Consider the following 56,567-nt stretch of genomic DNA (forward strand, 5'->3'; position numbering starts at 1 on the left):
ACAACCCGTCCTCCCTGGCCGGCCGTGCCCCCACCCCGCGAGGTTTCGACTCGGTCGTCCCTCCCTCGCTCAACCGACGCGGGGCCCGCCCTGGGACCTGTTCATCTCGACACGGCCGCCATTGCTCCGCTTCGCTCCGCATGGCGACCTACTCGATGAACGTGTCGGGTGGGACCTCGCGTAGGGTCGCTGGGGTGACGACACTCGGTGACCTGCAACAGTTTCTCGACCGCCACTACCCGCCGCGTACCGCGGAGGGCTGGGACCAGGTGGGGATGGTCTGCGGTGATCCGGACTGGCCGGTGCAGCGGGTGCTGCTCACCGTCGACATCACCCTGCCGGTCGTCCGGCAGGCGATCGAGGTGGGCGCCGATGCGATCATCGCGCACCATCCCCTGCTGCTGAAGGGAATCCACGGCATCGATGCCCGCCACCCGAAGGGCCGGATGCTGCTCGAACTCGCCGGCAACCGGATCGGTTGCCTGGCCGCGCACACCAACGCCGACATCCCGAGCGACGGGGTCTGCGAGGCGCTCGCGAAGGTGATCGGGTTGTCCGAGCTGCAGCCATTGGATCCGCGGCACACCGGGCAAGCCCTGGATCAACTCGTCTGCTTCGTCCCGAGCGACCACACCCAGGCCGTGGTGGATGCGCTGTCGGCCGCGGGGGCGGGTGCGATCGGCGACTACGAACGCTGCCACTTCACCAGCCCCGGTACCGGTTCGTTCCGCCCGCTGAGCGGTGCGAACCCGTTCACCGGCAGCGTCGGTGAGACCGAGCAGGTGCGCGAGGACCGGTTGGAGATGGTGCTGCCGCGGCGGCAGCGGGCCGCGGTGGTCGACGCGCTGCTGGCGGCTCACCCCTATGAGGAGCCCGCCTACCACGTGCTGGAACTGGCGCCCATCGACCGCGACGCCGGGATCGGCCGGCTCGGCGTACTCTCCCCCGAACGCAGTGCCGCCGACTTCGCCCGCCAGGTGGCCGCGGCACTGCCGGAGACGGTGTCGGGAGTACGCCTCGGCGGTGACCCGGAGCGGACGGTGCGCACCGTGGCGGTGCTGGCCGGGGCCGGTGACTCGCATCTGGACGCGGCCCGCGCCGCCGGCGCCGATCTCTATCTGACCTCGGATCTGCGGCACCACCCGGCCACCGAGGCGCTGGAGTGGGCGGAGGCACCGGTGCTGCTGGATGTGGCGCACTGGGCGGCGGAGTGGACCTGGCTGCCGGTGCTGTCCCGGCTCGTCACCGAGGAGCTCCCCGGGGTCGCGGTGGAGGTCTCCGAGCTGCGTACCGATGCCTGGGTCGAGGCCTTCCACCGGTGAGCTCTCCCCCGCCGGTGAGCAGCAGCGAGCTCCTGCCGGCCCTGCCACCGTTCGATTTCCGGGCGCTGCTGGGATTTCTCGGTGTCCGGGTGGTGACCGGGGTGGAGTACGCCGACGAGAACACCTTCGCCCGCACGGTCCGCCTGCCCGGTGGGCCGGCGGTGCTGCGGTTGACCGGCCGCCCGGACGGGGTCGAGCTGACCTGCTGGCTGAGCGACCCGGCCGATCTGGCCGAGGCGCGGACCCGGGCCGGTGCGCTGTGCGATCTGGCCGCCGACCCGTCGCTCATCGATCCGGCGCTCGCCCGGGTACCCGCACTCGCCGGCCTGGTCGCCGACCATCCCGGGATCCGGATCCCCGGCACCCTGGACCGGCCGGAGACCGCGGTCCGCGGGCTGCTCGGCCAGCAGATCTCGCTGGCCGGTGCGACCCGGGCCGCGGAACGGCTGGTCGACGAGCACGGTGATCCGCTGCCCGAGGAGCTGCGGCGGGCCGGGGAGCCGTTCGGGCTGACCGCCCTGTTCCCCACCAGTGCACGGATTGCGGCGGTCGACCCGGCCCGGTTCGCGATGCCCGGCTCCCGGCAGCGGGCGCTGCACACTCTCGCCGCCGCGGTGGAGGCCGGCACGGTCGATCTCACCGATCCGGACCTGGACCGGGTGCGGAAATCCCTGCTGGCGTTGAAAGGGATCGGTCCGTGGACCGCCGGCTACATCCTGCTGCGGGCCTGCGGCGACCCGGATGTCTGGCTGGATTCGGATCTGGTGCTGCGCCGGGAGGCCGAGGCCCGCGGTATCACCGCCGAGCAGCTCCGCCCGGTCGCCGGCTGGCGCTCGTACGCCTCCCTGCAGCTGTGGCGTGCGGCTGCCGAACGCCGCCGCTGACCGGCGTACTCAGTCGATCCGCTCGAAGCGCAGGGTCTCCCCGCGAGCACCACCCATCCAGAGGTCCTGGCAGGCCGCGGCCATCTCATCCAGACCCTCGACGACCGTGCCGAACACATTGCCCGGCACCCAGCCCTGGTCGCCGTTGATCAGCAGGTTGTTGCGGCCGTAGAACAGCGCCAGGTCGATGATCGCGGTCATCTCGCGGTGCTCGGTCTCGCGTTCGTAGCCGTAGGCCGGATTGCCGAGCTGATCGCCACCGAAGGTGAACCAGCACAGGTCACCCGGGATCGGGGTGATGGTGGTGTTCTCCGGGCCGGGGTCGCGGTCGGTGAAGCTCGGCAGCAGCGCATAGATCTCGTTGCGGGCGTACTTGCCGTGATAGACCTGCGCCTCCAGCGGCAGCGCGTCCCAGACGGCGGCGCTGGTCCGCGGGGCCGCCGTCTGCAGCAGCTCGGCGACACAACTCACCCCGCGTCGGGTGAGGGTCACCCGGACCCGGCGGACGGCTTCGTTGGACTCTCCCTGGGCGGTCACCCGACTGATTGTCAACAATCAGACGATTGCTGTCAAGGGGTCGTCCACGGCCGTGACATGCCCTTTCGCGGCGCGCCCGCACGGTGCATCCTGACTGCGTGGGAGCAGTGGAGCTCACTGGATTGGGGCTCGCCGCCTCGGTGGCGATGGTGGCCCCCTACGACTTCGTGCTGGACCGGGAGCTGTGGCGCTGGGTGCCGGACGACACCTCGGTGCTGCTCGCGCGCACCCGGCATCTCACGCTGACCGGTGGCGTGGCGCAGGCGCACGCGATCGCCGATCACACCGGTCTGAAGGAGCTGGCCCGGTCGGTGTCGATCCTGCACTCCCCGGTGGTCGGCTACCTGTGCACCTCGGCCAGCTTCGTCGACGGGCCGGCGGGTGAGGTGAAGCTGCGCCGGCTGCTCCGCGGTGCCGGGTTCCCGGCCGCGGTGACCACCAGCGGAGCGCTGGTCGACGCACTGCACGCGCTGTCGGTGCACCGGGTCGCGGTCGCCACCCCCTATCTGGGCGAGGTCACCCGCCTACTGGTGGATTTCCTGGCAGCACACGGATTCCGGGTCACCGGATCGGGCCAGCTGGAGATGGGCGCCGAGATCTGGACCACCGAGGCGGCGACGCTGCGCGCCCTGGCCCGCCGGGTGGTCACCCCCGACGCCGAGGCGCTGTTCCTGTCCTGCACGAACCTGCCGAGTTACGACCAGATCGAGATATTGGAGGACGAGTTGCAGATCCCGGTGCTGAGCGCCAACCAGGTCACCATGTGGTCCTGCCTGCGGGCCGCGGGACGTTCCGCGGTCGGCGCCGGCCGGTTGCTGCGGGAGCACCCATGAGCACACCGGTGGCCTCGGCGATGCTCTATCCCGGCCACAGCGCCGAGGACGAATTCCCTGCGCTGGAAGGCATTCTGGAGGGGGTACGCCTGCCGGTGCGGCACACCTGGGAGGGTCCGACCGACCACACCGTGGCGGCCCTGCGGGAGCTCGGCTCTGCGGAGCAGCTCGCCCCGGCCGCCCGCGCCGCGGCCGAGGCCGGTGCCGGCTCGGTGGTCTGGGCCTGCACCTCCGGCTCCTTCGTCCACGGGCCGGACGGAATGCGCGAGCAGGCCGGCTGGATGGCCGAGGCGAGCGGCCTGCCGAGCACCTCGACCAGCCTGGCTTTCCTTGCCGCACTGGAACATCTCGGCATCGGCGAGGTGTCGGTGGCCGCCACCTATCCGGCCGAGGTGGCCGCGCACCTCACCGCGGTGCTGGCCGCCGCCGGGGTCCGGGTGACCGCGATCGCCACCCACGACGTGCCCAGCGGTGAGGACGCCGGCCGGCTCTCCCCCGACCAGGTGCGCGCGCTGATCGGCACCGAGCATGACGCCCCCGCCGTGCTGGTGCCCGACACCGCCCTGCACACCGTCGGCCTGATCAGTGAGCTGGAGCAGACCGTGGGGCGTACCGTGCTGACCGCCAATCTGGTCTCCGCCTGGCACGGTCTGCGGCTCGCCGGCTGGCGCGGGCACTCCGACCGGCTGGGCCGCCTCTTCCGGTCCTGAGTCGCGCGGCGTACTCACCCGGTGAATTACACGGGTCCACCGCGGTGCCGACCAAGGGCGTCCGATTCACCAGTTGTACACAGAGTACAAATTGGCTGCGCTGCGCATGCCGCGCTCCTCGATGAACGTCACTGCCAGGGTTCGACGCGGAGCACGCGTTGCAGGCCGTCCTCCATGTGTGCGACCAGCAACCGGTCGGCCTGGACCGCATCACCGGCAACGATCGCCTTCAGCAGGCCGCGGTGCTCGGCGACCCGGTGGTCGACGGTGTCGTAGGTGGGTTGCATCAGGCTCAGGCAGAGCCGCATCTGGGTGACCAGGGTGTTGTGCATCCGGGTCAGCCGGGGGCTGGCCGCCAGCCCGACGAGCACCTGGTGGTACTCCATGTCGGCATCGGAGACGCGCGGATCGTCGGCGGCCAGCGATTCCATCCGGGCCACGATCGGTTCCAGGCCGGCGGCATCCGCCCCCCGCCCCTGGCCGATCAGGTGCCCGACGGCGGCCCGTTCGACCGCCAGCCGGGCCAGGTAGATGTCGCGGATCACCGGCTCGTCGAGCTGCATCACGAACAGTCCGCGGTTGCGGTGGCTGACCAGCAGGCCCTCCTGGGTGAGCCGCTGCATCGCCTCCCGCAGCGGCCCGCGGCTGACCCCGAGCCGCTCCGCCAGCGCCTTCTCCGACAACTGCTGGCCCGGGGCGTACTGGCCGCTCGCGACCGCCTCGCGCAACATGCCCGCGATCAGCTCCGGGGTGGATGCCTGCACGATGGGCTGCAGCACGCCCGGGGCCTCACCGAGACCCACGGCGCGTTCCTTCGACGGCGACATCTTCCCCTCCTAGTCCGCACCCCGGCCGGGCGACTCCGGGACCCGCATTGCCAGCAGAGCGTACCGTTTCGCGGCGCGCACCAGCTCATCCAGCGACACCGACTCATCGACCTGATGCGCCTGATCGTTGAGCCCACCGGGGCCCATCACCACGGTCGGAATGCCCAGATCCCGGGCCACGAAGCCCCCGTCGCAGGCGGCGGTCCAGCCGGTCACCTCGGGCTCGACCCCCAGGTCCCGCGCCGCGTCCCGGACGGCCCCTACCAGCGGATCCTCCGCCGAGGTGCGGAATCCGGGCATCTCCATCGTCACCTCGATGCTCATCCCGATCCCGTCGGAGGTGATCCCGGCCTCGGCGGCCCGCGCGGCCAGCCGGTCGGCGATCTGCTGCGGATCCTCATCCGGCATCAACCGCCGGTCGATCCAGACCGTGCAGTCGGGCGCCACGATCGAGGTGCCCCGGCCGCCGCTGATCCGGCCGACGCTCCAGGTTCCCGAACCCAGCAAGGGATCCATCGACCGCGCGAGCTCGGCCTGGTCGGCGCGGATCAGCTCCAGTACCCGGGTGGCGGCGTCGATCGCGTTCCGGCCGTCGGCGGGCCGCCCGGAATGCGCCGGTACCCCGGTCAGCCGCAGTTCGAGATAGGAGTCGCCGCGGCAGGCGATCACCAGGTCCAGGTCGGTCGGTTCGGCGACCACGCAACCGGCAAACTCGGCCCCCAACCCGCGGCCGGCCAGGGCCCGGATGCCCAGGCCGAGATCCTCCTCATCGACGGTGCAGGCCAGCCGGATCTCCCCGGCCGGGCGTACGCCGACCGTGCGCAGGGCGCCCATCGCCGCGACGATCGCGGCCAGGCCACCCTTCATGTCGGCGGCGCCGCGGCCGATGATCCGGTCCCCGTCGCGGCGCGCCAGGAACGGGTCGGCGGACCAGCCCGGCCCGGCCGGCACCACGTCGGAATGCCCGAGGAACAACAACCCCGGCCGATCCCCACCGGCCAGCGCGGCGAACAGGTTCTCCCGCCCCTCGGCCACCGGCCGCCGCTCGACCTGCAGACCGGCCCGTCGGCAGGCCGCCTCGAGGACCGCGACGGTGCGTTCCTCGGTCTGGCCGGGATTCTCGCTGGGGGCGGCGATCAACTCGGCGGTGACGGCCGCGATCTGCTCGGCGTCGATCGCGGCGAGCACCCGCCGCTCGCACTCGGAGATCATTGCCCAGAACGCTCCCGCGCCGGCCGGTCCGCGGCGACCCGATCGAGGGCCCGGGTGAGCCGGCGTACGCCTTCATCGATCCGCTCCGGTGACTCGGAGGCGAAGCAGAGTCGGAACGCGTCGGTGAACCGCTCCGACGGCGACAGCGCGGTACCGGGGATGAACGCCACCCCTTCGGCGAGCGCGGCATCGAACAACCGGCGCACATCGGTCGCGGCGTCGGCGCCCTGCAGGGTCACCCAGAGGAAGAAGCCGCCGTCCGGATCGGTGTGCCGGACCCGGTCCCCGAGATGCTCGGCCAGCGCGCGCTGCATCGCCTGCTTGCGGCCCCGGTAGCTCTCCCGCAGCCGAGCGAGGTGCGCATCCAGACCGCCGCGGACCAGGTATTCGGTGATCACGTGCTGGTTCGGCACATTGGTGCAGGTGTCCATCGCCTGCTTGGCGTGGATCAGCAGTTGCCGCAGCCGCGGGTCGGCGTTCACCCAACCGACCCGCAGCCCGGGTGCCATGATCTTGGAGAAGGTACGGACCGAGAAGACCTGCGGATCGTCCGGCGACAGCTGGTTGAACCCGGGCAGATCGCTGCCCTCGAAACGCAGCAGATGGTAGGGATCGTCGTCCAGGATGATCGAACCCCAGCGATGTGCGAGCTCGAGCAACCGCTGGCGGCGCTCGGCGGAAAGCGTGACACCAGAGGGATTCTGGAAGTTGGGGATGGTGTAGATGACCTTCGGGGTACGCCCGGTGGCGGCGACCAGCCGTTCCAGCTCGTCGACCCGCATCCCGTCGTCGTCGACCGGGACCTCCAGCAGGTCCGCGCCGTAGCTCAGCGCGGTCGCGGAACCGTTGGTGTAGGTCGGACTCTCGACGGTGACCAGGTCGCCCGGTTCGACGAACAGTTTGAACGCCAGATCCAGCCCCTGCATCCCGCCGGAGGTGACGACGATCCGCTCCGGGTCGGTCGGCTCCCCCACCCGGGCGTACTCCTTGACGATCGCCTCGATCAACCCGGGCTCACCCTCGCTGGCACCGTAGGTGAAGGAACTGGCGTCCAGCACCTCGGTGCCGATCATCCGGAATTCCTGCACCGGCAGCGCTTCCGGGGCGGGCGCACCCATCGCGAAGCGGACGATGTCGTGGGTCTGCGCGGCCAGCAGCGAGGTGCTGGAGTCGATCACCGATCCGATCAGACCGTCGGCCCGGCTCGCCAGTGGCAGCGCCCCCTCGGCCGCGGGACCGCTGATTCCGGTGGTGGGCAGCACCGCCAGGTCGGCGATGGTGGTGAGGTCACGCATCGATGCTCCTCTCGTCGGGTCAGCCCTTGCTGATCAGGGCTCGCGGGAAATCGGTGAAGGTCTCGACGCCGTCCGCGGTGACCCGGATCGACTCCGAGACCTCATAGCCGTAACCGGTCATCCACATCCCGCAGATCACGTGGAAGGTCATGTTCTCGGCCAGCACGGTCGGGTCGCTGGCGCGGATGCTCATCGTCCGCTCACCCCAGTCGGGCGGATAGCCGACGCCGATGGAATAGCCGAGCCGGCTGCGTTTCTCGATCCCGTAGCGGGCCAGGACCGCGTTCCAGGCGTCGGCGACCTCGACCATCCGCACCCCGGCACGGATGGTCTCGAGCACCGCGGAAAGTCCTTCGGCGACAGCGGTTTCGGTACGCCGCAGCTCGGCGGACGGCTCCCCCAGCATCACGGTGCGAGCCAGTGGGACGTGGTAGCGCCGGTGGGCCCCGGCCAGTTCGACCACCACCGCGTCCCCCGCGACGAACCGCTGGTCGCTCCAGGTCAGATGCGGGGTGTCCGCCGCGGCACCGGTCGGCAGCAGCGGCACGATCGCGGGGAAGTCACCCCAGGCGTCGGCGTCCCCGAGCACCTGGGCGCGCATGATCTCGGCGGCCACCACATGCTGCGGGACACCGACCCCGATCGTGTCGATCGCCGCCTGCATGGCCCTGGTGGTCACCCGTGCAGCGGTCCGCATGGTGGCGATCTCGGCGTCGGACTTGATCGCGCGGACCCAGTTGACCAGCTCCTGACTGTCGGTGAGCTCCCACTCCCCGAATCCCTTCTCCAGTGCGAGAAACGCCTTCGGGGAGAAGAAGTGCGCATCCGCCTCGATGCCGACCCGGGCCGGTGCGACCAGCCCCCGGCGCCGGAGCTCGCTCGCCAGCCAGTCGAAGGGGTGCCGGTCGGGCACATGGACCAGTTCCTCGGGATAGCCGAGGATCTGTTCGATCGGCAGCCAGGTGGTCCGGGTCGCTCCGCGGGCATCCATCTCCCGGGTCACCAGCAGCAGCTCGCCCTCGGCGGGCACGAACAGCAGCTGCGGGGTGTAGAAGGACCACGCCTGGTAACCGGTCAGGTAGTAGAGATTCGCGGGATCGCTGACCAGCAGGGCATCCAGCCCGGCGGCAGCCATTCGGTCCCTGGTCGCGGCGAGCCGCCGGGCGTACTCGTCGGGACCGAATGCCTGCACCGGACTCACGGTCTCACCTCAGCTTCGTGGCAATGCGTAGTACTTGGTCTCCAGGAACTCATCGATGCCGATCCGGCCGCCCTCGCGGCCGAGCCCGGATTCCTTCACCCCGCCGAAGGGGGCGACCGGGTTGGACACCAGGCCGGTGTTCATCCCGATCATGCCGGCCTCGATCCGTTCCCCGACACGGAATGCGCGCTCCAGGTCGCTGGTGAACAGATAACCCACCAGACCCCAGACGGTGTTGTTGGCCAGCTCGATCGCCTGCTCCTCGGTGTCGAACGGGACGATCGGGGCGACCGGGCCGAAGATCTCGTTCGCGAGCAGCGCGGAATCCGGATCGACGTTGTTGAGCACCGTCGGGTTGTAGAAGAAGCCCTTGCCGTCGGGGCGATCGCCGCCACACATCACGGTGGCCCCGCGGGAGACCGCGTCGTCGACGAACTGCTGCACCTTGTCCAGCGCCTTGCGTTCCACCAGCGGGCCGACCTGGGTGCCCTCGGCGGCACCGTCGCCGACCGCGAGCTTGCCCATCTCCTCGCTCAGTCGGCGGGCGAACTCGTCGGCGACCGAGGACTGCACATAGAGCCGGTTGGCCGCGGTGCAGGCCTCGCCCATGTTGCGCATCTTCGCGATCATCGCGCCGGCCACCGCCTGGTCCAGGTCGGCATCGTCGAACACGATGAACGGCGCATTGCCGCCGAGCTCCATCGAGGACTTCATCACGTGCTCGGCGGCCTGCTGGAGCAGTTTCACGCCGACCGGTGTCGAGCCGGTGAAGGAGACCTTGCGGGCGATCCCGCTGGCCATCCACGGTTCGACGACCGATCCGGGATCGGTGGTGGTGACCACATTCAGCACGCCGGCCGGCAGGCCTGCCTCGGTGAAGATGTCGACCAGCGCCAGCGAGGTGAGCGGGGTCAGTTCGGCGGGCTTGAAGACCATCGTGCACCCGGCGGCGACCGCGGGGCCGATCTTGCGTGCCCCCATCGCCAGCGGGAAGTTCCACGGGGTGATCAGCACGCTCGGGCCGACCGGTTCGTGGGTGACCATGATCCGGGTCTTGCCGTCCCCGGTCAGCGTCATGTCGCCGCCGATGCGTACCGCTTCCTCGGAGAACCAGCGCAGGAACTCCGCCCCGTAGGCGACCTCGCCCTTGGCCTCGGCGAGCGGTTTGCCCATCTCGGCGGTCATGATCGCCGCCAGGTCGTCGGCGCGCTCCATCACCAGGTCGTAGGCCCGGCGGAGGATCTCGCTGCGCTCGCGCGGTGCGGTGCGCCCCCACTCCTCCTGCTTCTTGCCGGCCACCTCGATGGCCCGGCGCGCGTCGTCACCGTTGCCGTCGGCGACGCTGGCCAGCACCTCTTCGGTGGCTGGGTTGATGACGTCGAAGGTCTTGCCGGAGGCCGACGGCCCCCATTGCCCGTCGATGAACAGGCCGGTGTTGACTGCCGAGACCGGATCGGTGGCCATGACTTCCTCCTTGAATTGGGCGGGTGGCTCAGCCGACGACCTCGGCCACGGCGGCACCGAACCGCTCCAGTCCGAGATCGATCTCATCCGCCGAGACCACCAACGCGGGGATCAGGCGTACGACGTTACCCAGTGGGCCGCAGGTCAACGACAGCAGCCCCTGCCCGGTCGTCGCCTGCTGCACCGCGGTGGCGAGCTGGCCACCGGTGCGGCCGTCGGCGTCCCCGAACTCGATGCCCTGCATCAGCCCCCGGCCGCGGACATCGGTGATCACCTGATACTTCTCGGCGATCCGCTGCAGCCCCTCGGCGAGCTGATCGCCGCGGACCCGGGCGTTCTCGACCAGGTTCTCCTCGGCGATCACATCGATGGTCGCGCAGGCGGCCGCGGCGGCGACCGCGTTGCCGCCGTAGGTGCCCCCCTGGGAACCCGGCCAGGCCTTGCCCATCAGCTCGGTCGGGGCGGCGATCGCCGAGATCGGGAAGCCGGAGGCCAGCCCCTTGGCGGTGATCAGGATGTCGGGATCGATGCCGGAGAACTCGTGGCCCCAGAACCTGCCGGTCCGCCCGAATCCGGCCTGCACCTCATCGACGATCAGCAGGATGCCGTGCTCCGCGCGCTCTCGCAGCCCCTGCAGGAAGGCGTCCGGGGTGGGCAGGTATCCGCCGTCACCGAGCACCGGTTCGATCAGGAAGGCGGCGGTGTCGTTCGGCGCGACGCGGGAGGCGAACAGGTAGTCCAGCTCCCGCAGCGCGAAGTCGACCGCCTCCGCCTCGCTCATCCCATAGCGGTGGGCGTACGGGAAGGGCGCCATCTGCACCCCGCCCATCAACGGTGAGAAACCGGCCGAGAACCGGGTACCGGCGGTGGTCAGGCTGGCGGCGGCGACGGTACGCCCGTGGAAGCCACCCTGGAAGACGACGATGTTGGGCTTGCCGGTGGCCATCCGGGCGAGCCGGACCGCGGCCTCCACCGCCTCGGAGCCCGAGTTGGCGAAGAACAGCGAATCGAGCTGGCTGGGCAGCACCCCGCCGAGTTTGTCGACCAGTTCCAGCAGCGGCTTGTGCATCACCGTGGTGTACTGGGCATGGATCACCTGGCCGACCTGCTGCTGTGCGGCGGCCACCACCTTGGGATGGCAGTGCCCGGTGCTGGTCACCCCGATGCCGGTGGTGAAGTCCAGGTAGTCCCGCCCGTCGGTGCCGTGGATCCAGGAGCCCTCGGCGCGGTCGACCACCACGGGGGTGGCCTGCTTGAGGATCGGGCTGAGAGAGGTCATGCAGTGACGAAACCAAACACCGGGGAGATTGTCAACAATCTGCAATCCCGTAGTCTGGGGTCCGTGACGAACACCGAGAGCGCCGCGACACCGGCCGACCGACCGATCGTGGTGGTGCTGACCAGCGACGACCTGGGCCCGCCGCCCGATCTGGCCGCCCTCTCGGAGCTGGCCACGATCCGGATCGCCACCGCCGACGAGCTGCCGACCGCGCTGCCGGGTGCCCGGGCGGTGTTCGTCTGGGACTTCTTCAACCCGGCGCTGGCGGATGCCTGGCCGGCCGCGGACGCGCTGGAGTGGGTGCATGTGGCGGCCGCCGGGGTGGATGCGGTGATGTTCGACGGGTTGCGCGATTCGGCGGTGCAGGTGACGAACGCGCGCGGGGTCTTCGACACCCCGATCGCGGAGTTCGTGCTCACCTCGGTCCTCGCCCACCTCAAGGATCTCCCCCAGCTGGCCCGGGCGCAGCAGGAGCAGCGCTGGGAGCACCGGGAGACGCGGACCGCGGCCGGCCGACGGGCTCTGGTGGTCGGCACCGGCGGCATCGGACGGGCCACCGCGCGCCTGCTGCGGGCCGTCGGGATGGAGGTACGCGGGGTGGGCCGGGTGGGCCGGGAGTCCGACCCGGACTTCGGGGTGGTGCTGCCCAGCGACGAGTTGGCCGAGCACGTCGGCTGGGCCGATCACCTGGTGCTGGTCGCCCCGCTCACCGCGCAGACCCGCGGCCTGGTCGATGCCCGGGTGCTCGCCGCGATGCGGCCGGAGGCGCAACTGATCAACGTCGGCCGCGGTGAACTCGTCGACGAGTCGGCACTGGTCGCGGCCCTCCAGCGGGGCGAACTCGCTGCGGCCGCCCTCGACGTCTTCGTCACCGAACCGCTGCCCGCCGACTCACCGCTGTGGACCCTGCCCGGCGTACAGATCTCGGCACACCTGTCCGGGGACGCGGTCGGCTGGCGGCAGGCGCTGGCCGCGCAGTTCGAGGCCAATCTGCGCCGCTGGCTGGCCGGCGAGCCGTTCGAGTCGGTGGTCGACAAGCGACGCGGGTACGCCTCCAGCGGGCGCTGAGCGCTGCTCAGATGTGGTCCCCGCGCTGACTCAACACCTTGCTGAGGAAGCGCTGGGTGCGCTCGTGCCGGGGTTCGTTGAAGATCTGCTGCGGCGGGCCCTGTTCGATGGCGACCCCCTCGTCGAACATCACCACCCGATCGGAGATCTGTTCGGCGAAGTGCATCTCGTGGGTGACCAGCAGCATGGTCATGTCGGTATTGCTGGCCAGGTCGTGGATCACCCGCAACACCTCGCCGATGAGTTCCGGGTCCAGCGCCGAGGTCGGCTCATCGAACAGCATCACCTTCGGCTTCATCGCCATCGCCCGGGCGATCGCCACCCGCTGTTGCTGGCCACCCGACAGCATCGCGGGGCGCTTGCCGGCGTGCTGCTCCAGACCGACCTGACGCAGCAGTTCCATCCCCTCGGCCCGGGCCTGCTCCTTCGGCGTACGCAGCACCGCGACCGGCGCCTCGATCACATTCTCCAGCGCCGTCATGTGCGGGAACAGATTGAACTGCTGGAAGACCATGCCGATGTTCTTGCGGGTCTCCCGCAGCTGGGCGGTCTCCCGGGCCCGGGCACCGGCAGCCACGTTCCACAGCTCCTTGCCGTCCACGCGCACCACCCCCTGGGTCGGTGTCTCCAGGGTCATCAGGATCCGCAGGATCGTCGTCTTGCCCGACCCCGACGGCCCGATCACCGTCACCTTCTCACCCGCGCGGACATCGAAGTTGAGCTCCCGCAGCACCACCAGCTCACCGAAAGCCTTGGTGACGTTCTCGAAGTGGATCATCGGTTGCGGCGAACCGGGACTCTCAGTCGGCATGACGGGCCTCCAATCGGCTGACGAGCAGCGAGGATGGATAGCTGACCAGCAGGAACAACAGGCCGGCCAGGGTGAGCGGTTCGAGATAGCGGAAGTTGCTGGACCCGATCGCCTGCGCGGTGGCCATCAGGTCGACGACGGTGATCGCGGACAGCACCGCGGAGTCCTTGAACATGGCGATCAGATAGTTGCCCATCATCGGCAGCACGATCCGGAATGCCTGTGGCAGAACGATTCTGCGCCAGGTGCGCGTCGTCGGCAGGTTGAGCGCGGTGGCCGCCTCCCACTGCCCCCTGGGGACCGCCTCGATCCCGGCGCGGTAGACCTCGGCCAGGTAGGCGGAGTAGTTGATGCCGATCACCACGACGCCGGTCTCGAAGGCAGGGAAGGTGAGGCCGAAGTTCGGCAGGATGAAGTAGGCGCAGTATGCCTGGACGAGCAGCGGGGTGCCGCGCACGAAGAGCACCAGGAAGGTCGCCAGCCGGCTGACCACCGGAATCCTTGCGCGCCTGACGATCGCCAGCCCGAGCCCGACGACGGCAGAGATCGCGAAACCGAGCAGGGTGATCTCGACGGTGGTCAGCAGTCCGCGCAGCAGAGCCGGGAGGATCTGGATCGCGAAGGCGTTGTCCCAGGTCATCGCCGCCCTCCCCCGCCGGCACCGACGAGCATCCGGCGCCGCCGCGCGCTGCGCGGGGTCGGCTCGATCGCGAAGTGCTTCTCCAGCAGCCTGATGATTCCGGCGACCCCGAGGTTGACCAGGAAGTACATCACCAGGATCGTCAGGAAGATCGCGGTGGTCTCACCGGTGGCGCTGCGGATCAGCTGGGCATTGAAGGTGAGGTCGGCGACGGTGACCAGGGACACCAGGGCGGTGTTCTTGACCAGGTCGACCATGACATTGCCCAACCCCGGCAGCATCACCGGAATTGCCTGTGGCAGCAGGATTCTGCGCATTCGCCGGGCCGGTGAGAGACCCAGGGCGATGCTGGCCTCGGTCTGGCCGCGGGGGCGCGACCTGATCGCCGCGCGCACCACCTCCGAGGCGTACGCCCCCTGATTGAGTCCGAGCGCGAGCACCGCCGCGGCGATCGGGGTCAGCTGGAACCCGAGGAACGGCAGTGCGAAGAACAGCCAGAACATCTGCACCACCATCGAGGTACCGCGGAACACCTCGACGAAGACGGTGGCGGGCAACCGGATCCACCGGTTCGGCGAGGTCCGGATGATACCGGCGGTGAACCCGACGACCAGGCAGAGCAGCGCACCGAGCACCGAGACCAGCAGCGTGATCCCGAGGCCCTTCAACAGCAGCGGGAAATAGTCGACGATGACCTGCATGGCCGGCAGCCGGTCTCAGCCCTCGTTCTTGCACAGCTCCGCGGCCGTGGCGCTGCGGGCGGCCTCCGGGTCGAATCCCCACTTGTCCAGGATGGCGTCGAACTCCGGGGTCTTCTTGAACTCGGCGAGGGCCTGGTTGTACTGGTCGACGAAGGCCTTGTCGGCGGGTCGGAAGCCGGCACCGGAACCGGTCTTCGGCGCATCGGGGACCTGCGGGGTGATCTCCACCGAGGCATCGTTGGTGACCAGCGACTTCAGCGAGAGGGTGGGCAGCAGGAACGCGTCGACCCGCTTGGCCTTGAGCGCCTCGTAACCGGAGCGGCCGTCGGCGGTGGAGACCCGTTGATTGTCTGGAACCTTTGCGGACTTGAGAATCCCCTCCTCGAAACCGCCGGGGATCACCCCGATCTTCAGCGAGGGATCCGCCAGCACCGACGCCACTGTGGTGATGTTCTTGGGATTCCCCGCGGGCACCAGGAAGGATTCGGTGGAGACGATCACCGGTTCGGAGTAGGCGACCTGGGAGCAGCGGGACTGTTTCATGAACAACCCGGCCGCGATCACGTCCCAGCGATTGGCCTGCAGCCCAGGGATCATCGACTCGTACGGGCTGACGATGCCCTTGACCTCGTTGATGCCGAGCTTCTTGCAGACCGCACGGAGCACATCGGGTTCACACCCGGTGACGGTGCCGTCGGTCTCCACCTTGGTGTAGGGCGGCTCATTGCCGACCACGCAGGTGAGGAAGCCCTGCTGCGTGGCCCTCGACATCAGATCCGCGCCACCCCCGCCGGCCGGGTTGCCCGGGGTGACGTTGGTCCTGGTGCAGCCCGCGAGCACCCCGATGGCGACGGCGCCGCCACCGGCGATCAGTGAGCGACGGGAGAACGGGGAGTCGAGCATGGGAGCCTCCTGGTCCGGACGCGCGGCACCACGATGAGCCGGGCGCGATTGGGCCAGTCTTGAGGTCTACCTTCCGATTGTCAACAATCGGACAGGGTGCAAACGGTTTTGGATCGTCGGAGTGGAGTTCAGCCCTCGGTGACGTGCAGGATCCGCGCCTTGCGGGCGTACCCGCCCAGCTGCGCGAGCCCGTGCGCCAGGCCGCCGATCAGGTCACCGGCGACGAAGTTGGACTGCATGCTGGCCGCGGCGAGCTGGCACTCGCCGTCGGTGAGGCTCCGCCTGGCCTCGGCGCCGGTGATGATCTCCAGGGCTCGCTGCTTCGGATCGCAGAGCACCAGCACCGACTGATCGGGGTCGACCAGCCGGCCGTGCAGCTCCCGCGCCGTGGCCTGCGGATCCTCCCCGCTGTCGCCCAGATAGAGCGAGAACTTCAGTCCGGACATGCCCTCGGCACGCTGGATCCCATCCTTCAGGCGGGCGTCGTCGGTCCCGCTCAGCTCACCACCGGACACTTGCGCCTCCCGTCTGTCCGATCTGCTCGGCCTCGGCCACCCGCTGCGACGCCGGGTCGGCGGTCAGCTCGGCCCGCGGGGTGGTGCCCGCGACATCACCGGCGGTCTGTCCGTACCACACGGGTTCCGCCAGGTCCGTGCCACCGCGGCCGCGCTTGGCCAGCGAGCCGGCGGCGGCGAGCACCCCGACGACCACCATGCTGATCGCCGGAATCCCGATCACCACGAAGAGCCAGTGCGCCACCGAGGGTTGCGGGGCGGCCGGCCAACCGGGGAAGGTCCCCGTCAGGGGGATTAGCATGCTCGACAGATCATTCACCTGCCCTACGGTAGTGGAGATGGCCCGCGTCAGCACGCCAGCAAGGAGTTTCGATGACAGAGCCGCCGACCGGGGCCCGTGTGGTCCTGGACTCCGGTGAGATCACCCGGGCGATCACCCGGATGGCGCACGAGATCGTGGAGTCCAATCGGGGCATCGAGGGGTTGATGCTGCTCGGCATCCCGACCCGCGGGGTGCCGCTGGCCGAACGACTGGCCGGGGTCATCGAGCGCTCCGGTGAGGGCACGGTGCCACTGGGTCGACTGGACATCACCATGTATCGCGACGATCTGCGCCAGCACCCCACCCGACAGGTCGGCCGCACCCAGCTGCCGGGGTCGGTGGACGGGGCCACCGTCGTCCTGGTCGACGATGTGCTGTTCTCCGGGCGCAGCGTGGCCGCGGCACTGGACGCGCTCAAGGACCTCGGCCGGCCCCGGGCGGTCCGGCTGGCGGTGCTGGTGGATCGGGGGCACCGGCAGCTGCCGATCCGCGCCGACCACGTCGGCAAGAACCTGCCCACCGCCGCCGGCGAGCGGGTCGGCGTACGCCTGGACGAGACCGACGGCCAGACCGAGGTCACCATCTCTCGAGGGGATGCCGGATGAAGCACCTGTTGTCCGCCGCGGATCTGCAGCGCGGTGAGATCGATTCGATCTGCGATCTGGCCGAGGAGATGTCGGAGCTGCAGCACCGCGAGATCAAGAAGCTGCCCACCCTGCGCGGGCGCACCGTGGTGAACCTGTTCTTCGAGGATTCGACTCGGACCCGCAGTTCCTTCGAGATCGCCGGGAAGTGGCTGAGCGCCGATGTGATCAACGTCTCGGCGAAGGGATCCTCGGTGAGCAAGGGGGAATCGCTGCGCGACACCGTGCAGGTGATCGACGCGATGGGTGTCGATGCGATGGTGATCCGGCACTCCTCCTCCGGCGCCCCGGCCCAGGCCGCGCGCTGGATCTCCGGCTCGGTGGTGAACGCCGGCGACGGTACCCATGAGCACCCCACCCAGGCGCTGCTGGACGCGTTCACGATGCGTCGGCACTTCCGGGGGCTGGACCCCGATTTCGACTGGTCCGACAAGACCATCGCGATCACCGGTGACCTGACCCATTCCCGGGTGGTGCGCAGCAATGTGCTGCTGCTGCGCACCCTCGGCGCGAAGGTCGTGCTGGTCGCACCGCCGACGCTGCTGCCCTCGGGGGTGGACAGCTGGCCGGCCGAGGTGCACACCGATTTCGATGAGGTGATCGGCGAGGTCGATGTGGCGATGATGCTGCGGGTGCAGCGGGAGCGGATGAGCGGTGGCTACTTCCCCACCCCGCGCGAGTACACGATCGGTTACGGGCTCACCCCCGACCGGCTGGCGCGGATGCGACCGGAGGCGGCGGTGATGCACCCGGGCCCGATGAACCGTGGCCTGGAGATCTCCACCGCGGCAGCGGATGCGGCCTCCTCGCGGGTGCTGGATCAGGTCGCCGCCGGGGTGGCGGTGCGGATGAGCGTGCTCTATCACCTGCTCGGCGGGGCGAGTGAGGACGGGGCCGATGCGGCGAAGACGGAGCTGGGCACCTCGGTTGCCGGCCAGACGGGAGTGAATGCGTGAGCGAGATCCTGATCAGCGGGGCCACCCTGCCGGACGGCGGGACCGGTGACCTGCTGGTGGTCGACGGCCGGTTCGCCGATCCCAACCAGGCAACGGATCCCGAGCGGATCGATGCCGCTGGCCTGATCGCCCTGCCCGGCCTGGTCGACAGCCACACGCATCTGCGCGAGCCCGGCCGCGAGGACGCGGAGACGATCGAGACCGGTACGCAGGCGGCGGCCCGCGGTGGTTACACCGCGGTGCTGGCGATGGCCAACACCGACCCGGTCACCGACACCGCCGAGGCCGCCCGGCACCTGCGTGAGGTGGCCGAACTGACCGGCAGCGCCGAGGTGGTACCGGTCGGCGCGGTCACCAAGGGGCTCCAGGGCGAGCAGCTGGCCGAGCTGGGGCTGATGGCCCGGGCCGGGGTGCGGGTGTTCTCCGACGACGGGCACTGCGTCGCCGATTCGCGGCTGATGCGCCGGGCGCTGGAATACGTGCGCGCCTTCGACGGGGTGATCGCCCAGCACGCGCAGGATCCGCGGCTCGCGGGCCGGGACGCCTGCTGCCACGAGGGTGAGATCTCCGGTCGGCTGGGGCTCGGCGGCTGGCCCGCGGCGGCGGAATCGGTGATCGTGGCCCGCGATGTCGAGCTGGCCCGGTTGACCCGTTCCCGGGTGCACATCTGCCACGTCTCCACCGCCGAATCGGTGGAGGTGCTGCGCTGGGCCAAGGCCCAGGGCGTCCAGGTCACTGCCGAGGTCACCCCGCACCATCTGCTGCTGACCACCGATGAGGTCACCGGTTACGACCCCACCTACAAGGTGAATCCGCCGCTGCGTCCCGACGAGCATGTCAGCGCGCTGCGCGCGGCACTGGCCGACGGCACCATCGACTGTGTCGGCACCGACCATGCCCCGCACGCCGCCCAGGACAAGGACCACGCCTTCGGCGATGCCGCGTTCGGGATGCTCGGCCTGGAGACCGCGCTCGGCGTGCTGATCGAGACGATGGTCCGGCCCGGTCTGCTCGACTGGGAGCAGCTGGCCGACCGGATGGCGTACGCCCCCGCGCGGATCGCCGGGTTGAGCGAGCAGGGCCGCCCGCTGGCGGCCGGCGAGCCGGCCAATCTGGTGCTCATCGACCCGGACCGCCGCGCGGTCGTCGACCGCGCCGACTCCGCCTCCCTCTCCCGCAACAATCCCTACCACGGCAGGGAATTGCCCGATCCGGTCGAGCTGACGATGTGGAACGGCCGGATCACCTTCAGCCGCCGCTGACCAACCACGTTCATCGAGTAGCCGACCATGCGGAGCGCAGCGGAGCAATGGTCGGCGTGTCGAGATGAACCCCACCACCCACGTTCATCGAGTAGGTCGCTGCGCGACCTACTCGATGAACGGTCAGCCGAGGGGGATGCGGCCCTTCAGGGAGTCGGGGTCGGTGACGGGGTCGTCGGCGGTCTGCTCGATCACCTCGAGGGCCTTGGGCACGCTGTCCCAGACGTTCCAGAGCAGCACCCCGCGTACCGAACCACCGTCGAGGTAGTAGACGACACCGGTGTCCAGGCTCTCGTCCTTCCAGTCCTCGACCATCGTGTGCTTCGTCGAGGTCTCGCCGACGGCCTCGTAGCCGTAGTCGAACAGATCCGACCAGAAGAACGGCGTGTTCTGGTAGGCCTCGTCCTTCCCGGCCATGTTCTGCCCGGCGGTCTCGCCCATCTTCTCGGCATTGTCGACGTGCTCGACCCGGCGCCGGCCGAGCAGTCTGTCCGGATAGTTGGCGACGTCACCGGCGGCGTAGACGTCGGGGGCGCTGGTCCGCAGCTCGGCGTCCACCACGATCCCGTTGTCCACCTTCAGCCCGGCCTGCTCGGCGAGCTGGACCCGCGGTTTCACCCCGATCCCGATCACCGCGGCGTCGGCCTCGAGGGTCTGCCCGTCCTTCAGTTCCAGGCGTACGCCGTCAGCGGTCGCCGTACCGCCGGCGAGCAGGCCGTCGACGATCTGTACGCCGTGATCGATGAAGGCCTTGGTGACCACCGTGGCCAGATCCGGCGGGAGCATCGACGCCTGCACGATGCCGCCCTCGACGACCATCGTCACCTTGACCTCGTTCTGGGCCAGCGCGGAGGCCATCTCGGAGCCGATGTAGCCACCGCCGACGACCACGATGTGGCTGCCCGGCTTGGCCAGCTCCCGCAGCTCGCGGTAGTCGGCGACGGTGCGGTAGTAGACGACCCGCGGGCCGGCCGGCAGCGAGGTGGTGATCGGCTGGGAACCGCTGGCGATCAGCAACTTGTCGTAGCCGACCTGGGAACCGTCGGCGAGGGTCACCTGGTGCTGATCCGGTTCGATCCGCTCGACATCGACACCGGTACGCAGGTCGACGCCCTTGGTGTCGCCGAGGAGTTCGGAGTTGTCCAGGCTGGCGTCCTTGTTCAGCCAGAGGGTCTTCGACAGGTCAGGTCGATAGACCGGCGGATCGCCTTCCGCACCAAGGATTCCGATGCTGCCGTCCGAGTCGACCGCGCGGATGCCCTGCGCGGCGTTGGCGGCGGCCACTCCGGCCCCGATGATCAGGTACTCGTACTTGTTGCTCTGGTCGTTCATTGACTGACCCTCCTGTTCCCTGCCAAGGCTAACCACGCGGCACACGACGTAGGATGCGGGGGTGAGTGCCGAGCAACCGAACGCCCCGACGACCTTCTACGACGCGGTGGGTGGCCACGACACCTTCGTGAAGCTGGTCCGCGGTTTCTATGCCCGGGTCGCCGAGGACGCCGAGTTCAAGGCGATCTATCCCGAGGAGGATCTCGGTCCGGCCGAGGAGCGGCTGCGGATGTTCTTCGAGCAGTACTGGGGCGGCCCGACCACTTATTCCGAGCAGCGTGGGCACCCGCGGTTGCGGATGCGGCACTTCCCGTTCCGGATCACCAGCGCCGAGCGCGACACCTGGCTGAAGCACATGCGCGGCGCCCTCGACGATGTCGCACTGACCCCGGAACAGGACGCGATCTTCTGGACCTATCTGGTCCGCGCCGCGGACTCGATGCGGAACACCCCCGACGAGTTGGGCTGAGCGGGCTGGCGGTGCCGAGGTCATCTCGACACGCTGCCCCAGCTCCGCTCCGCTGCGCCGGGCCAGCTACTCGATGACCGTCTGGTGGTTTCGTCTCGCTCGTTCCTCGCTCGCTCAGCCAACGTCGGTGAGGCCGAGGGCACGACCGGCGGCCCGGCCGGAGAAGATGCAGCCGCCGAGGAAGGTGCCCTCCAGGGCATTGTGTCCGTGCACTCCCCCGCCGCCGAAGCCGGCGACCTCGCCGGCGGCGTACAACCCGGGGATCGGCCGCCCCTGGCCGTCCAGCACCTGCGAGTCGAGGTTGGTCTGCAGCCCGCCCAATGTCTTGCGGGACAGGATGTTCAGGCGTACGCCGATCAGCGGGCCGTGCGCCGGATCGAGGATCCGGTGCGGTTTCGCGACCCGGATCAGCCTGTCGGTCCGCGAGCGACGGGCGTTGTGGATGGCCATCACCTGGACGTCCTTGGTGAAGGAGTTGTCGAGCTCGCGGTCCCTGGCGGTGATCTGAGACTCGATCGTGGCGAGCTCCAGGTCCGGGCCCGGGCTGATCGCGTTCATCCCCCGGACCAGTTCGGGCAGGGTGTCGGCGACCATGAAGTCGTCACCGTGCTCCATGAAGGCGGCCACCGGTGCCGGTGCTCCGCCGCCCAGCCGGGTGCGGATCAGGTAACCGAGGTCGCGGCCGGTGAGGTCGGGGTTCTGCTCCGATCCGGAGAGCGCGAACTCCTTCTCGATGATCGACTGGGTGAGGATGAACCAGGAGTAGTCGTGCCCGGTGGCCAGGATCTGGGTCATCGCGCCGATCGAGTCCGCACCCGGCACCCCGGACATGCCACGCAGTCGCCGACCGGTGGCGTCGAACCACATCGAGGACGGTCCCGGCAGGATCCGGATCGCGTGGTTCGGCCAGACCGGCTCCCAGTTGTGGACGCCCTCGGTGTAGGCCCACATCCGGTCCCGGTTGACCACCCGGCCGCCGGCGGCCTCGGTGATCGCGAGCATCCGGCCGTCGACGTGCGCGGGTACGCCCGAGATCAGATGCGACGGGAACGGGCCGACCCGCTCGGTGGGCCAGCTGCGCCGCATCAGCTCGTGGTTGTGCCCGATACCGCCGGAGGTGACGATCACCGCCGGTGCCCGGATCTCGAATTCTCCTGCCACAGCACGGTTCGAGGCGACACCCCGGGCGGCGTCGTCCGCGGCCAGTACGCCACCGCGGACCCCGACGACCGCCCCGTTCTCGACGATCAGCTGGTCCGCCCGGTGCCGGAAGCCGAATCGCACCAGCCCGGTGCGCTCGGCCGCCAGCACGGGTTTGGCGAAGAGTTCGACGACACCGGGTCCGGTCCCCCAGGTGAGGTGGAAGCGCGGTACCGAGTTGCCGTGACCGCTTGCTGAACCGTCGCCGCGCTCGGCCCAGCCGACGAACGGCACCGCCCGCCAACCCAACCGGTGCAGGTAATCCCGCTTGCCGTGCGCGGCCCACTCCACATAGGCCCGCGCCCATTCGTATCCCCAGGCGTCCTCGTCGGCCAACCGGTCGAACTGGGCCGACCCGAGCCAGTCCTGCAGGGCGAGCTCGGCCGAATCGCGGATTCCCATCCGTCGCTGCTCGGGGCTGTCGACCAGGAAGATCCCACCGAGCGACCAGTACGCCTGCCCGCCCAGGTTGTTGCGGTTCTCCTGGTCCAGCACCAGCACCCGCTTGCCGGCCAGGACCAGCTCATAGGTCGCGACCAGCCCCGCGATCCCGGCACCGACGACGATCGCATCCGCCTCGAACTCCATTGGGCGAGTCTGCCATCCGCTCATCGAGTAGGTCGCGCAGCGACCGTGACCCACGCTCATCGAGTAGGTCGCGCAGCGACCGGTACCCACGCTCATCGAGTAGGTCGCGCAGCGACCGTGTCGAGATGAGCCGCTGCCCACGGGTTCATCTCGACACGTGGCCCGGCTCCGCTCCGCTACGCCGGGCCACTACTCGATGAACGGACGAAAAGGCTCCGCTGCGCCGGGCCACTACTCGATGAACGGACGAAAAGGCTGCGCTGCGCCGGGCCACTACTCGATGAACGTGGGGAAAATCGGTCGACGGGTTCGCATCGGAGCGGTTGGATCGGGACCCATGACGCTGTTCCCCGATGAGGCCGCCCTCGACGCCGAGGACGCCCGTCGGCTGGTGGCCACGCAGGCTCCGCAGTGGGCCGACCTCCCGCTGACCCCGGCCGGCGCCGGTACCGACAACCAGATGTTCCGGCTCGGCGACGAGCTGCTGGTCCGGCTCCCCCGCCGCCCCGGTACCGCCGAGGATGTGGCCAAGGAACAGACCTGGCTGCCCAGGCTCGGTCCACTCCTGCCGCTGGAGGTCCCGGCACCGGTGTTCCACGGCCGGCCCGATGAGCGCTACCCATTCGATTGGTCGGTCTACCGGTGGATCGAGGGTGCGGAACCGACCGCGGACAACGTCGCCGACTGGGCCGACTTCGGCGACCGGCTCGCCGACTTCGTCCAGCACCTGCATGCACTCGACACCATGGGCGCCACCCGCACCGGGTCGCTGGCCTGGTATCGCGGTAAGCGGCTGCACGAGTTCGCCGAAGAGGGCTGGGGAACGATCGACCGGCTCCGAGCCAGGGCCGCCCTCGGCGTATTCGATGGCACTGACCTCGACCTGGACGCGGTCGCCGCGCTGTGGCGTACCGCCCTCGAGGTCGACGACCCGGTCCTGCCGGACGGCTGGCTGCACGGGGATCTGCGCGCGGCGAACCTGCTGGTACGCGAGGGTCGACTGGTCGCGGCGATCGACTTCGGCGTGCTCGGGCTGGGCAACCCGACCGCCGAGCACGCGGCGATCTGGGAGTTTCCCGCCGCGGCCAGGACGGCGTACCGGAACCGGCTCGGACTCGACGAGGCGACCTGGCAGCGCGCCCGGGGCTGGAAACTGTTCGTCGCCGGCCAGGCCCTCGACTACTACTGGGAGCGCTGGCCGGAGTTGGCCCGGGACAACCTGGTGACGGTCCACAGACTGCTCCACGAAACAGACTGACAGATTGGTAAGTGGTCGGGCATGATGGTGCGGTCCGCTGACGCCCAGCTTGAGGAAGACCATGACCCAGCAGACCGCGACCCCGGACCAGAGCGCCGCCGACTGGTGGCGCAGTGCGGTGGTCTACCAGATCTACCCGCGCTCCTTCGCCGACGCCAACGGCGACGGCACCGGTGACCTGCGCGGCATCATCGACCGGCTCGACCACCTGGTCGAGCTCGGCATCGACGCACTCTGGATCTCGCCGTGGTATCCCTCCCCGCTCGCCGACGGTGGCTACGACGTCGCCGACTACCGCGACATCCACCCCGACTTCGGCGATCTGGCCGACGCCGATGAGCTGATCACCAAGGCCCACCAGCACGGGCTGCGGGTGTTGATCGACCTGGTACCGAACCACTGTTCCGATGAGCACCCCTGGTTCGCCGAGGCGCTGGCCGCCGAACCCGGTTCGCCCGAGCGGGAGCTCTTCTGGTTCCGCGACGGCCGCGGCGATGCCGGTTCCGAACCGCCCACCAACTGGGAGGCGTTGTTCGGCGGCTCCACCTGGCAGCGAGTGCTGGACTCCGACAACCATCCCGGGCAGTTCTATCTGCACCTGTTCGATGTGAAGCAACCGGACTGGAACTGGGACAACCCCAAGGTCGCCGACGAATTCGACGACATCCTGCGGTTCTGGTTCGACCGCGGTGTGGACGGATTCCGCATCGACGTCGCCGACTCGATGGCCAAGGACGGCAGCCTGCCGGATCTGCCGCTGAACAAGCACACCGGATTCGGGATCAGCAAGGACAAGTTCCCCGGCGCGCCGCTGTGGGACGTGCACCCGCAGCTCGAGCAGATCCACCGCCGCTGGCGCGGGGTCGCCGACGAGTACGCCGACAGCGAGCAGGGGGCGCGGGTGTTCGTCTCCGAGGCCTATCTGGAACCGGTCGAGCGACTGGTCAGCTATGTCGAACCGGGCCGCCTGCACAGCACCTTCAACTTCGACCACCTGCTCTCGGAGTGGTCCGCCGAGTCGCTCCACAACGTGATCACCCGGTCGCTGCGCGCCCACCAGCAGGTCGGTGCACCGGCCACCTGGGTGCTCTCCAACCACGACACCCCGCGGGTCGCCACCCGCTACGGCAAGGCCGAGACCGGGTCCCGGTTCGAGCGGGACGGGGTCGCACCGGAGCACCGCGGCCGGGAGTGGCAGCACTACACCCAGTTCGAGACCGATCTGGCCCTCGGCCGGCGGCGGGCCCGCGCGGCCGCGCTGCTGGAGCTCGCGCTGCCCGGCGGTTGCTACGTCTACCAGGGTGACGAACTGGGTCTCGACGAGGTCGAGGATCTGCCCGCCGAGGTGTTGCAGGACCCGACCTGGGAGCGGTCCGGGCACACCGTCAAGGGCCGCGACGGCTGCCGGGTGCCGATCCCGTGGTCGGGATCGCAGTCCCCGTTCGGTTTCGGGCCGTCGGGTACGCCGTGGCTGCCGCAGCCGGCACACTGGTCGAGCCTCAGCGTCGCCGCCCAGACCGACGATCCGGGCAGCCACCTGAACCTCTACCGGACCGCACTCGCCGAGCGGCGCCGCAATCCCGCCCTCGGTGACGGTGATCTGACCTGGCGCGAGGGTGAGCACGCCGACCTGCTCGGCTTCGACCGGGAGCCCGGATTCCGTTGCATGGTGAACTTCGGGGCGCCCGTGGCCCTGCCCGAGGGTGCCGAGGTGCTGGTGCACAGTGGTGAGGCCGCCAGCGGCAAGCTCGGTACCGATGAGGCGGTCTGGCTGAAGGTCTGACCCGCACGCTCATCGAGCAGGTCGCGCAGCGACCGGCCCAACACGCTCATCGAGCAGGTCGCGCAGCGACCGTGTCGAGATGAGCCCCGCCTGGAGGGGTCATCTCGACACGCAACCCATTGCTCCGCTTCGCTCCGCATGGGTTGTTACTCGATGAACGGGTGGGGAGGCTCCGCTCTTCATGGGTTGCTACTCGATGAACGTCAAGCGGGGTCGAGGAGATGGGGTTCCAGGGCCTTGCGGGCGGTGTCGCTGAGCGGGGCGGGGCGACCCTTGGCGTCGGCGTGCACCAGCACGGTCCGGGCGTTGGCGAAGACCATGCCGGTCTCCTCATCCATCATCCGCACCTGCATGGTGATGGAGCTCCCACCGATCCGCTCGACGACGGTGAGCGCCGAATAGGGTTCGGTGCGGAACTTCAACTGGCCGAGATAGTCGACGTCCTGACGGACCAACAGCCACAGGGAGTCCGAGGAGCTGTCGCTGACCTCGAGACCGTCGCCGAGACGACGCATCATCTCGATCCGGGCCTCCTGGGCGTAGTCGTAGTAGCGGACGTTGTTGACGTGCCCGTACCGGTCAACATCGGACCAACGCACCTTCAGCGGCGTACGGAATGCCTTGTCCGCAACGAATTCCGGCACTGCGGGCAGTTCACGCAGCGGTTCACCCGACTCCACCGCGTCGACGAACGCGGCCCTGGCGACCGGGTCGAAGCGCCGGATCTGCTGGGCGTTCCGGTCGAAGTTGCAGAGCACCGTCCGGGCCCGGACCGCCACCTCGTCATCGGCGGTCACCTCGTAGGCGATCACGAACCGCGCCGCGCCCACCGACTCGACCCACAGGCGTACCCGGACGGCCTGTCCGTGCACCACCGGACGCAGGTATTCCACCCGATGGCCGACCACCAGGATCGCGTTCCCGGCATGATCGGGATCGTCCTCATCACCGAGGAGATGGCCGAAGGACGCGGAGTGCAGGAAGTCGACGCGGGCGTCCTGCAGGAAGTCCACGTAGACCGCATTGTTCAGGTGTGCCTGGGCGTCCATGTCTCCCCACCGGGTGGGGATGTCGACGACATGGGGCAACGTCAGTCCTCCTTGTCATACATGGAGTCGAACCAGTCGGCGTACTTGTTCTCCACCGCACCGCGGCGGATCTTCAGGCTCGGGGTCACCGCACCCTCGTCGACCGTCAGTTCCTGGTCGAGGATCCGGAACCGCTTCACAGTCTCCCAGCGTTCCAGCCGGGCGTTGCCCTGGTCCACATAGCCGGAGATCATCTTCTCGACCTCGGGGCTGCGGACCAGTTCGGCGTACCCCATGCCCTTGAGCCGGCTGTCGTCCTGGCTCTGCGCCCAACCCTCCAGCGCCTCGGGATCCAAGGAGATGAGCGCGGAGATGTACTTGCGGTTCTCCCCGTGCACGATCACCTGCGAGATGTAGGGACAGTTCGCGACGAGTGCGCCCTCGACCTTCTGCGGTGCCACATACTTTCCGCCGGAGGTCTTGATCAGGTCCTTCTTCCGGTCGGTGATCTTCAGTCGGTCGCCCTCGTCGATCTCACCGATGTCACCGGTACGCAACCAGCCGTCGGGGGTGAGCGTCTCGGCGGTCTGCTCGGGCAGATTGTGGTAACCGCGCATCACCGCCGGGCCCGCGATCAGCACCTCGCCGTCCTCGGCGATCTTCAGCCTGGTCCCGGGGATCGGGGTGCCGACGGTACCGAGCTTCGGCAGCCGCGGGTCGTTGACGCAGGTGACGGCCGAGGACTCGGTCATCCCGTAACCCTCGACGATCAGGATGCCGGCGGCGTAGAACCACTGCTGCACCTGGGAGTTCAGCTTCGCCGACCCCGAGATCATGAAGCGCAGGTTGCCACCCAGCCGTTCCTTGAGCTTGCTGAACACCAGCTTGTCGGCCAGCGCGTACTGGGTCGCCAGCCCCCGCGGCAGCGGGCGGTTCTCCAGCCGGTAGGGAATGGTCTTCTTGCCGACCTGGAAGGCCCACCGGGCGATCTTCGCCTTCAGACCGGTGGCGGTGCCCATCATCACCTTGGCGCGCACCTTCTCGAAGATCCGCGGCGCACCGCACATGAAGGTCGGCTTGATCGTGCCGAGTCCGTCGACGATCTTGTCGATCCGCCCGTCCACGGCGGTCTGGAAACCGATCTGCACCTGGATCGCGATCAGCGCCTTGCCGAAGACGTGCGACAGCGGCAGCCACAGGTACTGCAGGTCGTCGTAGGTGGCCAGGTCGAACAGCTGCACCGAGCGGCCCAGATAGCACCAGGCGTCGTGGGTCAGGCGGACGCCCTTGGGCCGGCCGGTGGTGCCGGAGGTGTAGATCAGGGTGGACAGGGTGTCCGGGCCGGTGCCCGCGATGGCGCGCTCGACGGCATCCGGATTCTGATTCCGGTACGCCTGACCGAGCTCGCGGAACTCCTGCCAGCTGTGCACCTTGTCATCGCTGGAGTCGCCGTCGATCAGCACCACCGCGAGCAGGTTGGTGTAGACGTCCTGGTTCTGGGCGAGCTTCTCCAGCTGCTCGGTGTCCTCGACGATCGCGACCCGCGAGCCGGAGTCACCCATGATGTAGCTGACGTCATCGTGCTTGGTGGTCGGATAGACCGTCGTGGTGGCGCCGCCGGCGCACATCACCGCCAGGTCGGCCAGGATCCACTCGACCCGGGTGGTGGAGGCCAGCGCGACCCGACCCTCGGGTTCGAGTCCGACGGCCAGCAGACCGGCCGCCAGGTCGTGGATGATCTCCCCGGCCTGCTGCCAGGTCAGCGGCTGCCAGTTCTCCTGGGCATCCGGGTAGAGGAAGGCCGTGCGCTGCGGGTCGCTGGCGATGCGCCGACGCAACATCTCGCCCATCGACGGGGCCCGGTCGTCCAGTTGGGCCTGGACCTCCGGACTGATCTCGGCGGTGGTCTGTTCGCGGGTGTTGCTCATGGTCCCTCCAGTCGAGTTGGCCGGAGGGCACCCCCGGCCTCCGTGGCCGTTGATCCTACTGGTCGGCCGTGGCGCACGGTCGATCGTCGGTCGGATTCCTTACAGTTCTCTTACGCGCGGTCATGTTACTGACAAGTAGGTCGCTTGCCCAGCCCGACCCGGTTCCGCCCGAGTAATCAAAACTTCGATTGTTGAGGATTGAATCCAATGGGTATCATCGGGGCATGACCGAGACCGTGACCGCCCCCTGGCTCGATGACCAGCAGCAGCAGATCTGGCGTACCTATCTGCTCGGGGTGGCCCGGATCACCGAACGCCTGGACGCGGATCTGCGCCGGTTCGGGATCGACATCGGCGAGTACGAGATCCTGGTCTCGCTCGAGGAGGCCCCCAACCGGCAGCTGCGGATGAGCGAACTGGCGAGCCTGGTGCACCAGTCCCGCTCCCGGCTCACCCACACCATCGCGCGGATGGAGAAGGCCGGCCTGGTGCTCCGCGAGGCCTGCCCCGACGATCGCCGCGGCGTCCTGGCGCGGCTCACCGACGCCGGGTACGCGCTGTTGGAGCGGGCCGCGCCCAACCATGTCACCGAGGTCCGCCGGGCCTTCGTCGATGTCGTCGCCCCCGAGGACTTCGAGGCCCTCGGCCGCGCCTTCCGCGCCGTTCTCGACGCCGACTGAACCCCGGTACGTTCATCGACCCGTACGTTCATCGACTAGGTCGCGCAGCGACCGCCGGTACGTTCATCGAGTAGGTCGCGCAGCGACCGTGTCGAGATGAACCCCTTCCCATCCCATCTCGATGCTCGGCGAGAGCGTACGCCGGCGCTCATCTCGACACGCAACCCATTGCTCCGCTTCGCTCCGCATGGGTTGCTACTCGATGAGCGTGGAAAACGCCCCGCATGGGTTGCTACTCGATGAACGTGGGCTCGCGGAGCACGTCGGTGAGCAGCCAGTGACGGATCTGGGCGCCGACCTCGTCGGGGCGCAGGTTCGGCCAGGCGTGTGAGCGGCCCCGGGCGGTGACCACCCGGCTGTTCGGGGTGGCCCGGGCGAACTGGCGGGCGCCGAGGTGCAGTTGATCCAGCGCACCGCCCAGGATCAGCACCGGGCAGTCGAGCTCGGCCAGCTGGTGCGATCCGCAGGTCGAGATCACCTGTCCCCAGACCGGTGCCAGCGGATTGTGCGGGAGCCGGCGTACCCGATTCCAACGGGCGCCGAACGCGTCGTACAACCGCCCGGCGGCCTGGTAGGCGACCGCCCCGGCACCCCGCGGCTCCACCGCACAACCCATCAGCAGCAGCCCGGCCGGGCGCTCCGGCCGGCGGGCCGCACAGGTGAGCGCGGCGAATCCGCCGAGCGAGTGCCCACCGAGCAGCACCGGCCGCTCGCCCGCCGCGTCGATGATCTCCTCCATCACCGCTACCGACTCGGGCAGCGAATAGGGCTCGGCCGACCGGGTGGCGTGCCCGGGCAGATCCGGGGCCACGACATCCACCAGATCCGCCACCGCCGCACCGACGCGCTCCATGTGCGCACCGGTCGCCAGACTGCCGTGCGCGAGCACCAGCAGCGGCTTGTCAGCAGAACTCATGGCCTCCAGCCTGACACACGGTGCAGAATTGCCGAGGCTGAACCGGAAAGGTGGCACTCGTGACCGAGGAGATCGAGCAGCGTGAGACTGCGGCATCCGTACCGCCGTCCGGTACCGGTTCGACGGCGATCGATCCGGCACCTGCGGACACCGCGCCGCTGGACCGAGTCGCCCCCTCGCCCCTGGTCGAGTCGCGCGCGTTGTGGGCCGGCGGCGGTTCCGGGGTGCTCGGGCTGCTGGTCGGCCTGATCGCGTTCTGGAACAAGGACGTGCCGATGTTCGACCGGGATCTGTCCATCGGTGTCGTCGCCATCCTCTGTTGTCTGGTGGCGACCGCGGCCTCCTACGGCTGGTCGCTGCATGCGCTCTGGCAGAGTCGCGGCCGGACGCCGGCGCGCGGGGCCGGTTCGGTGTTCCGACGGGTGCTGGCCGCGATCGGTCTGCTGCTCACCCATCTGGCGATCACCCTGTTCGCGACGTTGGGAGTGTTCACCCTGCTGGCCATGTCCTTCCGCGGGTTGACGCTGCCGTTGCCGCATTCGGCGGCGCTGGTCGGGGTCGCGGCGATGCTGGCCGGGTACGCGAGCAGCCTGTCGGGTGCCGACGGCAGCACCATGCACCTGGCGACCCTGCTGACCATGCTGATGGTGGGCGGGGTGTTCACCGCGATGCTGACCGCGCCCGATCCGGACTGGTGGATCCACCACTTCAGCTATCTGGGCGGCGGCGGCACCAGCGGGTTGACCTTCAACGGCACGCTGATCGTGGCCGGGTTGGTGCTGATCACCCTGGCCGACCGGCTCACCAACGACCTGAGCCGTGCGCCGGCGACGGCCGGCGGCCGGACCACCATCGTGCGGACCCTGTTGATCGTTGCCGGCGCCTGCTGCGCGCTGACCGGCTTCTTCCCCTACGACTGGTACGAACCGATCCACATGGCGTTCGCGTTCACCATGATGCTGTCGATCGCGGCGCTGATGGTGATCGCGCCGCGCGCCATCCCGGGGCTGCCGGCCTCCTTCCGGCTCGCCTCCCTGGCGCTGCTCGCGGTGCCGATCGTCTCGGTGCTGCTGTTCCTGTTCCACTCCTTCTCCTGGACCGGTGCGGAGCTGGTCATCGCGCTCGGTTGCTTCGCCTGGCTGGTGCTGTTCATCCGCACCACCAACGCGGTGATCAACGAGGAATCTGTCAGGGGCGCGTCCTGATACCGGTCGGGTGCGCGGACCCGGTGCCGGCCTTGGCAGGATGGGTCCATGGCACAGTCCTCCGCGGAGTTCGCACGAGTCGTCGATGAGCCCGGGTACGCCGGGGAGCTCGACACCTCGACCCTGGCCCGGGCGCTCTACTCCTCCGACGCCAGCCTCTACCGGGTGGTCCCGGAGGCGGTGGCGTACCCGCGGAGCACCGCGGACCTGCTCGCCCTGGTGGACCTGTCCCGCCGTTCCGGTACGCCGCTGACCACCCGCGGCGCCGGCACCAGTTGTGCGGGCAATGCCGTCGGCCCGGGCGTGGTGATGGACACCAGGCGACACCTCAACCGGGTGCTCTCGATCGACCGGGCAGCCCGCACCGCGACCGTCGAACCCGGTACCGTGCATGCGGTCCTGCAGCGGGAGGCCACCCGGCACGGGCTGCGCTTCGGACCCGACCCCTCGACCCACACCCGGTGCACCATCGGCGGCATGGTCGGCAACAACGCCTGCGGCCCGCGGGCGATGGGCTACGGCCGCACCGCCGACAACGTGGTGGCCGCGGATATCGTGTGTGGCAACGGAGAACGGCTTCGGGTGGTCTCCGGCGAACCGGCCCCGGACTCACCCACCCTGGCCGCCCTGCGCGAGCTGGTGGCCGACAATCTGGCCCTGATCCGCACCGAGTTCGGCCGCTTCGGCCGGCAGGTGTCGGGCTATTCGCTGGAGCATCTGCTGCCGGAGAACGGTTTCGACGTGGCCCGCTTCCTGGCCGGCACCGAGGGCACCCTGGCGGTGCTCACCGAGATCACCGTACGCCTGGTCGCGGACGCCCCGCACAAGGCGCTGGTCGCGCTCGGTTATCCCACCATGGCCGACGCCGGGGACGACGCGGTGGTCCTGGGCCGGCACTCCCCGACCGCGGCCGAGGGATTGGACCGGCGGATCGTGAACGTGGTCGCCCGGGCCAAAGGACCGGGTGCGGTGCCCACGCTGCCCGAGGGCGACGGGTGGATGCTGGTCGAGCTCGTCGACGACGATCCGGACCGGTTGCTGACCCGGGCCGAGGCGTTGCTCGCCGACGCCCATGCGATCGATGGGTTCGTGGTCGCCGATCCGGCGCAGGCCCTTGCCCTGTGGAAGATCCGCGAGGACGGCGCCGGGCTGGCCGGGGTGTCGCTGGAGCGCCCGGCCTACGGTGGCTGGGAGGATGCGGCGGTCCCGCCGGAGCGGCTCGGGGACTACCTGCGCGACTTCGATGCGCTGCTGCGCAAGCACCAGGTGCACGGCCTGCCCTACGGTCACTTCGGCGACGGCTGCGTGCACTGCCGGATCGACTTCCCGCTGGACCGCGAGGGTGGTGCGGACGCCTACCGCGCGTTCGTCACCGAGGCCGCCGAGCTGGTCGCCGGTTACGGCGGGTCGATGTCGGGTGAGCACGGTGACGGCCGGGCCCGCTCCGCACTGCTGCCGAAGATGTACTCCGCCCAGGCCCTGGCGCTGATGGGCAAGGTGAAGCAGATCTTCGACCCCGACAACGTGCTCAACCCCGGGGTGCTGGTCGATCCGCGGCCGCTGATCGCGGACCTGCGGGTCCCGCAGCTGCTCGGAACACCCTTGCTGCGCAGGGATCCCGAGCTGGTGGAGGCGGTGCACCAGTGCTCCGGTGTCGGCAAGTGCATCGCCGACACGACCGCCTCGGGCGGGGTGATGTGCCCCTCCTATCTGGCCACCGGCGAGGAGAAGGACTCCACCCGCGGCCGGGCCCGGGTGCTGCAGGAGCTGACCAACGGCTCCCTGGTGCACGGCTGGGACTCCCCCGCCGTGCACGACGCGCTCGATCTCTGCCTGTCCTGCAAGGGTTGCTATCGCGACTGCCCGACCGGCATCGACATGGCCAGCTACAAGTCGGTGGTCACCGACAAGGCCTACGCCGGCAAGCTGCGACCCCGGTCCCACTATGCGCTCGGCTGGTTGCCGCGCTGGGGCCGGCTGATCACCGCCAGCCGCCTGGCGCCGGTGGTCAACCTGGCCGGCCGGTTACCCGGGATCTCCACACTGCTGAAGAAATCGGCCGGTGTCGACACCCGGCGGGAGCTGCCGCAGTTCGCCTCCGGGTCGGCCCGGCGGCGCACCCCGCGGCCGGCGACCAGCGGCCGGCCGATCGCGGTCTGGGTGGACTCGTTCAGCGACTGCTTCGACGGGACCGGGTTGGAACCGCTGCTCGAGGTGTTGGTGGCGGCCGGCTGGGCCCCGCAGCTGGTCGAACGCAACGCCTGCTGCGGGCTGACCTGGATCAGCACCGGCCAGCGCGAGGGTGCGCGCCGGCAGTTGCGGGCCGCGTTGGAGGTGCTGCATCCGATCATCGCCGCCGGCACTCCGGTGATCGGGGTGGAACCGTCCTGCACCGCGGTGTGGCGCACCGACGCCCTGGAGCTGCTGCCCGACGACCCGCGGGTGCCGGAGGTGGCGGCCGGAATCCTCACCCTGGCCGAGGTGTTGACCCGCTCACCCGAGTGGCAGGCACCGGACCTCAGTGGCGTACGCCTGGTGGCGCAGCCGCACTGCCACCATGCCTCGGTGCTCGGCTGGCAGACCGACCAGGCGCTGCTGGCCCGCACCGGTGCCGAGGTCACCACGGTCGGCGGATGCTGTGGCCTGGCAGGAAACTTCGGCGTCGAGGAGGGGCACTACGAGGTGTCGGTGAAGGTCGCCGAGCACGATCTGCTGCCGGCGGTGCGGGCCGCTGGCCCGGACGCGGTGGTGCTCGCCGACGGCTTCTCCTGCCGACTGCAGTTGGAGCAGCTGGAGGGCCGGCGGGCGATCACCCTGGCGGAGTTGTTGGCGGATTCAGCGCGGCCGGTGCTTGGCTGAGTATCTGCGTGCGTAGTGCATGATCTGCGCTTCGTCGTGGCTGAGGAACTCCTCCGGATAGGCCGTCTCGACACCGTCCCCACCGAGCTGCAGCACCGGTACGCCCCGGACCAGGACCGAGTCGATGCGGACCCGGTCCCAGGGGATCCGGACCGGCCCCGCGGGCCGGTTGATCACCACCCCGTCGCGGCGCAGTCGCCAGGCGATCCCCTCGGGGGCGGTGACCCGGGCGTACGCGGGGGTCAGCAGCCCGGCCAGCAGCAGCACGCAGCACACCGCCAGTACCGGACTCAACACCGCGATCGTCACCAGATAACGGGATCCGGGCAGCCGGTCGAGGTTCAACAGCACCAGCGCGCCGCCGACGAGCGCGATCACGCCGGCCAGCGACCCGGTCAGCCGCTCGATCCGCCGGACCCGTCGCCGCATGGCGCCGTTGCGGTATTCGACGACCAGCTCCATCGGGTGTTCGATCGGCCCCGGCTCAGCGGAGCGGACGCTCGTTCGCGTACTGGGCGGCCAGGCCCACCAATTGGCCCAGATTGTGAGTGAGCCCCGGCTCGGGGTAGGCGACCTCGACGCCGGGGCCGCTGAGGCGTACCCCCGGAAGGCCGGCGACCGGCACCCGGTCGAAGCGGGCCGCCGACCAGGGAATCAGTGTCTCGCCGCGGTCGGTACGCACCAGCACCCCGCCGGGTTGCAGCACCCAGGCGACCCCGTCGGGCGCCGAGATCTTGCGCAGCGGAGAGTCGAAAACCCCAACCAGCATGAGGATCCCGAGGATCAGAGGGCAGAGCACGACCACCGCACCGCCGGCCACGACGTTCCGGACGATGGAGGAATCCACCCCGGTGACGACCATCGGGATGGTGACCATCAGCACCACGACCACCAGCACGGCGAGCAGGCCGGCCAGTCCCAGCAGCACACCACCGATCACCCGGAGCGACGAACCCGCCGCCAGCCGACGGTAACCGACGACGCGGTTCATGACTCAGCCGCGGGTGAGGCGACGGTGGGTGGTGGCGTGCGGGCGGGCGGCCTCGGCACCGAGCCGGTCGATCTTGTTCTTCTCGTAGTCGGCGAAGTTGCCCTCGAACCAGTACCACTTGGCCTGGTTCTCGTCGTCACCCTCCCAGGCCAGGATGTGGGTGGCGACGCGGTCCAGGAACCAGCGATCGTGGGAGATCACCACGGCACAGCCGGGGAACTCGAGCAGCGCGTCTTCCAACGACTGCAGGGTTTCCACGTCCAGGTCGTTGGTCGGCTCGTCGAGCAGCAGCAGGTTGCCGCCCATCTTCAGCGTGAGCGCCAGGTTCAACCGGTTCCGCTCACCACCGGAGAGCACACCGGTCGGCTTCTGCTGGTCCGGGCCCTTGAAGCCGAAGGAGGCGACGTAGGCGCGAGAGGCCATCTCGAAGTTGGCGACCTTGATGAAGTCGAGCCCGTCGGAGACCACTTCCCAGACGTTCTTCTTCGGGTCCAGGCCGCCGCGGCCCTGGTCGACGTAGGAGATCGACACGGTCTTGCCGAGGTCGAGGGTGCCGGAGTCGGGTTCCTGCTCGTCGACGATCATCTTGAACAGTGTGGACTTGCCGACGCCGTTGGGGCCGATGATGCCGACGATGCCCGAGCGCGGCAGGGTGAACGACAGGTCGTCGATCAGCACCCGGTCGCCGAAGCCCTTGGTCAGGTTCTTCACCTCGAGCACATCGGTGCCCAGCCGCGGGCCGGGCGGGATGTTGATCTCCGACGGATCGATCTTGCGGTTCCGCTCGGCCTCGGCGGCCATCTCCTCGTAGCGGGCGAGCCGGGCCTTGTTCTTGGCCTGCCGTGCCTTGGGGCTGGAGCGGACCCAGTCGAGTTCCTTCTCCAGGATCTTGGCGCGCTTGGCGTCCTTCTGGCCCTCGATCTGCAGCCGCTTGCGCTTGGTGTCGAGGTAGGTGGAGTAGTTGCCCTCGTAGGGGTGCAACCGGCCGCGGTCGATCTCGCAGATCCACTCGGCGACGTTGTCCAGGAAGTAGCGATCGTGGGTCACCGCCAGGACCGCGCCCGGGTAGTTCTTCAGGTGGCCCTCGAGCCAGTTCACGCTCTCGGCGTCGAGGTGGTTGGTGGGCTCGTCGAGGAGCAGCAGGTCGGGCTGCTGCAGCAGCAGCTTGCAGAGCGCGACGCGGCGTCGCTCACCGCCGGAGAGGTGGTCGACGAGCTCGTCACCGGGCGGGCAGCGCAGCGCGTCCATCGCCTGCTCCAGCTGGGAATCCAGGTCCCAGGCGTTCGCCGCGTCGAGGTCGGTCTGCAGGTCGCCCATCTCGGCCATCAGCGCATCGAAGTCGGCGTCCGGGTCGGCCATCAGCTCACCGATCTCGTTGAACCGGTCGAGCTTCTTCTTGATCTCCCCGGCGGCCTCCTGGACGTTCTCCAGGACGGTCTTGCCCTCGGTCAGCGGCGGCTCCTGGAGCAGGATGCCGACGGTCTTGCCCTTGCCGAGCATGGCGTCGCCGTTGCCGGGCTGCTCGAGACCGGCCATCACCTTGAGCAGGGTGGATTTGCCGGCTCCGTTGGGTCCGACGACCCCGATCTTGGCGCCCTCGTAGAAGGACAGCGTCACGTTGTCGAGGATCACCTTGTCACCGGCCGTCTTGCGGACGTTGTGCATGGTGTAGACGAACTCTGGCATCGGGTTTGTCAACCTTCGCGGTAGCGGGATCTGGGCCGCGTCACAGTATGCCACCGCCGTGGTCGGGTCGGACGCTCAGCGCAGCATCAGCGCCGCGAGTACGCCGAGCAGGGCGAGGCTGATGCCGAGCGCGAGCCATTCGCCGATCCGCTTCTTCCCGACCCACGGCAACCCCGCCCACCGGCGTACGCCCCAGCGCACGGCCGCCAGCGCGACCCCGGCCAGCGCGGTCCAGAGCAGACCCGGTACCAGCTGCCACGGGCCGAGCCGCCAGGCCAGGAACAGCATCAACGCACTGTCGATGGCCGCGGAGAGCAGCGGTAGCCGGGATCGGGCGCGGACCGCTCGCCAAGCCAGCAGACCGATCGCGCCGGCCGTGAGCAGCAGCACCACCAGCGCCACGATCGGCAACGGCGAGGCCTTCACCGGGCTGTCGGTGAGCAGGCCGACGCCGAGGCTGTCGACCGAGACCGTCGAGTCGTTGAGCACGACCACCGCGCGCTGGTTGGCACGATCCAGCCCGAAGAAGGTGCGCGCTCCCCCGGTGCCGCCGTTGTGCCAGGTGATCGCCGGTCGACCGGGTTCGCTGCTGGTGATCCAGAAGTAGCCGATCCGGTTGTCGGCGCCGCTGGCCTGCCAGCGCGGCTCGAGGGCGGCCATCCCGGGTGCGGTGCCGTCGAGCAGGGCGCGGGCGTAGCGGGTCAGATCGTCGACGGTGACATAGGTGGAGACCCCGGCCGGCAGCATCCCTTCGGCGGTCCACGGCTCGGGCCGGTTGCCGTTGGTGGTCCGGCCGATGCTGGCGTCGGCCGGTACCAGGTCGGGGCGGGTGGCGAAGACCACGCCGGTCATCCCCAGCGGCAGCAGCAACCGCTGGCGGACCAGGGTCTGCCAGTCGGGCTGGTTCGCGGCGCGGGCCAGGGCGTGGCCGAGCAGCGCGGCGCCGAGATTGGAGTACGCGTAGCCGCCGCGATCGGTCAGCTCGATCCGGCCCGCGGCGCGGATCACCTCGGCGGTGCTGGCCGAATACGGGTCCTTCAGGGTGAACGGCATGGCGAGACCGGCGAGCAGTTCGGCCGGAATCAGCGGGGGTACGCCCCCGCGGTGGCTGGCGAGTTCGGCCAGGGTGACGTCGCCGACCGGGGTCCCGACGAGCTCGGGCAGCCGGCTCGCGAGCCGGTCGTCGGGGCGCACCTCGCCGCGGGTGATGGCGTCGGCGAACAGTTGGCCGGTGAAGGTCTTGGTGATCGAGCCGAGCTCGTGGCGCTGACCCACGGGACCGAGGTCGGCGCTGCGGACGGTGCCGCGGTCCAGTTCGGCGACACTCATCGAATAGATCCCGCGCTCGGCGCGCAGTGCGTCGGTGAGCCGGGTGCTGAGGGTGGGGTCGCCGCGCCACCGTCCGGGGTCGGCGGCACCGGGGGCGATCAACAGACCGAGCAGGCCGCCGACGATCGCGCCGATGAGCAGGGTCAGTGGGAACCGGCGGGCGCTCTGCGGGGTGCCCGTGGTCTCGGTGGGTGGGGATAGTGCGGTGGCCAGGACGGGCATCGGAAGCTCCTTCTCAGGTGGGCCGGGCGGCGAGGACGATCGCGAGCAGCGGGATCACCCGGGTGGCCGGGATCTCGTAGTGACCGCGGCCGGTGGAGGCGAGCCAGCCGGCGTTGATCAGCACCCGCAGGTGGTGGTGCAGCTGGCCGGTGGTGCCGAGGCCCTCCTGGGCGGCCAGCTCGGCGGTGGAGCGGACCCCGGAGTGGATCAGCTGCAGCAGGGTGAGCCGGACCGGGTGGCCGAGGGCATCGAGCTGGGTGGCGTACGCCGACCAGTCGGCCTCGGCGAGCCGTTCGGACGTCGATCCGTATTGCCAGCGAACCGGTCCCCGCTCCGGCACCTCGACCGACCCGGTGAACGCGACCGCACCCTCGGGTTCCCGACGCTCCAGCTCCTCCAGGTACCAGAAGTCGGAATCCCTGTCCGGGTTGGGATCGGTGGACTCGGCCGCGGGACGGGAATCGGTCGCCGCCGCGGACCCGGTTCCGGTCAATCGGGCCACCGCCGCCTCGAGGGCGGCCACGCGCTCTTCAAGCTCCATGGTCCGATACTACGTATATACGTTTTTACGTGCAACCGGTTTCCGAAGATGTCAGGGGTTATGCACAGTTCGAGCGCCGAAACACGTGCGATCGACCGCAAGAGATTGGCGGACCGAGCGGCACGGAAACCAGTGCCGGTGTTGTCCACAGCTCGGGGCGGTTCGAAGTGTTGTCCACAGGCGGTACGCCGGGGGTGCACGATTCGGGTGCTGGGGCGCCATGGTGCGGAAAGGACTCGTGCAGGACCCGAGAAAGGATGCACACCATGGAGCCGATCGTCAGCATGACCGGTCGCCTCGGCACCGACGTCGAGGAACGGACGACCCGCCAGGGGGTCCCCTATGTCAGCTTCCGGATGGCCAACACCTCACGCTTCCAGCGGGAGGGGCACTGGGTCGACGGTCCCACCACCTGGGTGAGTGTGCGCTGCTACCGCCAGCTCGCCGAACATGTCTCGATGAGCCTGCGCAAGGGGCAGCCCGTGGTGGTGACCGGCCGGTTGCGCACCGAGAGCTGGCAGGACCAGTCCGGCGGCACCCGGGAGCGCACCGTGCTCGAGGCGCAGGCGGTGGGGCACGATCTGACCTGGGGTGCGACCGTGTTCAAACGGGTGATGAAAGACGTGCCACCGGCCGAGCGTGAAGCGGCCGATCTGGACGGGCCGACCGAGGTCGTGGGGCACGAACCGGTCAGCGACGGCGCGGCCGAGCCCGAGGAGCAGGAGCACACCAGGGAGGTGGCCGCCTGAGCTCAGCGCCGGGCGCGCTGCAGGGCCTCGCGCACGGATTCGTAACGGTCGAGTTCGGCGTTCACAGGATCGATGACCAGCTCCCGGGTGACCTCGCCGACAGCGGTCATCAGCGCCGAGCGGGCTCGCCGTTCCTTGCGTCGGGCACCGACGAGCACCCCGATCCGGGCCAACAGGGCGACCAGCAGTCCCGCACCGATACCGCCGACCAGCAGCACCGTGGGCGCGGGCAGTCCCCACCACCGCACCTCCGGCAACGGCGGCAGCTGCAGATAGAGCATCACGAAGGCGACACCGAGCCAGAGCAACCCGGCCGCCATCACCGCGACCAGCAGCCACTGCAGCACCGTGACCGCCTTCCACCAACCACGGTTGCGGTCCAGCTCCAGGTCGGTGGTGGCGACGGCGCGGTCCAACCGGTCGGAGAGCTTGTCGGAATGGGTACGCGCGGCGGCGCGGACCGAGGTGGCCCAGCCGCGGGTGAGGCCGCCGGCGGCCTCGTCGGCCAGGTCACGGACCGCGGAATCGACCCGTGCCTGCTGCACCGAGGTGGTGGCGGGCAGCGAGGTGCGCGACACGCGGGCCGGATCGATCTCCTTGCCGCGCTTGCCGACGCCCCAGCGGTCCAGATGCAGCCGGCGCAGCGGGTCGGGCCGGAATCTGCCCAGCCAGGACAGCACCGGCCAGCCGGTGGCGAGACCGCCGCGGTGCCGCCAGGCGCCGCCGACGGCCTCGGCGACGGTGTCCACGCCCGCCGCGGCGGCCATGGCCTGGTTCAACCGGCGCGCCGATCCCCTGGTGATCGGTTCCGCGGGTTCGGTGCCGGAGGCCTCGGCGAGCCGATCCGCGGCCCGGCGGACGTCCGCGCCCAGCCGGTCGGCGGCGGCCCGCTTGTCGGCGACCCGGGCCTGGATCCGGCGGCGCAGCTCGGCGATCCCCTCCCCGGTCTGGGCGCTGACGGCTGCGATCTCGGTCTGCTCCAGTCCCTCGGAGTCGAGCAGGCGGCGCAGATCGCTGAGGCAACGGTTCCGGGCGGCGTCATCGAGCCGGTCGATCTGGTTGAGCACCACCATCATCACCGAGGCGTGGTGCGCCAGCGGTTTCAGATAGCCGTCGTGCAGGGCGGCGTCCGCATATTTCTGCGGGTCGACGACCCAGATCAGCATGTCCACCAGCTCGACCAACCGATCCACCTCCTGCCGGTGGGCGGCCTCGGTGGAGTCGTGGTCGGGCAGATCGATCAGCACCAGGTGGTCGAACGGCCGATCGGCGGCCTCACCCTGCCGGCCGCGCCGGCTGGGCAGCAGCGACCGACCGCGGGGCCGGGAGGATTCCAGTTCGGCGGTCGCGGTGGTGCTGGTCGCGCCCGCCGGGGCGATGGCCCGGTCCGGGGCCGATTCGCTGACCTGGTGTCGGGTGCGGATGTCGAGCCAGTCGAGGAGATCCTCGGCGGAGGTGTCACCGAAGGAGGCGGCCATGGCCTTGCTGGTGGTCGGGCGACGGACGCCGGCGACGGCGAGCTCGGTGCCGGAGAGCGCGTTGAACGTGGAGGACTTGCCCGATCCGGTGGCGCCACCGAGGGCGATCACGGTGGTGTCGCCGGCCAGCTCGAGTCGGCGGCCGGCCCGGGTGACCACGGCCGCGGCCTGGTCGACGACCTCGTCGTCGACCCGGCCGCGGGCGTGGTCGCTGGCGTCGCGGAGGGCGCGCAGCCGAGCACCCAGGTCGTCAGCGCGTGCCATCGTGGTCCTCCACGATCTCGGCCTCCAGCACCTCATCGGCGGACCGGTCACCGTGCTGCTCGAGATAGCTCGGTGCCGGCTGGCCACCTTCGAGCGCGGCCCGCTCCGGTTCGTCCGTGAGCTCGCGACCGGTCGACAGTTCGCGCGCTTCGTGCTGGCCGGCGGGCAGCGCCGCCTCGAGCTGGGCGGGTTCCTCACCGGCGCGGACCGCCCGGACCCGCTCCAGCGCGGCCCGCAGCTCACCGGCGCGATCCTGGGTGGGGGCCGCGGCGTCGAGCAACCGGTGGTAGCGCTCCAGCTCATGGGCCATCAGGGCCGAGACGCGGGCGTCCAGGTCATCCTTCGCCTTCTTGGCGAGTCGGCGTACCGCATCGTCACCGAAGACGGCCTCCAGGACCCGCTGCGCCAGCGCCGCGGTCCCGCCGGCGACGCCGATCTCGGCTCCGGTGAGGCCACCGGTGTGGGCGAAGACCACGATCATCAGCGCCAGCCCGATGGTGTTCACCCCGATCGCCAGGAAGCGGGCCTGGGACCGTTTGCCCATCCCCTCATCGGCGACCAGGTCGAGCACCGCACCCTGCCAGTCGCGGACCGCGCGGGCGGCCTCGCTGGGATAGTCGCGGGATGCCCGGGTGAGGTCCTCACGGCTGGTACGCAGCAGCTCGCGGCCCGCCGGGTTCGCCGCCCAGGCCGCCTCGGCGCGTTCGGCCGCGGCGTCGCCCTCCTCGCGGAGCAGGGCCTCCAGTCCGGACTCGACGGCTACCTGGACCTTCTCCGCGCTCGGTGGGCGACCGCGGAGCACGTTCATCACCCGGTCCCGCAGCCAGCCGATCTTCTCGTCCAGGGCGCGGAAGAGCTCACCGGTGCCGATGAAGTCGTGCCACCGGGTCAGCACCTCACCACGCAGCAGCGTGCCGTCTGCGGTCTGCACCGAGACCGCCCGCACCCCCTCGGCGTACGCCTTGTCGACGTCCTCGCGGAGCTGGGCGAGCACCTCCTGCTGGTCCTGCAAGGCCTCGACCACACCGGGCCCGCGGGCGAGCAGCGCCCCGATGGCGCCATCGAGGGTCTGGTGCACCACCTCCTGCCGGCTGGCCGCGTCGTGGGCGAGGGTGGCGAGCCAGGTCCGGATCGGCGAGACCGCCGAGTCGGGCAGCAACCCCTCGGCATCGACCGAGGTCTCCGGGACCGCGAACAGCGGCGAATCACCCAGGCCACGCTGGGTCATCATGGTGCCGAGGTGGCTGGGGATGTCGGCCATCGCGGCCGGGGGCACCCGGTCCAGCACGACGGCGACCGCGGCGGACCGGTCGGCGGCGTGCAGCAGGAACTCCCACGGCACCGCATCGGCGTACCGGGCGGCCGAGGTGACGAACAGCCACAGATCGGCGGCGGCGAGCAGCTGGGCCGCCAACCGCCGGTTCTCCTCCACCACCGAATCCACATCCGGCGCGTCCAGGATCGCCAACCCCGGCGGGATGGTGTCATCGCTGACCAGCTGCAGCTCGCGCTGATCGTCGGACTGGCCGGTGGTCCGCGCCAGCCCGGGCAGGATCCGGTCGTCCTCGAACCAGTGCGCGTCGCGCGGATGGAAGATCAGCACCGGCGCCCTGGTGGTCGGCCGGATCACCCCGGGCCGGGAGACCACCCGGCCGACGAGCGAGTTGACCAGGGTCGACTTGCCCGCACCGGTGGACCCACCGACGACGGCCAGCAGCGGTGCGTCGATGGTGGCCAGGCGCGGCAGGATGTAGTCGTCGAGCTGGGCGGCCATCTCGCCCGCGGCCCGCCGTTGGTCCGCGGCGGCCGGCAGCTGCAACGGCAGGTCGACGGCCGCCAGGGTGTCGCGCAGGCCGGCCAGGGAATCCGGCAAGGACCTGGGATTCGGGCGGTCGCTCGACATCGGGCCTCCTGTCCGGGCGTCGTTGCGGCTATCCCGGCGGGGGCTTCCAACGCGGATCGACCGCCGAGTACTGAGTCGCCCGAGATCCTAGCGGTACGTCGTGGGCCGGTAGTGGAGCAGGGGCCGGGTAGTTGCCGCCCAGCCCGGCGGGCCCGGGATAACTGGGTGCGGACCAGCCCGCGGTGCTCCGACGTCGGCGCTGCCAGGGGTAGACGGTGCGCGGCAGCGGGGCGACCAGCGCCCGGTCCCGCAGCGAGCGGATGCGGAACAACAGCTCCTTCTCGCGGATCAGTCCGCCGTCGTCGACGAGCCCGCGGGCCATCGAGTCGCGCAGGTAGGCGAGCTCGGTCAGCGCCCGCTGCATCCGCCAGGTGCTGATGATCCGGCCGGCCCACAGGGACTGCCAGAGCACCCGGATCCGGGTCAGCGGTTTCGGCGCGAACTCGGCATCCGACTCGTTCAGCCAACCCATCCGGGCGTAGTCGGTCAGCCGCGCCCCGATCAGCCCACGCTGCCGCAGGAAGTCGCGCACGGTGAAGATCGCCAGCGTGATCACCAGCGGATAGGCCACCAGCAGCAGCGGGATCAGCAGCGCCTGCTCGGACAACCCGGCGGAGGCGGTGCCGTTGAACAGCATGTGCAGCAGGGCCGCGGCGAGGAATCCGGTGACCGGCGCCAGCACGCGTACCAGCTTGCTCTTGGACCGCATCGCGAACGCCAGACCGATGCCGGTCATCGAGGTGAACAGGGGGTGCCCGAAGAAGGTGAAGATGCCGCGACGGACGAAGATCTCCTGCAGCACCATCTGATCATCGACGCCATAGGCGTACGCCGCCCGCACCGCTCGGGTGTAGTAGAGGATGTTCTCGGTGAACGCGAACCCCGCACCGCACAGTCCCGCCAGGGTGATCCCGGACAGCATGCTCACCCAGCGGTAGCGCATCGCGATCGCCAGGAAGAACAGGATCGTCGCCTTCATCGCCTCCTCGACGAATGGTGCGACGAAGGTGGCGGCGCGCGGTGCGGTGGCCGGGTCGCCGTTGCCGAGGATCGACAGGTGTTCGGAGGCCATCGTGTTGAGCTGCATCGAGAAGTAGGTCGCCACGCAGGCACCCCAGCCGAAGGTGACCAGCCAGACCCAGAAGCGCTGCGGCCGGAAGCGGTCGGCCCACAGGAAGAGCAGGCTCAGCGGGATGACGGTGATCAGCGCATAGGGCAACGTCTGCTGGACGGTCTCGGTGCCGAGCCCGATCATGGTGCCGCCGGGCACCCGCTTGTCCGGCACCAGTTCCTGCCACATCAACACGATGCAGAGCAGTTCGAAGCCGAGCAGCAGCACCGTCGCCCAGGTGAACGGGTTCTTCAGGAAACGCTTGATCCAGGAGCTGCCCGGCCCGGCCGGGGTCGGCAGGTCGTTGCGCCGCAGCGCCGCCCGGAGCCGCGGGTCGCTGACGTCAGGCTCGTTGGCGGCCGCGAGATGCATGCGGCCAGAGTAGCGGGGGCACGGGTAGCCACCCCCGGACGTGACCTGTCCCGAGCGGACCGCCCGATACACTGTTCGCCCGGCCCCGATAGCTCAGCGGATAGAGCAGCAGCCTTCTAATCTGACGGTCGTAGGTTCGAGTCCTACTCGGGGCGCCCCGCCGGGATCGATGGAGGACCACCCGTGATCGAGCACGCCGTCAGCGACGGGATCGCGGTGATCACCATCGCCAACCCGGGCCGATTCAATGCGCTGACGATCGGGATGTGGATCGAGCTGGAACGCATCGTCACCGAGCTGAGCGCCGACCCGCGGGTGCTGGTCCTGGTCATCCGCGGCGCCGGCGACGACTTCAGCTCCGGGTTCGACATCCACGATCTGCCCGATACCGACCCCGACCGGTTCCATCCGGTCCATCTGGCCGCCGAGCAGGCGATCGCGACCTGTCCGAAACCGGTGCTGGCAGCGATCCGCGGCACCTGCGTCGGCGGCGGGTGCGAGATCGCGGTCGCCGCGGATCTGCGGTACGCCGACCCGGGCGCCCGGTTCGGGGTCACCCCGAGCCGGCTCGGGATCGTCTACCCCAGCCAACCGACCAGACGGCTGGTGGAGCTGATCGGGGTCGGTGAGGCCCGCCGGTTGCTGTTCCTCGGTGAGCTGATGGATGCCTCGTGGGCACTGCGCGTCGGGCTGGTCAGCGAGGTCGTCGCCGAGGGTGAGGACGTCATCGACCGGACGATGGCGGTGGCCAGGTTGCTGACCACCCGCTCCCAGATCAGCATCGCCGCCGCCAAGCACTACACCGCCGGCGGGGCCGAGCGGAGCTGGCCGGCCACCGACTACGCCGAGGGTGTCCGCGCCTTCCGCGAACGCCGCTCCCCCGGATTCCCCTCCGCCAGGTGAACTCGTCCGGGATCATGCACACTCCTCGCGCCCGGCACCGTGAGATCGGCCCCAGGGGTTCGTTGGGGAGCCGATAGCGTGGCCCGGTGACGGAGTCGATCCAGTGGCGCAAGGTGGCGATCGCGGCGTACGCCCCCACCCTGCTGGTATCGATCGGATACGGCGCGGTGCTCCCGCTGGTCGCACTCTCGGCACGGGAGATGGGCGCCAGTGTCGGGATGGCCGCTCTCGTCGTCGGGTTGCACGGCTTCGGGCAGCTGGTCGGCGATCTGCCGGCCGGGTCCATCGCGGCGAAGCTCGGGGAGAAGAAGGCACTGATCGGTGCCGCCCTGGTCGAGGCCGCCGCCCAGCTGGTCGCCTGGCGGGCCACCCAGCTCGCGGTGCTGGCCGCCGCGGTGTTCGTGATCGGCCTGGCCGGCGCGGTCTTCGGGCTGGCGCGGCAGGCGTACCTCACCGAGGTGGTACCGCTGCGCCAGCGCGCCCGCGCCCTGTCCACCCTCGGCGGGATGCTCCGCGTCGGGTTCTTCATCGGGCCACTGATCGCGGCCGCGGTCGTCGGCCGCTTCGGCCTCTCCGCCGCGTACGCCGCAGCGGCGGTGATGACGCTGGCGGCGGCCGCGTTCACCCTGGCCCTGCCGGATGTGCAGCCGAGCGGCGGCGCGGCCATCCCGCGTACCCCGGCCCGGTTGCTTCCGGTGATCCGCGAGCACCGCAAGGTGCTGGCCACCCTCGGTACCGGGGCGATGGTGATCATGCTGGGCCGGGCCGGCCGGCTCAGCCTGCTGCCGCTGTGGGCCCAGGCCGCCGGGCTCAGCCCGCAGGCGACCAGTCTGATCTTCGCCATCGCCGCCTTCACCGATATGGCGATGTTCTATCCGTCGGGGTTGATCATGGACCGCTTCGGCCGTTTCTGGTCGACCGCGCCGACGTTGATCGTGCTGGGTCTCGGTTTCGCGCTGCTGCCGCTGACCGATGGCCCGTGGACGATCGGGTTGGTCGCGGTGCTGCTCGGGGTCGGCAACGGGTTCTCCGCCGGCATCGTGATGACGCTCGGTTCGGACGCCTCCCCGCGGGTCGGCCGGCCCCAGTTCCTGGCCGCCTGGCGGTTGCTGTCCGATGCCGGGAACACCGTCGGCCCGTTCCTGATCTCGGCGGTGGTGGCGGTCGCGCCGCTGTGGGCGGCCGCGTTCGCCACCGCCGTCACCTGCTGGGCCGGTGCGGCCTGGTTCGTCCGCTGGCTGCCCCGCGGCCGTCAGGAGCTGGAGCCGCTGCAACCGAACCCGTGACCGGGTGCCGGGGCGCGGCGGCGATCAGGAAGCCGGTTCCGGGGAGCTGTCCGGTCGGTCCGGGCGGGCGCCGGTCAGCGACCCCTGATACTTCTCGGCGATCTTCTTCAGCGACTCGGTGCTGGGACCGGGCTCGGGCACGAACAGCGCCTCGCGGTAGTAGCGCAGCTCCTCGATCGACTCCTGGATGTCGGCCAGCGCGCGATGGTTGCCCGACTTGGCCGGGGTGTTGAAGTAGATCCGCGGATACCAGCGCCGGGCGAGCTCCTTCAGGCTGGAGACGTCGACATTGCGGTAGTGCACATGGTGCTCCAGGGTCGGCATGTCCCGCGCCAGGAACGCCCGGTCGGTGCCGATGGTGTTGCCCGCCAGCGGCGCCTTGCGCGCATCCGGCACATGGCTGCGGACATAGTCGAGCACCTGCTCCTCGGCCTCGGCCATCGTCAGGCCGGCGGCGAGCTCGTCGAGCAGCCCGGACCCGGTGTGCATCTGGCGGACGAAATCACCCATCCGCTCGAGCGCTTCGGCCGGCGGCTTGATCAGCACATCGACACCCGGACCGAGCACGTTCAACTGCGGATCGGTGACCAGCGCAGCCACCTCGATCAGGGCGTCACCGGTCAGGTCCAGCCCGGTCATCTCACAGTCGATCCACACCAAGGTCTCATTCACGACAGCACACCCTACCGGTCGGTCTCTGCGTACGCCTCTGCATGCGCGGGGGGAATGCCCACGGAAGAAAGGGCAGCCAGGGCCGAGATTTGGCTGGACAGCGAATCGGGCGGCGACATAACTTTGCCGGTAGCACTTACGGGGATTGCGGGCTTTTGCCTGCTTTAGTGTATGGGGGTGTGTGCCCGAGTGGTCACACAGGAGCTGGCTTTTGCCTGCCGTGAATTACAACCAAAGAGTTGGTTATTCCGTTACCGCCGAGGTCTTCTTGTCGGAGATCTCGTCGTCGTCATCAGCAGTACCTTCGGGGCGCAGGCGGTGCGAGACGTGTTGGTCGGTTCGTTCGGGGCGAGCCTGACCGAGCACTTGATCATGTCCAGTGCGATCTGCATCGCCTGGATGGCCGGGCTGGTGTTCTTCGAGACCCGCAGCCAGGGGACGATCGCCGGACGCACCGTGCTGGAGCTGCGGCAGATCATCATCACCACCCTGGTCGTCTTCGGCGCCTTCGCCATCTGGTGCACCATCAGCGGCAGCCGGATCGGCCGGGGCTACCTGATGGTGGCGCTGCCGGTGGGGACGACGCTGCTGGTGGCGACCCGGTTGTCGTGGCGGGCCTGGTTGCGCCGCCAGCGCGCGGCCGGCAGCCATCAGTACCGGGTGCTGCTCGCCGGCAACCCGGCGACGGTCGCCAAGGTCGCCGACGAGCTGCGCCGCAGCCCGGAGGCCGGCTACCGCATCGTCGGCAGCTGGACGCCGGACGACGCCGTCCAGACCGGTACCGGGCCGACCATGACGACCGCCCTGGATTCGGTGGTCGAGGCCGCCGAACGCCGCTCGGCCGACACCGTCATCGTCACCGGTTCGGATGATCTGACCCATGAGCAGATCCAACGGCTGAGCTGGCTGCTCGACGACGCCCGGCTCGATCTGGCGGTGGCGCCGAGCCTGACCGATGTCGCCGGTGACCGGCTGCACATGACACCGGTCGCCGGGTTGCCGCTGATCCACATCGAGACCCCGCGCTTGCACGGCCGCCAGGCGATGCTCAAGCGGGCCTTCGACATCGTCGGATCGCTGATGCTGTTGACCCTGCTCTCGGTGCCGATGCTGGTCATCGCGCTGCTGGTCAAGCTCACCAGTCGCGGGCCGGTGCTCTATCACCAGGAACGGATCGGCTTCAACGGCACCCCGTTCAAGATGACCAAGTTCCGCACCATGCGGCAGGGCGCGGACGCCGAGCTCGCGGCGCTGCTCGCCGCCCGGGGTGACGAGACGACCCCGTTGTTCAAGCTGCGCGACGACCCCCGGATCACCCGGGTCGGGCGGGTGCTGCGCAAATACTCCCTGGATGAGTTCCCGCAGCTGTTCAACGTGTTGCGCGGGGAGATGAGTCTGGTCGGGCCACGCCCCCAGGTCGCCGCCGAGGTCGCGCTCTATGAGGATCAGGCGCTGCGTCGGCTGATCGTCCAACCCGGGATGACCGGGCTGTGGCAGGTCAGCGGCCGGTCGACACTGAGCTGGGAGGACGCCCTGCGCCTGGATCTGTTCTATGTCCGGAACTGGTCGCTGCTGGCCGATCTGGTCATCCTGCTGCGCACCTTCCGGGCCGTGGCACTGCCCGGCGAGTCCGCCCACTGATGGCCGCTGCCACGGACCCGGTGCTCCCGCACGGGGTGCTGGTGCACGACTGGGTCGAGGTCACCGGTGGATCGGAGAACGTGCTGGAGGTGATCGCGGATCTCTTCCCGGGCACCGATCTCGCGTGCTCCTGGATGAACGCCCCGGACCGGTTCCCGGCCCGGCGGGTCGTCGAGACGGCGGTGGCGCGTACGCCGCTGCGGGGCCGTAAGGCGCTGGCACTGACGGCGCTGGCCGCGGCCTGGCGGGTGATGCCGAACGACGACTATCGGTGGGCGCTGGTCAGCTCCCACTCGTTCGCCCACCACTGCCGGTTCCGCGGCACCGGCCCGGGGTTCGCCAAGCTCGTCTACGTGCATTCCCCCGCCCGCTATCTGTGGGAGCCCTCCCTGGACCACCGCGGTCAGGGGCGGTTGGTACGCCTGGCGGCCGCGCCGCTGCGCCACCTCGACCGGCGCCGCGCCCAGGAGGCCCGGGCGCTGGCGGCGAACAGTGCCTATGTCGCCGAACGGATCCGCCGACACTGGGGCCGCGACAGCACGGTGATCCATCCACCGGTGGAGGTGGCCGAGATCCAGGCGGTCGAGGACTGGAGCAGCCGGCTCACCCCGGCCGAACAGGCCGTGCTGGCGGAACTGCCGGAGGACTTCCTGCTCGGCGCCTCCCGACTGATTCCCTACAAGCGCCTCGATCTGGCGCTGGCCACCGGGTCGGCCAGCGGACTGCCGGTGGTGATCGCCGGCGAGGGCCCCGAGCTCCCCCGGTTGCGCCGGCTGGCCGCGGACCGGCAGATCCGGGCGCACTTCGTCGGCCGGGTGTCGACACCGCTGCTGCGGGCGCTTTTCCAACGAGCACAGAGTTTCGTCTTCCCCGCCGTCGAGGACTTCGGCATCATGCCGGTCGAGGCGATGGCGGTCGGTACGCCGGTGATCGTCGGTTCGGTCGGCGGTGCGCTGGAGACGGTGCTGCCCGGGGTGACCGGTGCCCAGGTGCGCGACTGGGACGATCCGGAGGAGCTGCACCGGGCGGTCCGGGCGAGCGCCGCCTGCCGGCCGGCCGACTGCCGGGACCGGGCCCGCCAGTTCTCCCGCGCCCGTTTCGAGACGGACCTGTTGGACTGGATCGGCCGCAATCTCAACTGAGACAGGGAAAGCCGAACCCGGAGCACCACGACCGGCCGGATTCAGCTCGGCCGGTCGGTGCCCAGGTCGAGCGGGGCCAGCTGACCCTCGGCGTTGACGACGAGTCGGTAGTAGCGCCCGTTGGCCCCGCGGAGCACGACACCCGCGGTGGGGCTGTCGGAGATCAGGCTGCCATCGGCCAGCACGCCACCCACCCGCGTACCGGCGGCGTCGCGATGGTCGGCCAACGGCTGCCCGGGCCGGCCCCGCAGCTGCAGCGGGCCCAGGAACTCCCCACCGGATCGCTGCCCGCCGCCCTGCACCGTCCACCCCGGTGGGAAGGCCGCGGCCTCCACCGGCCGCCGCTGGTCGACGATGAGTTCCTCCGCCGTCCCGGTGGGACAACCGCGCGGGTCGATGGCGAGCGGGGCCGGGCTGCTGCCGGCGTCGGGGTCCAGGGCGACACTGGCCAGGTACGCCTGGCCGCAGCGCCGCAGGTCGAGCACCACCCGACGCGCGGCCAGCTTGCAGTTGACCAGCCCGAACTGGGCCGGGCCGCCGTTGGCGTCGCCGACCCGCACGGCGGTGTCACAACCCTCGAACCACAGATTCGTCAGCCACCAGACGTTGGCGATCCCCTCGACCAGCAGGTGCGCATCGGTGGTCTCCGGATGGGTGTCGGAGGTGAACTCGCTGTCCACGATCGACAGCCCGGCGTTGGCGCCGTTGCGCACCCCGAGCACCCCGACCCGGTTGGTCAGGAACCGGCAGCCGGCGACGTAGTTCTGGATGCAGGCGGTCCGCAGGCCGACCCCGAGGTTGGTGAAGAAGCAGTTGGTGAAGGTGTTCGCCCCGGAGTTCTCGATCAGCTCCACCCCGACCTGGCCGGCGTACTGCGGAAAGTTGGCGCCCTGGTGGTCGCCCCGCAGGATGACGTCGTCGAAACCGCACATGAACGCACCCCGCAGCCGCATGCCCATCCCCGACGGGTGCACCAGGTGCACCCCGAAGGAGCGGAACGAGGCGCGATTGGTGCCCGCCAGGTTGAACAACGGCCCGTCGCCCTGATGGATCAGCAGCGACTTGTCCGGGCCGTCCCCGAGGATCGTGGTGTAGCGGGTGATGTCGGGCAGCCCGGTGAGCCGGTAGGTGCCGGTCGGGATGTAGACCGCCCGCTCCTCACCCGCCTGCTCGAGGGCGGTGGCGAAGGCTTTGGTGTCGTCGGCCTGCCCGTCACCGACCGCGCCGACGGTGCGCACATCGATCCGCGGACCGCCCGGCATCACCTCCGGAAGCTGGGGTGGCACCGGGGTCCGGCTGCAGGCGGCCAGACCGACCAGCGCGGCCCCCGCCGCACCGCCGAGCACCCAGCGCCGATCAACCCGATCGGGCCGGCTCGGCTCGTTCACGACGCGTCCGCCGCCCTGGTCGGGTCGAGGTCGGCCGGTCGGGCAGCCGCGCGCACCCAGGCCACCAGCTCCGCGCTGATCGGCGCCCGGGCGGCGGGATGGAAGGCGGAGTGGTCTCCGGGAAGTTCCTTGATCTGTGGCACCCTCGAACCGTACCGGCGGCGCAACCGGGTCATCCCCTCAGGGCCCCGTTGACTGCGGAACCAGTCGCGATCGGCGTCGATCAGCAGGGCGACGGTGTCCACCTCGGCACGCGCCAGCGGACGGAGCAGTACCTCCGGCACCTGGGTGATGCCGCGTTGACCGAGCAACCGCCACAGCGGATACGGCAGATGCCGCTGCAGCAGCGCCTTGATCCGTCCGCGCGGGGAACGCTGCCAGGTAGGGGTGTTCCGCGGTACGCCGAGATCCTCGGGTCGCACCGACCCGTAGACCGAGCGCTTCCGGACCCAGGACCAGGCCACCGCGTTGACCAGCACGACCTTGCCCAGCCGCAGGTCCCGGGCGACCGAGGCGGCGTACCAGGAGCCGGAGCAGACGCCGACGCTGAGCAGGTCCCGGCCGGCGACCTCCAGATGCCTGGCGGCGGCGAGCGCCTGGGCCCGCGCCGCATCGCTGTAGAGCGGGGTCAGTTCACCGGCCTCGACCGGGCCGCTCTCCCCGGTGCCGACGCGATCGAACCGCAGCGCCTGGCCACCGGCGGCGGCGATCCGGCGGCTCGCCCAGACCCACTCCCCCGCCGGCCCGTGATGGGTGTCGTCGGCGGTCGCGAAGAACAACACCGCCCGCGTCGGATCGCTGCGCAGCGGCAGGCTCCGGATGGCGAACATCCGGTCCGTCCCGATGCTCTCGATCCGTTCCTGCACAGGGATTCCGCCGGGTCCGGTGACCGTGGCAGTGGTCTTCGGCACCGGGGTGACCGACCGCCGTTCGGCACCGAAGCGCGGCGCCAGCCAGTCCACCACCCGGTCGATCAGCCGCTCGGGGATCTCGACCAGGAAGCTGCGCGGGTTGGCGAAATTGCGGAGCTCGTCGGAGCCGTCGAGGATCACCGCCTCGGCCTGCTCGCCGACCTCCCGGGCGCGCCGGTCGCCCTTCTCGTCGCGGCGGACCACCAGCAGCGGAGCGGCCGGTACGCCGAGGCTCAGCTCGGCGAACCCGGCCGCGGCGTCCGGGTGCAGCTCGAGCCCGAGCAGGTGCGTGGCACCCGGTTCCGGTGCCGGGGTGGCGCCCATCGCCATCGCGAACAGCGCCCCCTGGGCGCGCAGGTGCCGGCGCCCCGACCCGACCGGATCGAACCAGACGGTGGCGGCCAGGTCGGGCAGTTCGTCGGTGAGCTGGCTGGCGAGCAGGGCGCCCACCCGGACCCCGATCAGGCCGAGCTCACCGACCCCGAGCCGACGCAGCCAGGCGTACCCGGTGCGGATGCTGTCGAGCCATTCGCTGAGCGCGGTGGGGCTGCCCGGGGCGCCGCTGGAGTCCTGGGTGCCGGCATAGTCGAAGCGGAGCACCGCGATCCCGCGGCGGGCGAGCCGATCGGCCAGCAGGCGCAGCCCGCGGGTGGTGTCGGCGGCCTCCTTGGCGATCGAACCGCAGAGCAGCACCCCGCCGCGGACCTGCCGGTCCGCGGGCAGGTGCAGGGCCGCGAACAACGGCGGGTCACCGAGATAGGTCGGCAGTTCGGTGGTCGGCACGTCGGTGGTCGGCACGTCGGTGGTCACCGGTCCAGACCTCCCGACGGGGTCCGGGCCAGCACGATCAGGTTGGCGGCGGCGTTCCGGATCGGGGCGAGTCGCTCGGTCAGGTCTCGGGTCGAGAAGGCGTCCACATCGACCACGGCGACGACATCGGCCTCCCGGGCCACCGCGGCCACCTCACCGGGCGCGGTGAGATCGGGGGCGTCGATGACCACCCGGCCCCCCTCGCGCACCCGCGCCCGGGCCGGCCGGGGATCGGCGGATTCGTCACGGTCGTTGAGATCGATGAAGGTGACCGGTGTCCCGTTGTCGCTGAACCAGTCCGCCAGCTGCCGGGCGAAGGGGCTGCTGCCCGAGCCGTGGGTCACCACCACCGTCGCGGTGTCCAGCGCGGAGGCCACCCGCCGCAGCATCGCCGAGGAGGCGCTGCCGGAGAGCGCGAGCACCTCATCGGTGCTGCCGGATTCCGGATCGGGCCGCGGGTGGACCCTCGGATCGCGGCGCCAGCGCAGATAGGCCACGCCCACCCCGAGCAGCAGGCCGGCGGCCCCGAGCAGCGCGATGGTGCGGGCCCGGCCACCCGTGGCGACCCCGTCCGCGGGTGGGGTGACCTGGACCAGGGCCGCCTCGGCCGGCGTACCCGGCGGGTTCTCCAGGGAGTTGAACAACGACTGCAGCTGGCGTACCACCGCCGCATTCAGCTCCCGCGCCCGAACCGGATCGGTCACCTCGGTCCGCAGGCTGATCAGCGCGGTGCCCGGTGCGGTGGTGGCGGTGAAACCGTTCCGCACCTCCGACACCGGCAGGCCCACGTCACCGGCCGCCGGGACGAGCACCGCATCGCTGCCGGCCAGTTCGGTGTAGGTGGCCACCAGATCCTTGGCGGCCTGGCTCCGCTCGGCGGCGCTGGTCCCCGACCGCACCGAGACGAACACCTGGGATTCGGACTGGTAGACCGTCGGCGTCGCGAAGGCGAGGACGGCCCCCGCGATCACCCCGAGCACCAGCCCGACGAGCCCAGCCAGCACGGCGGCCCGGATCAAACGTCGCATCATGACCTTTCCCCCGTCGGCTCCACCCGCAACCGCACCGGATCCGCTGGGACCCGTGATGGCCGGTCGGTGGTCGGGGCCCCGGCGGGGCCCCAACGGAGCCATTTCAACATGATCGTCAGCAACCAGATGGCCAGCGCCCCCTGGAGCCCTTTTCCTGCGGTCTCGGCGATGCCGAGCACGCCTCGTTCGAACAGCGCCGGAGTCTGCACCATGGTCAGCGCCCACGCCGCCAGGAAGATGTGTTTCGACTCCAGCCCGCGGACCACCAGCAGCAGCACCGCGAGCAGGATCAGCGATTCCACCAGCACCCCGGGCAGTCCGGCGAGCAGCAGACCCTCGCTGAGGTGCCCCTCGGCCAGCGACACGCTGACCTCGCGCATGTCCACCGAGGACCCCCGGACCAGCTCGGCCCAGACCGTCCCGGAGGTCACCTTGGTCACCCCCAGCTGGGCCGGGATGAACGCCAGCAGTGCCGCACCGGCGGCCTGCCCCGGGGTGTACCAGGGCGGGCCCACTGCGGCGTACACGTCGGTGGCCGCCTGGAACAGATCGAAGCGGGTCAACAGCGGCAGGAACGGTCGCAGCGGGGCCGGATAGTTCAACTGGAAGGTGGCATCGGTCGCGGCGCCGGCGGTCTTGAACGACTGCAACCAGCCGAAGGCGGCGATCACCACCGCACCGGTACCGACCAGGGCCAGGGCCCGGCGCCGGTCCAGCCCGACCCGGCCGATCCGCAGCGCCAGCGCCAGCGCGATCCCGATCGCGGGGGTCTTGGACTGGGTCACCATCCCCCAGCCGAGCTCCCCGGCGCCGAGGACGCCGAGCACGAGCAGCACCTGCAGCGGACGGCCACGGGTGTGGAACACCAGCGCGATGGCGGCGATCCCGGCCAGCGACGCGATGGTCGCCAGATAGGGATTGGCCGATTCGACCTCCCCGGCCGAACTCACCGTTCCGGTGGCCATGGTGGCGGCCCGGGCGAGCATCCCGATCGCGTACACCACCCAGAAGACCGGCAACCAGGCCGGTGCCCCGCTGTCCGCGGCCCGTCGGGTCACCCCGTCCGGGTGCGACCACCGGCGGGCGCGCAGCACCTCGACCAGGATCAGCGCGAGCAGGGCATAGCACCAGATGCCGGGGACGATCAGGGTGAGCACGGCCGCCACCCCGCGGTCGTAGCCGACCTGGTAGAGCCGCGGGTCGGCGAGATTGTCGGCGAAGGCGGGCCGCGGCTGCACCGTCAGCAGCACGATCGCCCGGCCCAGATAGCCGATCGCCCAGTAGACCGCCTGCCCGACCAGCAGGATCCGGAGCAGACCGCGGGCCCGCAGCCCGGCCACGGCCAGCACCAGCAGCCCGGCGGCCACCAGCAGGACGCCGAGGCCGGGGGCCAGTTCGATCGCAGGATCAACCGACATGGGCGACGATCTCCTCGGCCCGGTGCCGGTAGCTGTGCCCGCCGGTGACGATCCGCTGGTGACCGGCCGCCGCGATCCGGCGTACGC

Annotated in this window: 51 protein-coding genes and 1 tRNA gene (1 of these 52 cut by a window edge); 20 read left to right on the forward strand and 32 right to left on the reverse strand. The window is 70.1% G+C overall.

Translation table 11 applies throughout. From position 1 onward, the window contains the following. Positions 1–194: 194 nt before the first annotated feature. On the forward strand, positions 195–1,322 hold the full coding sequence (locus BI335_RS15995) for a Nif3-like dinuclear metal center hexameric protein (protein ID WP_229119644.1): 1,128 nt from the start codon (positions 195–197) through the stop codon (positions 1,320–1,322). Positions 1,323–1,336: 14 nt separating this feature from the next. Continuing rightward, positions 1,337–2,206, forward strand: coding sequence for a DNA-3-methyladenine glycosylase family protein (locus BI335_RS16000; protein ID WP_172421927.1), 870 nt, complete (start codon positions 1,337–1,339; stop codon positions 2,204–2,206). Between the two features lie 9 nt (positions 2,207–2,215). Here BI335_RS16000 and BI335_RS16005 read toward each other — a convergent pair whose 3' ends face one another. Further along, entirely contained in the window at positions 2,216–2,743 is a 528-nt protein-coding gene (locus BI335_RS16005) for a DUF3830 family protein (protein WP_094355882.1), read from the reverse strand. A gap of 98 nt (positions 2,744–2,841) precedes the next feature. Between BI335_RS16005 and BI335_RS16010 the strand changes: the two genes are divergently transcribed. Both BI335_RS16010 and BI335_RS16015 read left to right on the forward strand, forming a co-directional pair. Beyond that, positions 2,842–3,576 carry a maleate cis-trans isomerase family protein gene (locus tag BI335_RS16010; protein ID WP_208109324.1) on the forward strand — a complete coding sequence of 245 codons (735 nt, stop codon included), beginning with the start codon at positions 2,842–2,844 and terminating at the stop codon, positions 3,574–3,576. Beyond that, positions 3,573–4,286, forward strand: a complete 714-nt coding sequence (locus tag BI335_RS16015; RefSeq protein WP_133626365.1) for a maleate cis-trans isomerase family protein — start codon at positions 3,573–3,575, stop codon at positions 4,284–4,286. The genes BI335_RS16010 and BI335_RS16015 overlap by 4 nt, the downstream gene beginning before the upstream one ends. Before the next feature lie 128 nt (positions 4,287–4,414). On the opposite strand, the gene BI335_RS16020 is transcribed toward BI335_RS16015, so the two are convergent. From BI335_RS16020 to BI335_RS16045, 6 genes are read right to left on the reverse strand one after another with little or no spacing between them, the layout of a single operon-like run. Then, the gene (locus tag BI335_RS16020) at positions 4,415–5,113 is read right to left on the reverse strand and encodes a GntR family transcriptional regulator (RefSeq protein ID WP_094432121.1); all 699 of its coding nucleotides are present in this window, start codon (positions 5,111–5,113) and stop codon (positions 4,415–4,417) included. Positions 5,114–5,122: 9 nt separating this feature from the next. Continuing rightward, complete coding sequence (locus BI335_RS16025; RefSeq protein ID WP_094432124.1) at positions 5,123–6,325, reverse strand: M20 family metallopeptidase; 1,203 nt, start codon at positions 6,323–6,325, stop codon at positions 5,123–5,125. After that, a complete protein-coding gene (locus tag BI335_RS16030; protein WP_094355878.1) occupies positions 6,322–7,620 on the reverse strand; it encodes an aminotransferase-like domain-containing protein in 1,299 nt (432 codons plus the stop codon). The genes BI335_RS16025 and BI335_RS16030 overlap by 4 nt, the downstream gene beginning before the upstream one ends. Before the next feature lie 19 nt (positions 7,621–7,639). After that, entirely contained in the window at positions 7,640–8,821 is a 1,182-nt protein-coding gene (locus tag BI335_RS16035) for a M24 family metallopeptidase (protein ID WP_229119645.1), read from the reverse strand. Positions 8,822–8,830: 9 nt separating this feature from the next. Then, the gene (locus BI335_RS16040) at positions 8,831–10,285 is read right to left on the reverse strand and encodes an NAD-dependent succinate-semialdehyde dehydrogenase (protein WP_094355877.1); all 1,455 of its coding nucleotides are present in this window, start codon (positions 10,283–10,285) and stop codon (positions 8,831–8,833) included. Positions 10,286–10,313: 28 nt separating this feature from the next. Beyond that, on the reverse strand, positions 10,314–11,564 hold the full coding sequence (locus tag BI335_RS16045) for an aspartate aminotransferase family protein (RefSeq protein WP_094432127.1): 1,251 nt from the start codon (positions 11,562–11,564) through the stop codon (positions 10,314–10,316). A 63-nt stretch (positions 11,565–11,627) separates the two neighbouring features. Here BI335_RS16045 and BI335_RS16050 point away from each other — a divergent pair, with 63 nt between their 5' ends. After that, entirely contained in the window at positions 11,628–12,632 is a 1,005-nt protein-coding gene (locus tag BI335_RS16050) for a D-2-hydroxyacid dehydrogenase (RefSeq protein ID WP_094432130.1), read from the forward strand. Between the two features lie 7 nt (positions 12,633–12,639). Here the strand turns inward: BI335_RS16050 and BI335_RS16055 are convergent, their stop codons facing one another. The 6 genes from BI335_RS16055 to BI335_RS16080 all read right to left on the reverse strand — a co-directional run bounded on the left by BI335_RS16055 (position 12,640) and on the right by BI335_RS16080 (position 16,503). Next, a complete protein-coding gene (locus tag BI335_RS16055; protein ID WP_324252354.1) occupies positions 12,640–13,443 on the reverse strand; it encodes an amino acid ABC transporter ATP-binding protein in 804 nt (267 codons plus the stop codon). Then, positions 13,433–14,083, reverse strand: coding sequence for an ectoine/hydroxyectoine ABC transporter permease subunit EhuD (ehuD, locus tag BI335_RS16060; RefSeq protein ID WP_094432132.1), 651 nt, complete (start codon positions 14,081–14,083; stop codon positions 13,433–13,435). The genes BI335_RS16055 and ehuD overlap by 11 nt, the downstream gene beginning before the upstream one ends. Further along, the gene (ehuC, locus tag BI335_RS16065) at positions 14,080–14,784 is read right to left on the reverse strand and encodes an ectoine/hydroxyectoine ABC transporter permease subunit EhuC (RefSeq protein ID WP_094403897.1); all 705 of its coding nucleotides are present in this window, start codon (positions 14,782–14,784) and stop codon (positions 14,080–14,082) included. The genes ehuD and ehuC overlap by 4 nt, the downstream gene beginning before the upstream one ends. 15 nt (positions 14,785–14,799) lie before the next feature. After that, positions 14,800–15,687 (reverse strand): ectoine/hydroxyectoine ABC transporter substrate-binding protein EhuB, encoded by an 888-nt coding sequence (gene ehuB / locus BI335_RS16070; protein ID WP_094406941.1) that lies wholly within the window; start codon positions 15,685–15,687, stop codon positions 14,800–14,802. A gap of 128 nt (positions 15,688–15,815) precedes the next feature. Next, on the reverse strand, positions 15,816–16,202 hold the full coding sequence (locus tag BI335_RS16075; RefSeq protein ID WP_094355871.1) for a DUF5130 family protein: 387 nt from the start codon (positions 16,200–16,202) through the stop codon (positions 15,816–15,818). After that, complete coding sequence (locus tag BI335_RS16080) at positions 16,189–16,503, reverse strand: hypothetical protein (protein WP_133626369.1); 315 nt, start codon at positions 16,501–16,503, stop codon at positions 16,189–16,191. The genes BI335_RS16075 and BI335_RS16080 overlap by 14 nt, the downstream gene beginning before the upstream one ends. Before the next feature lie 71 nt (positions 16,504–16,574). On the opposite strand from BI335_RS16080, the gene pyrR reads away from it, so the two are divergent. From pyrR to BI335_RS16095, 3 genes are read left to right on the forward strand one after another with little or no spacing between them, the layout of a single operon-like run. Then, positions 16,575–17,129 carry a bifunctional pyr operon transcriptional regulator/uracil phosphoribosyltransferase PyrR gene (gene pyrR, locus BI335_RS16085; RefSeq protein ID WP_094403895.1) on the forward strand — a complete coding sequence of 185 codons (555 nt, stop codon included), beginning with the start codon at positions 16,575–16,577 and terminating at the stop codon, positions 17,127–17,129. Further along, positions 17,126–18,124, forward strand: a complete 999-nt coding sequence (locus tag BI335_RS16090; RefSeq protein WP_094432137.1) for an aspartate carbamoyltransferase catalytic subunit — start codon at positions 17,126–17,128, stop codon at positions 18,122–18,124. Before pyrR ends, BI335_RS16090 begins: the two co-directional genes overlap by 4 nt. Next, the gene (locus BI335_RS16095) at positions 18,121–19,386 is read left to right on the forward strand and encodes a dihydroorotase (protein WP_094432139.1); all 1,266 of its coding nucleotides are present in this window, start codon (positions 18,121–18,123) and stop codon (positions 19,384–19,386) included. The genes BI335_RS16090 and BI335_RS16095 overlap by 4 nt, the downstream gene beginning before the upstream one ends. Positions 19,387–19,509: 123 nt before the next feature. Here the strand turns inward: BI335_RS16095 and BI335_RS16100 are convergent, their stop codons facing one another. Continuing rightward, the gene (locus BI335_RS16100; protein ID WP_094432141.1) at positions 19,510–20,718 is read right to left on the reverse strand and encodes an NAD(P)/FAD-dependent oxidoreductase; all 1,209 of its coding nucleotides are present in this window, start codon (positions 20,716–20,718) and stop codon (positions 19,510–19,512) included. Positions 20,719–20,779: 61 nt separating this feature from the next. On the opposite strand from BI335_RS16100, the gene BI335_RS16105 reads away from it, so the two are divergent. Next, positions 20,780–21,187 carry a globin gene (locus tag BI335_RS16105; RefSeq protein WP_094432143.1) on the forward strand — a complete coding sequence of 136 codons (408 nt, stop codon included), beginning with the start codon at positions 20,780–20,782 and terminating at the stop codon, positions 21,185–21,187. A gap of 114 nt (positions 21,188–21,301) precedes the next feature. Here BI335_RS16105 and BI335_RS16110 read toward each other — a convergent pair whose 3' ends face one another. Then, a complete protein-coding gene (locus BI335_RS16110) occupies positions 21,302–22,975 on the reverse strand; it encodes an FAD-binding dehydrogenase (protein WP_094432146.1) in 1,674 nt (557 codons plus the stop codon). A gap of 337 nt (positions 22,976–23,312) precedes the next feature. Here BI335_RS16110 and BI335_RS16115 point away from each other — a divergent pair, with 337 nt between their 5' ends. Beyond that, positions 23,313–24,233, forward strand: a complete 921-nt coding sequence (locus BI335_RS16115) for an aminoglycoside phosphotransferase family protein (protein WP_094432148.1) — start codon at positions 23,313–23,315, stop codon at positions 24,231–24,233. A gap of 61 nt (positions 24,234–24,294) precedes the next feature. Further along, positions 24,295–26,016, forward strand: a complete 1,722-nt coding sequence (locus BI335_RS16120) for a glycoside hydrolase family 13 protein (protein WP_094432151.1) — start codon at positions 24,295–24,297, stop codon at positions 26,014–26,016. Between the two features lie 203 nt (positions 26,017–26,219). Here BI335_RS16120 and BI335_RS16125 read toward each other — a convergent pair whose 3' ends face one another. Then, positions 26,220–27,104: an acyl-CoA thioesterase gene (locus tag BI335_RS16125; protein WP_094428763.1), complete on the reverse strand. Its 885-nt coding sequence runs from the start codon at positions 27,102–27,104 to the stop codon at positions 26,220–26,222. A gap of 2 nt (positions 27,105–27,106) precedes the next feature. After that, positions 27,107–28,972: an AMP-dependent synthetase/ligase gene (locus tag BI335_RS16130; RefSeq protein WP_094432153.1), complete on the reverse strand. Its 1,866-nt coding sequence runs from the start codon at positions 28,970–28,972 to the stop codon at positions 27,107–27,109. A gap of 224 nt (positions 28,973–29,196) precedes the next feature. On the opposite strand from BI335_RS16130, the gene BI335_RS16135 reads away from it, so the two are divergent. Beyond that, positions 29,197–29,652, forward strand: coding sequence for a MarR family winged helix-turn-helix transcriptional regulator (locus BI335_RS16135; RefSeq protein ID WP_094432156.1), 456 nt, complete (start codon positions 29,197–29,199; stop codon positions 29,650–29,652). Positions 29,653–29,884: 232 nt separating this feature from the next. Here BI335_RS16135 and BI335_RS16140 read toward each other — a convergent pair whose 3' ends face one another. After that, positions 29,885–30,568 (reverse strand): alpha/beta fold hydrolase, encoded by a 684-nt coding sequence (locus BI335_RS16140; protein WP_172421928.1) that lies wholly within the window; start codon positions 30,566–30,568, stop codon positions 29,885–29,887. A 59-nt stretch (positions 30,569–30,627) separates the two neighbouring features. Between BI335_RS16140 and BI335_RS16145 the strand changes: the two genes are divergently transcribed. Together BI335_RS16145 and BI335_RS16150 are read left to right on the forward strand one after the other, a co-directional pair. Further along, positions 30,628–31,773 carry a hypothetical protein gene (locus tag BI335_RS16145; RefSeq protein WP_144008628.1) on the forward strand — a complete coding sequence of 382 codons (1,146 nt, stop codon included), beginning with the start codon at positions 30,628–30,630 and terminating at the stop codon, positions 31,771–31,773. Positions 31,774–31,821: 48 nt separating this feature from the next. Beyond that, positions 31,822–34,632 (forward strand): FAD-binding and (Fe-S)-binding domain-containing protein, encoded by a 2,811-nt coding sequence (locus BI335_RS16150; RefSeq protein WP_094406921.1) that lies wholly within the window; start codon positions 31,822–31,824, stop codon positions 34,630–34,632. Here the strand turns inward: BI335_RS16150 and BI335_RS16155 are convergent. The 5 genes from BI335_RS16155 to BI335_RS16175 all read right to left on the reverse strand — a co-directional run bounded on the left by BI335_RS16155 (position 34,609) and on the right by BI335_RS16175 (position 39,401). After that, entirely contained in the window at positions 34,609–35,094 is a 486-nt protein-coding gene (locus tag BI335_RS16155; RefSeq protein ID WP_094406919.1) for a hypothetical protein, read from the reverse strand. The genes BI335_RS16150 and BI335_RS16155 overlap by 24 nt on opposite strands. Before the next feature lie 22 nt (positions 35,095–35,116). Then, complete coding sequence (locus BI335_RS16160; RefSeq protein WP_094406917.1) at positions 35,117–35,623, reverse strand: hypothetical protein; 507 nt, start codon at positions 35,621–35,623, stop codon at positions 35,117–35,119. Positions 35,624–35,626: 3 nt separating this feature from the next. Continuing rightward, positions 35,627–37,309 (reverse strand): energy-dependent translational throttle protein EttA, encoded by a 1,683-nt coding sequence (gene ettA, locus BI335_RS16165; protein WP_094355852.1) that lies wholly within the window; start codon positions 37,307–37,309, stop codon positions 35,627–35,629. A gap of 75 nt (positions 37,310–37,384) precedes the next feature. Next, entirely contained in the window at positions 37,385–38,860 is a 1,476-nt protein-coding gene (locus BI335_RS16170) for a serine hydrolase domain-containing protein (RefSeq protein ID WP_094406915.1), read from the reverse strand. A gap of 13 nt (positions 38,861–38,873) precedes the next feature. Next, positions 38,874–39,401, reverse strand: coding sequence for an ArsR/SmtB family transcription factor (locus BI335_RS16175; RefSeq protein WP_094406913.1), 528 nt, complete (start codon positions 39,399–39,401; stop codon positions 38,874–38,876). A 266-nt stretch (positions 39,402–39,667) separates the two neighbouring features. Here BI335_RS16175 and BI335_RS16180 point away from each other — a divergent pair, with 266 nt between their 5' ends. After that, positions 39,668–40,150 carry a single-stranded DNA-binding protein gene (locus BI335_RS16180; RefSeq protein WP_166646837.1) on the forward strand — a complete coding sequence of 161 codons (483 nt, stop codon included), beginning with the start codon at positions 39,668–39,670 and terminating at the stop codon, positions 40,148–40,150. A 2-nt stretch (positions 40,151–40,152) separates the two neighbouring features. Here BI335_RS16180 and BI335_RS22405 read toward each other — a convergent pair whose 3' ends face one another. Genes BI335_RS22405 through BI335_RS16195 form a run of 3 tightly spaced genes read right to left on the reverse strand, consistent with a single transcriptional unit; the run spans position 40,153 to position 45,278 of the window. Continuing rightward, a complete protein-coding gene (locus tag BI335_RS22405; protein WP_094406909.1) occupies positions 40,153–41,892 on the reverse strand; it encodes a GTPase family protein in 1,740 nt (579 codons plus the stop codon). Continuing rightward, the gene (locus BI335_RS16190; protein WP_208109325.1) at positions 41,879–43,795 is read right to left on the reverse strand and encodes a GTPase domain-containing protein; all 1,917 of its coding nucleotides are present in this window, start codon (positions 43,793–43,795) and stop codon (positions 41,879–41,881) included. The genes BI335_RS22405 and BI335_RS16190 overlap by 14 nt, the downstream gene beginning before the upstream one ends. Before the next feature lie 28 nt (positions 43,796–43,823). Continuing rightward, on the reverse strand, positions 43,824–45,278 hold the full coding sequence (locus BI335_RS16195) for a PrsW family intramembrane metalloprotease (protein ID WP_094432163.1): 1,455 nt from the start codon (positions 45,276–45,278) through the stop codon (positions 43,824–43,826). An 82-nt stretch (positions 45,279–45,360) separates the two neighbouring features. Between BI335_RS16195 and BI335_RS16200 the strand changes: the two genes are divergently transcribed. From BI335_RS16200 to BI335_RS16210, 3 genes are all read left to right on the forward strand, one after another. Beyond that, a tRNA-Arg gene (locus BI335_RS16200) sits at positions 45,361–45,433 on the forward strand. A gap of 28 nt (positions 45,434–45,461) precedes the next feature. Continuing rightward, the gene (locus BI335_RS16205) at positions 45,462–46,181 is read left to right on the forward strand and encodes an enoyl-CoA hydratase/isomerase family protein (RefSeq protein WP_229119646.1); all 720 of its coding nucleotides are present in this window, start codon (positions 45,462–45,464) and stop codon (positions 46,179–46,181) included. Positions 46,182–46,267: 86 nt separating this feature from the next. Further along, positions 46,268–47,467: an MFS transporter gene (locus tag BI335_RS16210; protein WP_094432167.1), complete on the forward strand. Its 1,200-nt coding sequence runs from the start codon at positions 46,268–46,270 to the stop codon at positions 47,465–47,467. Positions 47,468–47,491: 24 nt separating this feature from the next. On the opposite strand, the gene orn is transcribed toward BI335_RS16210, so the two are convergent. Next, complete coding sequence (gene orn, locus BI335_RS16215) at positions 47,492–48,139, reverse strand: oligoribonuclease (RefSeq protein ID WP_094355844.1); 648 nt, start codon at positions 48,137–48,139, stop codon at positions 47,492–47,494. 171 nt (positions 48,140–48,310) lie between these two features. Here orn and BI335_RS16220 point away from each other — a divergent pair, with 171 nt between their 5' ends. Beyond that, on the forward strand, positions 48,311–49,780 hold the full coding sequence (locus BI335_RS16220) for a sugar transferase (RefSeq protein ID WP_094432170.1): 1,470 nt from the start codon (positions 48,311–48,313) through the stop codon (positions 49,778–49,780). Further along, positions 49,780–50,922 (forward strand): glycosyltransferase, encoded by a 1,143-nt coding sequence (locus BI335_RS16225; RefSeq protein ID WP_094432172.1) that lies wholly within the window; start codon positions 49,780–49,782, stop codon positions 50,920–50,922. The genes BI335_RS16220 and BI335_RS16225 overlap by 1 nt, the downstream gene beginning before the upstream one ends. Before the next feature lie 41 nt (positions 50,923–50,963). Here the strand turns inward: BI335_RS16225 and BI335_RS16230 are convergent, their stop codons facing one another. The 5 genes in view from BI335_RS16230 to BI335_RS16250 are tightly spaced (each overlapping or abutting the next) and all read right to left on the reverse strand, a layout consistent with a single transcriptional unit that may run on beyond the window. Then, on the reverse strand, positions 50,964–52,310 hold the full coding sequence (locus BI335_RS16230; protein WP_094432175.1) for a glycosyl hydrolase family 28-related protein: 1,347 nt from the start codon (positions 52,308–52,310) through the stop codon (positions 50,964–50,966). Further along, positions 52,307–54,031, reverse strand: a complete 1,725-nt coding sequence (locus BI335_RS16235; RefSeq protein WP_094432176.1) for an alpha/beta hydrolase family protein — start codon at positions 54,029–54,031, stop codon at positions 52,307–52,309. The genes BI335_RS16230 and BI335_RS16235 overlap by 4 nt, the downstream gene beginning before the upstream one ends. Then, positions 54,028–55,062, reverse strand: a complete 1,035-nt coding sequence (locus BI335_RS16240) for a YveK family protein (RefSeq protein ID WP_133626376.1) — start codon at positions 55,060–55,062, stop codon at positions 54,028–54,030. Before BI335_RS16240 ends, BI335_RS16235 begins: the two co-directional genes overlap by 4 nt. Next, positions 55,059–56,480 (reverse strand): hypothetical protein, encoded by a 1,422-nt coding sequence (locus tag BI335_RS16245; protein WP_094432180.1) that lies wholly within the window; start codon positions 56,478–56,480, stop codon positions 55,059–55,061. The genes BI335_RS16240 and BI335_RS16245 overlap by 4 nt, the downstream gene beginning before the upstream one ends. Next, positions 56,470–56,567, reverse strand: partial view of a CgeB family protein gene (locus BI335_RS16250; protein ID WP_094432182.1) — the 3' portion only. It continues 907 nt past the right edge of the window; the window shows 98 of its 1,005 coding nt (coding positions 908–1,005); its start codon lies off the right edge, out of view; the stop codon is at positions 56,470–56,472. Before BI335_RS16250 ends, BI335_RS16245 begins: the two co-directional genes overlap by 11 nt.

It is taken from the genome of Enemella evansiae (assembly GCF_002250705.1).
Lineage (GTDB): Bacteria > Actinomycetota > Actinomycetes > Propionibacteriales > Propionibacteriaceae > Enemella > Enemella evansiae.

Excerpts from the sequence above, each read along its gene's own strand:
- BI335_RS16135 (WP_094432156.1), top strand. The coding sequence starts at position 29,197 with ATGACCGAGACCGTGACCGCCCCCTGGCTCGATGACCAGCAGCAGCAG.
- BI335_RS16225 (WP_094432172.1), top strand. The coding sequence starts at position 49,780 with ATGGCCGCTGCCACGGACCCGGTGCTCCCGCACGGGGTGCTGGTGCAC.
- BI335_RS16195 (WP_094432163.1), bottom strand. The coding sequence starts at position 45,278 with ATGCATCTCGCGGCCGCCAACGAGCCTGACGTCAGCGACCCGCGGCTC.
- BI335_RS16180 (WP_166646837.1), top strand. The coding sequence starts at position 39,668 with ATGGAGCCGATCGTCAGCATGACCGGTCGCCTCGGCACCGACGTCGAG.
- BI335_RS16040 (WP_094355877.1), bottom strand. The coding sequence starts at position 10,285 with ATGGCCACCGATCCGGTCTCGGCAGTCAACACCGGCCTGTTCATCGAC.
- BI335_RS16055 (WP_324252354.1), bottom strand. The coding sequence starts at position 13,443 with ATGCCGACTGAGAGTCCCGGTTCGCCGCAACCGATGATCCACTTCGAG.
- BI335_RS16025 (WP_094432124.1), bottom strand. The coding sequence starts at position 6,325 with ATGATCTCCGAGTGCGAGCGGCGGGTGCTCGCCGCGATCGACGCCGAG.
- BI335_RS16015 (WP_133626365.1), top strand. The coding sequence starts at position 3,573 with ATGAGCACACCGGTGGCCTCGGCGATGCTCTATCCCGGCCACAGCGCC.
- BI335_RS16115 (WP_094432148.1), top strand. The coding sequence starts at position 23,313 with ATGACGCTGTTCCCCGATGAGGCCGCCCTCGACGCCGAGGACGCCCGT.
- ehuB (WP_094406941.1), bottom strand. The coding sequence starts at position 15,687 with ATGCTCGACTCCCCGTTCTCCCGTCGCTCACTGATCGCCGGTGGCGGC.
- BI335_RS16020 (WP_094432121.1), bottom strand. The coding sequence starts at position 5,113 with ATGTCGCCGTCGAAGGAACGCGCCGTGGGTCTCGGTGAGGCCCCGGGC.
- BI335_RS16030 (WP_094355878.1), bottom strand. The coding sequence starts at position 7,620 with ATGCGTGACCTCACCACCATCGCCGACCTGGCGGTGCTGCCCACCACC.
- BI335_RS16220 (WP_094432170.1), top strand. The coding sequence starts at position 48,311 with ATGGGGGTGTGTGCCCGAGTGGTCACACAGGAGCTGGCTTTTGCCTGC.
- ehuC (WP_094403897.1), bottom strand. The coding sequence starts at position 14,784 with ATGCAGGTCATCGTCGACTATTTCCCGCTGCTGTTGAAGGGCCTCGGG.
- BI335_RS16190 (WP_208109325.1), bottom strand. The coding sequence starts at position 43,795 with ATGTCGAGCGACCGCCCGAATCCCAGGTCCTTGCCGGATTCCCTGGCC.
- BI335_RS16160 (WP_094406917.1), bottom strand. The coding sequence starts at position 35,623 with ATGAACCGCGTCGTCGGTTACCGTCGGCTGGCGGCGGGTTCGTCGCTC.
- pyrR (WP_094403895.1), top strand. The coding sequence starts at position 16,575 with ATGACAGAGCCGCCGACCGGGGCCCGTGTGGTCCTGGACTCCGGTGAG.
- BI335_RS16150 (WP_094406921.1), top strand. The coding sequence starts at position 31,822 with ATGGCACAGTCCTCCGCGGAGTTCGCACGAGTCGTCGATGAGCCCGGG.
- BI335_RS16170 (WP_094406915.1), bottom strand. The coding sequence starts at position 38,860 with ATGCCCGTCCTGGCCACCGCACTATCCCCACCCACCGAGACCACGGGC.
- BI335_RS16110 (WP_094432146.1), bottom strand. The coding sequence starts at position 22,975 with ATGGAGTTCGAGGCGGATGCGATCGTCGTCGGTGCCGGGATCGCGGGG.
- BI335_RS22405 (WP_094406909.1), bottom strand. The coding sequence starts at position 41,892 with ATGGCACGCGCTGACGACCTGGGTGCTCGGCTGCGCGCCCTCCGCGAC.
- BI335_RS16140 (WP_172421928.1), bottom strand. The coding sequence starts at position 30,568 with ATGAGTTCTGCTGACAAGCCGCTGCTGGTGCTCGCGCACGGCAGTCTG.
- BI335_RS16100 (WP_094432141.1), bottom strand. The coding sequence starts at position 20,718 with ATGAACGACCAGAGCAACAAGTACGAGTACCTGATCATCGGGGCCGGA.
- BI335_RS16045 (WP_094432127.1), bottom strand. The coding sequence starts at position 11,564 with ATGACCTCTCTCAGCCCGATCCTCAAGCAGGCCACCCCCGTGGTGGTC.
- BI335_RS16120 (WP_094432151.1), top strand. The coding sequence starts at position 24,295 with ATGACCCAGCAGACCGCGACCCCGGACCAGAGCGCCGCCGACTGGTGG.
- BI335_RS16245 (WP_094432180.1), bottom strand. The coding sequence starts at position 56,480 with ATGTCGGTTGATCCTGCGATCGAACTGGCCCCCGGCCTCGGCGTCCTG.
- BI335_RS16130 (WP_094432153.1), bottom strand. The coding sequence starts at position 28,972 with ATGAGCAACACCCGCGAACAGACCACCGCCGAGATCAGTCCGGAGGTC.
- BI335_RS16175 (WP_094406913.1), bottom strand. The coding sequence starts at position 39,401 with ATGGAGCTTGAAGAGCGCGTGGCCGCCCTCGAGGCGGCGGTGGCCCGA.
- ettA (WP_094355852.1), bottom strand. The coding sequence starts at position 37,309 with ATGCCAGAGTTCGTCTACACCATGCACAACGTCCGCAAGACGGCCGGT.
- BI335_RS16090 (WP_094432137.1), top strand. The coding sequence starts at position 17,126 with ATGAAGCACCTGTTGTCCGCCGCGGATCTGCAGCGCGGTGAGATCGAT.
- BI335_RS16155 (WP_094406919.1), bottom strand. The coding sequence starts at position 35,094 with ATGGAGCTGGTCGTCGAATACCGCAACGGCGCCATGCGGCGACGGGTC.
- BI335_RS16080 (WP_133626369.1), bottom strand. The coding sequence starts at position 16,503 with ATGCTAATCCCCCTGACGGGGACCTTCCCCGGTTGGCCGGCCGCCCCG.
- BI335_RS16240 (WP_133626376.1), bottom strand. The coding sequence starts at position 55,062 with ATGATGCGACGTTTGATCCGGGCCGCCGTGCTGGCTGGGCTCGTCGGG.
- ehuD (WP_094432132.1), bottom strand. The coding sequence starts at position 14,083 with ATGACCTGGGACAACGCCTTCGCGATCCAGATCCTCCCGGCTCTGCTG.